Below are 53849 nucleotides of genomic sequence, written 5' to 3' on the forward strand. Positions count from 1 at the left end.
TGCGGCGAAGGCGTTGACGAGGATATTGCCGTTATAGCGGGCGTCGAATTCGAGCTCACCGGCGACGGTCGGCACGCCAAAGCTGTTGCCGTAGCCGCCGATACCGGCCACCACGCCAGACACCAGATGCCGGGTCTTTTCGTGCTCGGGGGCGCCGAAGCGCAATGCGTTCATCGCCGCAACGGGACGCGCGCCCATGGTGAAGACGTCGCGCAGAATGCCGCCAACGCCGGTGGCGGCGCCCTGGTAGGGTTCGATGTAGCTGGGGTGGTTGTGCAATTCCATCTTGAAGACGATGGCCTGGCCGTCACCGATATCGACGACGCCGGCATTCTCGCCCGGCCCCTGGATGACCAACTGGCCCGTCGTTGGCAGGGTCTTCAGCCACTTCTTGGAGCTCTTATACGAGCAGTGCTCGTTCCACATCGCCGAGAAGATGCCGAGCTCGGTGAAGGTCGGATTGCGGCCGATGAGTTGCAGGATCTTGCCGTATTCATCCGGCTTCAGGCCGTGGTCGGCGACCAGTTTCGAGGTGATGTCGACGTTGTTGTCGAAGGGCGTGGCAAGGCTCATGGCGGGCACCGATTCCGTTCCGTCGCCCGCCTATATCAAGTCAGGGCAGGGCGCGACACCCGGCATGATGGTGGATGAACGGAATTGTCGTCGCCCCGGCCCTCAGCCGGCCGCGGCCAGGCTGGCATTGTAGAACTCGGCCCGGCCCGTGACCTCCTCGCCGACCCAGTCGGGCAGCTCGATCACCGCCTGGCTGTCGGGCAATTCCACTTCGAGCAGGATCAGGCCGCGATGACGGCCACCGAACTCGTCGACAACCCAGTCGCCACCGGGCAGCTCGAGGTGATGGCGGCGCTTTTCGATCAGCCGGCCGGGGCAGCGGACCAGCAATTCGCGGGCATCGGCAATGGGCACTTCGTATTCGAACTCCGCACGGTCGAGTACGGCGCCACCGGTCTTGATGGTGAGCACGCCTCTGGTTTCGTTGATCGTGCGGACGCGGACGGTAACGCCGCCGGTGTTGGAGAGATAGCCCTGACGCACTGCGTCGGTCTTTTGCACCAGCGGACGCCAGTCGTCGCGGCCGACGAGGAACTTGCGTTCGATCTCGCGGGCCATCAGTCGTTGGTGCTCCGCCACGCATGCAGGCGAGCCCCAATGCTGCTCCGGACGGCCTTGGGACGCTGGATGAAGATGTCCTCGCCCAGGCGGAAGGCCCGCGCCGCCAGCATCTCCTGGCGTTCCGCGGCGTAGCGCTGGACAAAGGCCTGGTCGAGATCGAGGGCGATCTGCTCGGGCGACCGGCGCGCTATCTCTTCGAGCAGTGCCAGGTCGTGATGTCGGCCGAGCGTGGTTGCCAGCAGCTCCGCCTGCTCGATGCGCCGACCGGCCTCGGTATCCAGCGGCGCCCGAAGCAGGCGCAACTGGAAAGTGTGGTACTTGACCGCCTTGCGCCAGTCGTGGAGCGGTTCGGCCTCTGGATGCTTGCGGCAATACTGCATGGCGTCGACGCCCTTGCCGTAGCAGCGGGCAAAGTCCTTGCTCAGCGTCTCCTCATCGATTTCCTCGATCGTCCAGTGTTCGGCGGCGGCCATCTGCTGGCTGATCTCGGAGCGGAAGGTGGCGAGGGCCGCAAACTCGCTTTCAGGATCGATGGCGGCCTCGACGGGTGCCTCGGGTGCCGGCAAGCCGGCCCAGGCGTAGAGCGCCTCGAGCGTCTGGCGCGCCACCCGCGCATCACGCGCCCGCGAAAGTTTCGATGCAGCGTCGCGGATGCTGGCATTGGCGTCGGCATAGGCCGGGAAGTCGCTGCGGACGAGCCGGAACAGGGCACGCAGCTTCTTGCAATGCCGGCGCGCCGCGTGGATGCGGGCGGCTGGTGGATCATCCACTGCGTCGGCCCTGAGGACAGCCTTGGCCATCTGTTCCGACGCAATCCTGAGGAATCCCGAACGCACCGATGCGTCATCGATAGACCAGCGATACCCCATGCGAACGCAACACTCCCGGCAGACTGCGGGGATTTGAACGCCTGAGGCTGTCACAAACAAGCCCGGCGTTCGAAGAGATCAGGCCTGCCGCCGTCGCCCGAGGGCCCGATCGGCCAGAATGACCAGCCCGAAAAGCACGATCAGTGCGATCAGCACGACGAGGCAGTTGAGCGCCACCGCGCCGTAGCCGAGCTTGTCCGCTTCAAGGATCGGATAGGGGTATTCGCCGACCACGGCGCCGCGAAGCATGGCCCACGCGAGCCAGACAAAAATCGGCAGCAGCATCATCGGAATATCGCCAAACCGCAGCTGGCCCTTGGGCTGGAACGCGGCCCACCAGACGACATAGAGGATCGGCGTGACATAGTGCAGCGCGATATCGGCCAGCTTGGCCCAGCCCTGCGGCGCCCATAGTCCGGCGAGCAGGACATGATAGAACATCGCGACCAGGATGATGGCGCCCGTCATCATGCCGCGGGTCACCGGGCGGCGCCACCAGTCCAGCACCGGCCAGCGTACCAGTTCACTCAGATAGATCAGCACCAGCATGAGGTTGGTGAGGATCGTGAAATAGGTGAAAAAGAAGATCACCGCATCGAGCAGGTCGTGACCGGCGGCGAGGCGCAGCGAGAAGGTGATGGCCGCCTGCAGCAGCAGCGCGCCGGCGCCGATTCCCAGCCCGCCGAGTGCCCAGATCGTCGGCAGGGTCATCGGGTCCTCCGCCGTGCCAGTGCGCCATCGAGCCAGATCAGCACGACGCAGAACATGCTGACAGCCAGAAAGATGATGCCGACGCCAATGGCGACGCCGCCATAGCCGAGCTTGTCCGGGTTGAGGATGTCATAGGGGTATTCATGGGCCCAGAGGCCCCGCAGCAGCACCCAGGCGACATAGACGATGCCGGGGACCAGCATCCAGGGCAGGTCGCGCCATTGTAGGCTGCCATGCGGCATGAAGGCCGCCCACCAGACGAGATAGGCAATCGGCGTCACATAGTGCAGCAGCACGGTCGCCAGCAGCAGCGCACCTTCCATCTGCAGATAAGGCGACAGCATGAAGTGGTAGAACAGCATGACCAGCGTGATGAACCCCGCCATGAGCGTCTGCGTCTGCGGGCGCCTGAACCAGCCCAGCCAGGACCAGCCCGTCAGTTCCGACAGATAGACCAGCACCAGTCCAAGGTTGGTAAGATGGGTGAAGTAGGTCCAGTAGTAGACCGTCACGTCCGGCAACGAGCGGGCCACGGGATTGCCGGGCGAGACGCTCATCATGGAGGGGAAGATGACCCAGCCATCGATGACGAGGCCGACGACACCCACGAGCAGCGCTGCCGTGGCAAACAGCCGCCGCAGCCGGCGGTCAGGCAACTTGCTGCAGGAGTGCGGAGAACAGTTCCCGTCCGTCAGTGCCCCCATGGGCGCTTTCAATCAGGTTTTCCGGGTGTGGCATCAGGCCAAGCACGGTCTTTTCGGCGTTGAGCACACCGGCGATATCGTTGATCGAGCCGTTGGGGTTGGTGCCTTCGGCGTAGCGGAAGGCAACCTGGCCGTTGCCTTCGATGGCGGCGAGTGTTTCAGCATCGGCAAAATAGTTGCCGTCATGGTGGGCAACCGGGCAACGGATGATCTGGCCCTTGCTGTAGCCGCGGGTGAAGGCGGTGTCGGCATTGGTCACCTCGAGCTTGACCTCGCGGCAGACGAACTTCAGCGACTGGTTGCGCATCAGCGCGCCCGGCAGCAGGCCGGCCTCGATCAGGATCTGGAAGCCGTTGCAGACGCCCAGGATCTTGACGCCTTTGGCGGCACGCTCGCGCACCTTGTCCATGATCGGGGAGCGCGCGGCGATGGCGCCGCAGCGCAGATAGTCGCCATAGGAAAAGCCGCCGGGAATGACGATCAGGTCGACGTCGGGGATGTCGGCATCCTGGTGCCAGACGATGGCCGGCGCGGTGCCGCCGATCTTGGTCAGGGCCGCGATCATGTCACGGTCGCGGTTGAGACCCGGGAAGACGACGACGGCGGATTTCATCGGCAGATCCTTGGCGGAATGTCTGCCGGACTTGTCGTGAGTCTCGGGGCAAAAAGCAAGGGCGGGATGTGCTCCCGCCCTCTGGTTTCATTCCGCCGGCGCGACGCGCGGCTTGGCGACATAGCCGCGGCTGCCAGGTGTGCCGGGCAGGTGGGCCCATGCCGGCCGTTCGAACAGGAAGCTGCCGAAGCCGGTCTTGCGGATGAGCCAGTAGAGCACCAGCGGCGAGATCAGGGCGCTGAGCATGACGATGATCGAGAGCGCCGAGGTGTCGTCGATCAGGCCGACCTTGAGCAGCACCACGCGGCTGAGCGCCATCGGGATGGAAAAGCTGAGATAGACGACGATCGAATTGGCCCCGAGCCAGCGCAGCCATTCCATGAAGTTGAGCTTGCTGAGCAGCGCGGCGGTGACGCAGAGCGCCAGCGATCCGGCCAGCGCCAGCAGCATGTGCAGCACCGGCAGGCCGGCATAGCCCAGTTCGACATGCACGGGCTTCATCTCGAAGCCGCCATTGAACACCAGGAGGGTGTTGACCAAGGCGTAGACGGCCAGCGCGCCGAGGGCCGGCAGCACATGGGCCTCGGCCCAGGCGACGAACTTGAAGATCCACGGCGCCAGCGCATAGCCGGCAAAGAAGTAGACGAAGTACTCGGCGAACTGGTCGACGACGTAGCTGCCGGTATTGGAGATCGGCAGGATCTGCAGCACTGCCGCAAGGCCGAGCGCCACCCAGTTGTTGACCCGCAGGTCCCAGAGCACCTTGGTCATCAGGCTGAAGACGGCGAGCATGTAGATGAACCACAGGACGCCATAGGGGTCGACGACGGCAAAGGCGATCTGCTGCATCGCGCTCAGCGGGTCGCCGGTGCCCAGGCCGACCTTGAAGACGATCTGCAGCACGGCCCACAGGGCGTAGAAATAGAAGTAGTGCACGATGCGGCGATCGGAGAACTTCAGCCAGTCGCGGGCAATGACCTGGCTCAGGAAGAGCCCGGAGATTAGGAAGAATTCCGGCATGCGGAATGGTGTCGCCCAGCCGATGATCCAGTGCAGGATGCCGGACTGGCCGGTTTCTTCACCCACGCCGTAGGCGGAGTGCATCATCACCACGAGAATGATCGAGAGGCCTTTGGCCGTATCGACCCAAGACAGACGGTTGGCGTTCCCAGACATGGCCGCATACTCCAGGTTTGATGCCTCCTCATACAGGCGAGGACGCATTAACGCTCGTGGAGTCGTTACATAGGCTTAAGCGGTTTGCTTAATGTCTTGGGTTTTATTCACGCGGCCGTGAGCCGCCGATCAGGCGATCGGCAGTTGCGCGGCATTGGCCAGCAGCAGGCCGATGGTGAGGAAGAAAAGGGCGGACAGGGAAAAGGTTCTGATCATTTGAAATCGGCTTGCTGTCGTCTGGGCCGTGGCTTGCTGCCGGCCCGGTTGCGGGTGATCGGTAAGGTGCTTCGCGCTGGCGGGCAATTGCCGCATAGCGCATGGGAGCCTTGCGCCCGCATCGCTGAACGAAGCCTGAATGGCTGTGGTTAACACCGCTATTTTGAGCGCCGTGCTTAACTTATTGCTGCATGGCTACGCCTCGCCCTGGCGGGGCGACGGAGTAGGTCAGAATGGAGCTGGGACGGTGTCGAGCCGGTGGCTCAGACCGGAACCGAAGCGTAGGCGGCGAACAAGAGGCCAAGCGTAAGGAAAAACAGGGCGGAAAGCGAAAACGTCTTCAGCATGATCCGGATACTTTACTGGTACAGCGCGGTTACGCAGCGCGTGCACACTATAGGGTTTGTTTCTTAACGCGTAATTTCCATCGTCTAGTTTCAAATGCACTGCTTCGCCTAGCCCCAATCTGCAGGGCGTGGCGACAAGATGCCGGCTGTTGCAAAACAGATGCAGTGCCGGCAGCTCAGCCGAGAATTTCGATGGAATAGTTCTCGATCACCGTATTGGCGAGCAACTTCTCGCACATGGCCTTGAGGCTGCTCTCGGCCTTGGCCGCATCGGTCTCGTCGAGCACGAGATCGAACACCTTGCCCTGGCGCACCGCGCCAACGCCGGCAAATCCCAGGCTCTTGAGCGAGCCCTGGATGGCCTGACCCTGCGGGTCCAGAACGCCGGCCTTCAATGTGACGGTGACGCGGGCTTTCATCAGCGACCTCGAAAAGAGAAAACGCGGCGCGCAGGCCGCGTTGAGGTCATTGCACGAGTCGCGGGCCGGTGGTCAACGCGTTCTCGGTCTCCACGAGGATGCCGAGGCGCTGCGCCACTTCGCGATAGGCGTCGACGAGGCCGCCAAGGTTCTCGCGGAAGCGGTCCTTGTCGAGCTTGTTGCGGGTCTTGATGTCCCACAGCCGGCAATTGTCGGGCGAGATCTCGTCGGCCAGCACGACACGCATCATGTCGTTCTCGTAAAGCCGGCCGCATTCGATCTTGAAGTCGACCAGCTGGATACCCACGCCCATGAACAGGCCGGTGAGGAAGTCGTTGACGCGGATGGCGAGCGACATGATGTCGTCGAGTTCCTGCGGCGTGGCCCAGCCGAAGGCGGTGATGTGCTCTTCCGAGACCATCGGATCGCCCAGCGCGTCATCCTTGTAGCAGAACTCGATGATCGAGCGGGGCAGCTGCGTGCCGGGCTCGAGTCCCAGCCGCTTGCACAGCGATCCGGCCGCGACATTGCGCACGATGATCTCGAGCGGGATGATCTCGACTTCCTTGATCAGCTGCTCGCGCATGTTCACGCGGCGGATGAAGTAAGTCGGGATGCCCAGGCCGTTGAGCTTGGTGAAGATGAACTCGGAGATGCGGTTGTTCAGCACGCCCTTGCCGTCGATGATCTCGTGGCGCGCGCCGTTTCCTGCGGTGGCATCGTCTTTGAAGTACTGGATCAAGGTGCCCGGCTCGGGGCCCTCGTAGAGGGTCTTGGCCTTGCCGTCATAGATCTTCCGCCGACGGTTCATGAAAATCTGCCGTTCTCTGCCTGGATAAAAGTGGGTGAATTGGGCGCGTTCATGCGCCAGATTATGAGGTGAAAGCAAGTTTTTTCGGGATTTTGCGCTAAACCCCGGCAGGGTCTGCGCATTCGGCCGGATGCAGGCGTGCGGTCGGCGCCGTCGGCGATTGCTGACCAAATGCCGCGCGTCCAGCCGTTGATTTGGACGGTGGCACAGCATATGTCCAAACCATCGAGGGCGCGCTAAGCGCTGGTGAAGACACGCCTCAGGCGCGGAGAGACAGATGTCCGGATTTGACGATCGCAGAAAAGGCCAGGAATCCAAGTTCACCCATGACGCCGAGTTGCGCTTCAAGGCGGAAGCCCGGCGCAACAAGCTGCTGGGCCTGTGGGCCGGCGAGCAGATGGGTCTGTCCGAGGAGCATGCCAAGGAATACGCCGCCGAAGTGGTGGCAGCCGATTTCGAGGAAGCCGGCGACGAGGACGTGTTCCGCAAGGTAGCCGCCGACATCAAGGCCAAGGGCGCCCCGGTCACCGACCAGATGATTCGCGCAAAGATGGTCGAGCTGGTGCAGGTCGCCATCGATCAGGTGCAGTCCGAAGGCTAAGTCGCGGCTTCGGCAACAGTTTTTGACAAAGGGCGGGGCGGTGCTCCGCCCTTTGCCGTTCAGGCGTCGCTACTTGATGGCTTCGATCCTGGACGCTTCCATCACCTTGCCGACCATGTCCCAGGTGACCTTCACCTTTTCGCCGGCCTTGAGATCGGCGACCTTCAGGCTGGGCAGCAGCTTGTAGCTCTTGCCGTCCTGAAGCGTCAGCGTCATCGCCTTGGCATCAATGGATTTGATCATGCCATCCGTGGTGGTGGCGGCAGCCATGGCCAGCGACGAGGCGCCGAACGAGGCAACGAGGACGAGGGGAAGGATGAACTTACGCATCTTCAGTCTCCATTTCGAATGGCCGCCTGTGCGGACCATTCCTGTTGTCGATCGACCAGCTGCCTCGAGTCGCAGGGAGCGTTGAGCTGCCTGCCGGCGCCACCCGACCGACACGGCAAACTATTGCTGCGGCTCGGTCTTTCTCAACTAAACAAGAAATAATCTTGGTAAGGATTGCCGAGCCAAAACCCGCCGCAATCACCGGTTTTCAGCGGCTTATTTCGGGCAGGTTTGTGCCCGGTCGGGGGCGGGCGCGGCCGTAGCCGGCCTGGGCACGGGTTGTCCTTCCGGTCTGGCTGGCTAGTATTTTGCTCGATCAAGGTCGCGCGGGTCGGCAGGTGGCTCGCGGCGAGACAAGCGGGGCAAGCGATATGATTGAGACGCGGCGCGCGGGCGCTTTGGCAGCATGGGTGGCAGCTGCCACCTATATCATCGGTTTTGTCGTGCTCGGGGCGGTACTGGCACCGGCCGGGCTCGGAGCCGAGGGGGCGACGCCGCTGAGCGACCTGGCGGTGCTTGCCGAGAACGCGACCATCTACCAGCTCTGGAACTTCATCATCTACGTGCTCAACGGGCTCGTCCTTGTGGTGCTGGTGTTGGCGCTGCATGGGCAACTGGTCACGAGTGGCGCGCTGCTGCCGCAGGCCGGGGCGGCGTTCGGCCTGATCTGGGCGGGGCTCGTCATCGCCAGCGGCATGGTAGCCAATGTCGGCCTGCGCACGGCGCTCGATGCGATGGGCGGTGACCCGGAGGGTGCCGCGGCGCTCTGGCAGGCGGTCGCCACGGTGCGCAACGGGCTCGGCGGCGGCAACGAGATCGTCGGCGGCGCCTGGGTGCTGCTGGTCAGCCTCGCCGCCTGGCGGGGCGGCGCCATGGGGCGGGCGCTCAGCATGTTCGGCGTGGTGGTCGGCGCCGCGGGGCTGGTCTCGGTCATTCCGCCGATCAGCGAGATTGGGGGAGCGATCTTCGGGCTCGGCATGATCGTCTGGTTCGGCTGGGTCGGCGTGGCCCTGTGGCGGCGCACCAGCGCCGGAGGCGCGACTGCCGCCGGCTAGATGCGCTGCATCAGACGGGTGAACATCAGCAGGCCTTCCGGCCACGGACCGTGACCGGACTCGACGTTGATATGTCCGGCCTCGCCGGCAAAATGCAGTTCCGAGCCCCAGGCGGTCGACATGTCGACGGCCTTGTCGACGCTGGAATAGGGATCGTTGTTCGAGGCGACCAGCAGCGAGGGGAAGGGCAGCGGGTCGCGCGGCACGTTCCGGAAGCTGCGTACCTCGTGCGGCAGGGATTCGAGCAGGTCCTCGTTCTCGAGGTCGGGCGGTGTCACCAGAAAGGCGCCGCGGACCTTGGCATCCTTGAGATGCTGGGCGGCGTGCACGATGGCGGAGACGCCGAGCGAGTGACCGACCAGCACCACCGGGCGCGTCGCCAGCATGATCTGGCGCTGCAGCCGCGCCGACCAGTCGGGCAGCTTGGGGCGGTCCCACTCGTCCTGCTCGACCATCTGGCCGGTGGAAAAGCGCTCGGCCCAGCGCAGCTGCCAGTGGCCCTCGCCGGAACTGCCCAGCCCGGGAACGATCAGGATATCGGCTTCGGAAATCTTCATCAGAGTGCCGGCCCGAACACCCGCTCGAAGATCGCGTCGACATGCTTGAGATGGTAGAAATCGTCGAACATGGCGTCGATATCGGCGGCGCTGAGTCTACCTGAGACGTCCGGATCGGCCTTCAGGTTAGCGGCAAACTGGCCGGTGCGATCGCCGCGGCTTTCCCAGACCTTCATGGCGTTGCGCTGCACGGCGGCGTAGGATTCCTCGCGGCTCATGCCGGCCTGAGTCAGGGCCAGCAGCACGCGCTGGCTGTTGTGCAGGCCGCCGAGCAGGTCGAGATTGCGGCGCATGTTTTCGGGATAGACCAGCAGGTTGTCGATCAGCCCGGTCAGCCGGTTGAGGGCAAAATCCAGCGTCACTGTGGCATCTGGGCCGATCATGCGCTCGACCGACGAGTGCGAGATATCGCGCTCATGCCAGAGGGCGACGTTTTCCAGCGCCGGGGTGACCATGCCACGCACCAGCCGGGCGAGGCCGGTCAGGTTCTCGCTCAGGACCGGGTTGCGCTTGTGCGGCATGGCCGACGAGCCCTTCTGGCCGGGCGAGAAGAACTCTTCGGCCTCCAGCACTTCGGTGCGCTGCAGGTGGCGGATTTCGGTGGCGAGGCGCTCGATCGAGGATGCGATGACGCCCAGCGTGGCAAAATACATGGCGTGCCGGTCGCGCGGGATCACCTGGGTGGAGACCGGCTCGGGGGCAAGCCCGAGTTTCTCGGCCACATAGGTTTCCACCGACGGGTGGATATTGGCGAACGTGCCGATGGCGCCGGAAATGGCACAGGTGGCGATTTCGGCGCGGGCATGCACCAGCCGGGCCCTGGCGCGCGAAAACTCGGCATAGGCCTCCGCCAGCTTGATGCCGAAGGTCGTCGGCTCGGCATGGATGCCGTGGCTACGGCCAATGGTGATGGTGTACTTGTGCTCCTTGGCGCGCTTCATCAGCGCCGCCAGCAGCCGGTCGAGGTCGGCGAGCAGCAGGTCCGAGGCCCGCGCCAGCTGCACCGCAAGCGAGGTGTCCAGCACGTCCGAGCTGGTCATGCCCTGGTGCAGGAAGCGGGCTTCCGGCCCGACGATCTCGGACACGTGCGTCAGGAAGGCGATGACGTCGTGCTTGGTGGTGCGCTCGATCTCGTCGATGCGGTCGATATCGAAATTGTAGTGGCTGTCCGCACCCTTGCGCGCCGTCATCACGTCCCAGATCTTCTGCGCCGCCTCGGGCGGTACAACGCCCAGTTCGGCCAGCTTGGTGGTGGCATGAGCCTCGATCTCGAACCAGATCGAGAACCGGGTCTCGGGCGACCAGATGGCAACCATTTCGGGGCGGGAGTAACGCGGAATCATGGGCTTAGGCTCGGATCTTGAGAAACTGAGTCGGGCTCAGACGTGAATGGTCAGGGCGCCGTTACGGATGGCGGTGATGCGCGGCCCATAGGTCGCGGGATCATTGCCGGCAAAGATGGCGGTGCCGGCAACAAAGACATTGGCGCCGGCGGCGGCGAGCTTGCCGGCATTGTCGGCGGAGACGCCGCCATCGACTTCGATATCGATGGCGCGGCCGGCCACCAGGTCGCGGACCTGCCGCAGCTTGGTGTAGCTCTCCTCGATGAAGCTCTGGCCGCCAAAGCCGGGATTGACGCTCATCACGAGGATCAGATCGACATCGGTGATGACGTGGGCGATGGCCGATACCGGTGTCGCCGGATTGATCACCACTCCCGCCTTCTTGCCCTCGGCGCGGATCGCCTGCAGCGAGCGGTGCAGATGCGGTCCGGCCTCGGCATGTACCGAGATGATATCGGCGCCGGCCTTGGCAAAGGCGCCGATGTAGGAATCGACGGGCGAAATCATCAGGTGGCAGTCGAGCGGCTTGCTGGTTACCCGGCGCGCCGCTGCGACGATCTGGGGACCCAGGCTGATATTGGGGACGAAGTGGCCGTCCATCACATCGACATGAATATAGTCGGCGCCGGCTGCGTCGATGGCGCGGATTTCCTCGCCCAACCGGCCAAAGTCGGCCGAGAGGATCGACGGCGCGATGCGAACGGGACGGCTGGTCATCGGCTGGCTCCTCGGGCGTCACAGGACGAGGTTGCTATAGGACTGGCAGCCGCAGGGGGCAAGGGCAGGGGCGTCCGACGGGTTGCGCCATTGGCGAATTTGCCGGCAAATCCGTGTGGCCGACGCAGTCAGGGGCACAATACAGGCAGATGACGTCGCAATTGCGGATCAGAACCGGCATTCCCGACGAGATCGATGGCGAGAGCATCGCCTTCGCCAATGTCTTCGAGCGCCCGGAGCGGCACGGGCATCTCAGCGTCCTCCTCGTCTTCAAGGAGACCCAGACCGTGTTGGCTCCCGGCGATACCTTTTCGATCGCCGCCAGCCAGTTCCGCCTCGCGGGGATCGAGCCGCATCCTCGCGGCTATGTCGTGGTGCTCGACCGTCTCGCCCCGGCGCCGGTGCCGCCACCGGCCGGACCGATCAGCGTGCCGGTCCCGATTCCGGCCATCGGAACCTTGAAACTGGCAGAGATGCTCAAGGCGATGTCGCCGGAGCTGCTGGCCGCCCTGGGCGGCGGCAGCGCTGGCATCACCAACTGGTCCACGCAGACCAGCAGCAGCATGTCGCGCGAATGGAACGGCGGCGAGATCGGCCCGGTAACCACACATCGCCATGTCGCGGCCTTCACCCCGGAGGCGGTTGGCATCGAGGCATCCGTGACGGTCACCGACATACGCTACGATCCGTCCGAGATTGCGCGGCAGGAGATCAGCGCCCATTGGCGGGCAGGCGACCGCCGTGCCCACATCTTCCTGCGGGCCGAAGGCATCGCACCGATGACGGGCCTCTACGCCGGGCCGGAAGATGCGGCCGTCGTCGACCTGATCGTGGCAGCCATCGGGAAGGCTGCAAGCTGATCCGCGCCCTTCACAAGCAGGCGAGCGTTTGATCTGCCGCATTGCTTTGCCGCCTCGAGGGGGTATGAAGGCACGCATTCGGAGGCGTCATGCTCGGTTTTTCATTTCTCGCAGTGTTCGGGGCAGGGGTCCTCAGTTTCCTCAGCCCGTGCGTGCTGCCGCTGGTGCCCCCCTATCTGACCTATATGAGCGGCTCGAGCTTCGACCAGTTGCGCGCCGACGGCGCCACGGCGGGCGTCGTCTGGCAGAAAAGCGTCTTCACCTCGCTGTTCTTCGTGCTCGGCTTTTCACTGGTGTTCATCACCTTCGGCGCCACTGCCACGGCCTTCGGCCAGGTGTTTCGTGCCGCCCTGCCGGTGATCACGCCGATTGCCGGGCTCTTTATCATCGCCATGGGGCTGCATTTCCTCGGAGTGTACCGCATCGGCCTGCTCGACCGGCAGATGCGCCACCAGGGTCCCGGCGTGGCCAGCGGGCCGCTCGGCGGCTTCCTGCTGGGGCTGGCCTTTGCCGTCGGCTGGACGCCCTGCATCGGTCCGGTGCTGGCCGCCATCCTCTCGGTCGCCGCCACCCAGGACACCGCCTATGAAGGCGCGGCGCTGCTCGGCGTCTATTCGCTGGGTCTGGGCGTGCCGTTCGTCCTCGCCGGCGTCGCCATCGGACCGTTCCTGACCTTCTTTTCCAGCTTTCGCAAACATCTGGGGACTATCGAGAAGGTCATGGGCGCCTTGCTGGTGCTGACCGGGCTGCTGTTTGTCACCGGCCAGTTCACCCGCATCGCCTACTGGTTCCAGGAAACCTTCCCGATCCTGCAGACGATCGGCTGATGTCAGGCGTCCATTAACCGTCCCACCGGAAAACTTCCCCATCGACCTCTGATCACGGCATCGTCAACGCCGTCTTCACCCGCGCCCGACAGGATGCAGCCAAGTACTCTTGAAGATTTCGATCGCTTCAAGGCGTCCTTGATCTGGGAAGGAATGCCGAATGACAGTCAGTGCAGCATCGTCCGACCAGGTGCCGCTCGTTGACGGTGCACCGGCCGCAGTACGTGCCGGCTCTCCGGCCATTGCCACCCGCGTCAGTCATCGGCTCGAGGACGTCGAGGCGGTTTGGCGGCGCCTGGAGTCAGGGGGCGTCAAGTCACCCGGGCAGAGCTTCGATTTCATCTCCCTGTGGATCAGGACCCACAACATTCCCGAGGCCGATCAGGTCTATGTCGTTGCCGAAACTGCCGGGGTGCCGGTGGCCCTGCTGGCGCTGCAGCGTCGCTCGAGCAAGGGCATCCGCAGTCTCGGGTGGTTCCCTGGCGCTCATGTGGGCTGCAATGCGCCACTGGTCGACCGGGCCCGGCTGGCCGCCCTGACGCCGGCCGAGCGTCACCAGCTCTGGCAGATCATGCTTGCGGGCGTTCCTGACGTCGATATCGTCCATCTCAAGGCAGTGCCGGAGCTGCACCATGAGGGCGTCGATCTGTTTGCCGAACTGGGGACCTCGATGGTCACCGATATGCTCTACCGGGCAAAGTTCTCGAGCTGGGAGGAAGCCAACAGCACCCAGCGCAGCAAGTCGCGCCGCAAGCACGACCGGCAGCAGGGCGAAAAGCTCGCGGCCATGGGCGAGGTCAGCTTCGAGGAGCTGCCGGGCTCGCCCGAACTGCTGGACATTCTCTTCCGCCAGCGCGCCGCGCGGTTCGTCGAAATGGGCGTTGCCGATCCCTTCTGCGACAAGGCCGTGCGCGATTTCTACGATGCCACCGTGGAACCCGGGTCGGGCGTCGATGTGCGTCTGCACGCGCTCCGTCTCGACGGCGAGGTCGTGGCGCTGCGCTACAACATCGCGCACGGGGACCGGCTTTTCTGCCTGATCTCCTCGATGAGCACCGAGCCGTCGCTGCAGCCGGGCTCGCCGGGCAAGCAGTGTCTGCTGCGGGTCATGCAGACGGTCTTTGACGCCGGTGCGCGGGTCTTCGACATGGGCGCCGGCTTCACCGACGAAAAGCGCCACTGGTGCAACGTGCAGATCCCGGTGCGCGAGCACTACATGGCACTGACGCTGCTCGGCCGCATCGCCGTCGGCGTCGACCGCACCTGGCAGGCCACCCGCAAGCGCATCAAGGACAACAGGCAGCTGCTCGGCCTGATCAAGTCGCTGCGCTCGAAGCTGCAGAAGGCCAGTACCGCACCCGCCGGCAGCAAGCCGGACACCGAAGACTGACATAGGCGGGCCATTGCGCTTGCCATGGGAAGCGCGACTCAAGCTACGGTGCCCTCCAGTGCAGACTTCGGCAGAGGTAGCTGATCGTGAATGCTTGGAACGAGGGCTACGTATCCGAACTCGACTACACGCCTGGCTACTACCATGAGCTCAACCCGTCGCGGCTGAAACTGGGGTTCGCGTTGGCTGGCCTCGTCGCGCCAGACGTCAAGACGGCCGTCGAACTGGGCTTTGGCCAGGGCATGAGCGTGCTGCTGCATCGGGCCGGTTCGGGGGTCGAGTGGTACGGAAATGATTTCATCCCGGCTCAGACGAGCTTTGCCAACCAGCTGGCGGGCGAGGCCGGGCTGCCGGTTACGCTCAGCGACGAGGCATTTGCCGAATTCTGCCAGAGGACCGATCTGCCCGATTTCGACTTCATCGGCCTGCACGGTATCTGGAGCTGGGTCAGCCAGGCCAACCGCGACATCATTGTCGATTTCCTGCGGCGCAAGCTGAAGGTGGGCGGCGTTGTCTACGCCAGCTACAATGCCATGCCGGGCTGGGGCGCGTCGGCGCCTTTGCGCCATCTTCTGGCACAGCACGATGCGCGGCTGGGAGCGCCGGGCGTGCCCATGACCGAGCGCGTCGACCGGGCGATGACGTTCGTCACCAAGGTGCTCGACGCTGATCCGCTCTTCAGCCTCATTTCTCCGGCGGTGCGAGAGCGCTTCAAGCTGTTTTCCGAGCAGAAGCGGCAATATCTGGCGCACGAGTTCTTCAACAAGGACTGGCACACGCAGTATTTCAGCCAGATGGCCGAGGCGCTGGCCCCCGCCAAGCTGGACTTTGCCTGCTCGGCCAACCTTGCCGATGGCGTCGACTCGCTCAACCTGACCGAAACGCACCGTGCGCTGCTCGACGACATCGAGGATCCGCTGCTGCGCGAGACCGTGCGCGATTGCATGACCAACACCAATTTCCGCAAGGACTACTGGGTGAAAGGCGCGCGGCGGCTGAACGATCACGAGCATGGTATTGCCGTGCGCAATCTCGAGGTGGTTCTGCAGATGCCGCGCGACGACGTGCCGATGAAGATCAAGGGCGCGCTGGGCGAAGCTGATCTGCAGCCGGAGATCTATGCCCCGATCCTCGACGTATTGTCCGACCACCAGCCGCATGCGATCGGTCAGATCAAGGAAGCGCTCCCTGCCGTGAGCTTTGCCAATGTGCTGCAGGCGATGATGGTGTTCTGCAGCCTGGGTGCCCTGGCCGTCGCCGTCAAACCGACGGCGGAAACGCGCGCCTCGTCGCAGCGGCTCAACCTGGCCATCTGCCGCCGTGCCCGTGCCAAGGTGGACCTCGGTTTCCTGTCGTCGCCCGTCACCGGAGGAGGGCTGTCGATCAGCCGCTTCCAGATGATCTTCCTGCTGGCGCGCGCCGAAGGGCACAAGACCCCCGGGGACTGGGCCGCCTATGCCTGGGAGATCCTGCTGAGCCAGAACCAGCGCCTCATCAAGGATGGCGTGGCGGTGGACAGCGAAAAGGAAAACATCGCGCTTCTGGTGGAACTGGCAGAGCTGTTTGCGGCGACGCGACTGCCCATGCTGGTGGCCCTGGAGGCCACGCCGGCCTAGGTTCTGTACCCATAAAGGGGATTCCCTTTGAGTACGAAGGCTGATTCAACCTCCTGAATGGAGGTGGCGATGGCTCGATTTGATCTCAGCGATGCGGAGTGGCGGATCATTCTGCCCCTCCTGCCCAACAAGCCGCGCGGAGTGCCGCGCACCGATGACCGACGGGTGATCAACGCCATCTTCTATGTGCTGCGCACCGGCTCGCCCTGGCGCGACCTGCCGGAGCGCTACGGCCCCTATACGACCGCCTATAACCGGTACAACCGGTGGGCCAAGGCCGGGGTGTGGCTCGGGATATTCGAAGCCCTCGCCGAGCGCTCGCCGCAGTCGATGGCGCTGATCGACAGTTCGATCATCCGGGCACACCAGCACGCCGCGGGCGGAAAAAAGGGGGCCCGGATCACGCCATCGGTCGGTCTCGTGGAGGACTGAGCACCAAAATCAATGCCGTGGTCGATGGGACCGGCCTGCCGATCCGCATCATGCTCACTCCCGGCCAAGCCTCCGACAAGCAGGCCGCCGCCGTCCTCATCGAGAGCCTTACACGCACCCGCGACCTTGTTGCCGACCGCGGCTATGACGCTCGCGTCCTCATCGACCTGGCTGCGGCACGGGGAGCCCGTGCCCACATCCCCACACAGAAAGACCGCAGGGTCCAGCGCAGCATTGACCGGGGCCTCTATCGCGAACGCAATCTGGTCGAGCGCTTCTTCTGCAAACTCAAACACTTCCGTCGCGTCGCCACACGATTCGACAAGCTCGCCCGCAACTTCCTCGCCAGCGTTCTGCTCGCCTCAATCCCACTCTGGACCAGAAGTTATGAGTCCAAGACCTAGATCAGTTTCAGGCCCTTCAGCGACACGTGCCCGGACTTGCCGATGATCACATGGTCATGCAGCGAGATGCCCATCGGCTTGGCGATGTCATTGATCTGGCGGGTCATCTGCACGTCGGCCGAGGACGGGGTCGGGTCGCCGGAGGGGTGATTGTGCACCAGGATCAGCGCCGTCGCCGAATGCTCCAGCGCCCGCTTGATGACCTCGCGCGGGTAGACCGGGGTGTGATCGACGGTGCCGGTCTGCTGTACCTCGTCGGCAATCAGCCGGTTGCGCTTGTCGAGAAACAGCACCCGGAACTGCTCGACATCCTCGAACGCCATGGCAGCGCGGCAATAGTCGATCAGTGAGGTCCAGGATCCGAGGATCGGCTGGTCGGTGATCTTGTCGCGGGCGAAGCGCTGTGCCGCCGCCTGGATGATCTTGAGATTGGTGGCCGACACGAGCCCCAGCCCCTTGACCTTGTCGAGCCGCTCGGGCGTAGCCGAAAACACCCCGGAAAACGAACCGAACGTGCTGATCAGCTCCTTGGCGAGTGGCTTGGTGTCCTTGCGGGGGATGACGATCTGCAGGATGAGTTCGAGCAGTTCGTAATCTTCGATGTGCTGTGCCCCCAGCTGCAGGAAGCGCTGCCGGGCGCGTTGGCGATGCCCGAGATAATGTGGCGCGCCCGCCTCAGCCAAACCATCGCCTGCTGGTTCGGCCGGCTTGCGCATCGCTACCGGCGGGCGTCGAGCGGGTTGAACAGTCCCTTGGGCGAGAGCGTGAAGATCTCGTTGCCGGTCTCGGTGATACCGATCGAGTGCTCGCACTGCGCCGACAGCGTGCGGTCGCGGGTCACCGCGGTCCAGCCGTCCGACAGGATTTTCACATGCGGCCGCCCCAGATTGATCATCGGCTCGATGGTGAAGATCATGCCGGGCTTGATCGGCACGCCGGTGCCGGGCACGCCGAAATGCATGATGTTGGGCTCGTCGTGGAAGAGCTGGCCGACGCCGTGGCCGACAAAGTCGCGCACCACGCTGGTGCGCTCGGCCTCGGCATGCTGCTGGATGGCGGCGCCGATATCGCCGGTGGTATTGCCCGGCTTGGCCGCCGCGATGCCGAGCGCCAGGCACTCATAGGTGACTTCGATCAGCCGCTCGGATTTGCGCGAGATTTCGCCCACCGGGTACATGCGCGACGAGTCGCCATACCAGCCGTCAACGATCAATGTCAGGTCAATGTTGACGATGTCGCCCTCGCGCAGCGCCCGCTCCTCGGGAATGCCGTGGCAGACCACGTGGTTGATCGAAGTGCAGACCGAATGGCGGTAGCCCTTGTAGAACAGGGTCGCCGGTATGGCGTTGTTGTCGCGGGCGAATTCATAGGCGAGCCGGTCGAGCGCCGCAGTGGTGACGCCCGGCTGCACGGCATCGACCAGCAGGTCGAGCGCCTCGGCTGTCAGCTTGCCCGCCTTGCGCATGCCGGCAAAACCGGCCTCGCCATGGATGGGGATCACGCCAGCGGTGCGCCGGTGCTTGCTCTCGGCATCGACAAAGGTCGTCATAGGCTCTCCGATCATTGCCGCAAAGGTAGTGCGCCTCGCGCCGGAATGGAAGAGTTTTGGCGCGCCGGGCAGGGCAGGCAGCTGTGGCAAACATGGCGGTTTGCTTGACCTTTGCCACGCGGGCGGGCATTGCATTGGCCCCGTAAGAGCCGTGCCGAGCCATGTCCACTACTGATGCCATCACTGCAGGCCTGATCGTCATCGGCGACGAGATCCTTTCCGGTCGCACCAAGGACGTCAATATCGGCGCCACTGCCGACTTCTGCACGGACCTGGGCATTGAGCTGCGCGAAGTGCGCGTCGTCTCCGACGTCACCGAGGCCATCGTCGAGGCGGTCAACACGCTGCGCGCCCGCTACACTTACGTCTTCACCACCGGCGGCATCGGCCCGACCCATGACGACATCACCGCCGATGCGGTGGCGACCGCCTTTGGCGTCGCCCTGCCATATCATCCCGAAGCGCGGGCCATGCTCGAGGCGCGCTGGACGGCCAGCGGCACAGAAATCAACGAAGCGCGGCTGCGCATGGCGCGGGTGCCCGAGGGCGGCACGCTGATCGTCAACTCGGTCAGCGCGGCGCCCGGCTTCCGCATCGGCAATGTGCATGTCATGGCCGGCGTCCCCAAGATCATGAAGGCGATGCTCGAGGCCATCGCGCCGACGCTGCAGGGCGGCCGCAAGGTGTCGTCGGTCAGCATTCTCTGCCGGGTCGGCGAGGGCAGCATCGGCGGCCCGTTCGGCCGCCTGCAGGAAGAGTTTCCCGACGTCAGGATGGGCAGCTACCCGCAGATGGGCGGCACCAGCGTGATGACCGAACTGGTGCTGCGCGCCGCCGACGAAATCCGGCTTGCCGAAGCGGCCGCCAGGGTCCGCGACATGGTGGCCGCCGCTCACGCCGCCGCCGGCCTGCCGCCCCCCGAAGATCCCTACTGAGACCGGCGCCTGCTGCCCGGCGCGCCAAGGAGAACCTTGTGAACCAGTCCGCTCAAAAATCGTTTCCCGTCACCTGGGACCAGTTCCACCGCGACAGCCGCGCGCTGGCCTGGCGCCTGCAGGCCCTGGGGCCGTTCGATGCGCTCGTCGCCATCACCCGCGGCGGCCTCGTGCCGGCCGCCATCGTGGCGCGCGAGCTCAATATCCGCGTCGTCGAATGCGTCGCGGTCAAGAGCTACGACCACCAGAACCAGGGTGGCGTCAAAGTGCTCAAGGCCATCACGCCGGAGCTGCTCGACAAGGCGAGGGATGGCGGCAAGCTGCTGATCGTCGACGATCTGGTCGATACCGGCGCCACCGCCCGCATCGTCCGCGACATGCTGCCGGGCGCGCATTTCGCCACCGTCTATGCCAAGCCCAAGGGTCGCGAAATGGTCGACACCTTCATCACCGAAGTCAGCCAGGACACCTGGATCTTCTTCCCCTGGGACCTCGACGTCGCCTACGTCCCCCCCATCTCCGGCGGCACCGACTGAGGGGTTCTGTACGATCCTCAGGATGAGGTCCCTGGAACATTCGCGCCTCCCCACCGCCTTCTCGGCCACCCTCACCTATGCGGGGAGGGTCGGGGAGGGGGTTTGGGAACCCCCGCTCGTGCTGGTTCCCTTACCCTTGACCTCTCCCCGAAAGGGGGAGGGTGACGACTGAAAATCCACTCACCAGTTCTCATCGAACAGGGTCCTCGCGCGTCCTCTCCTCCACCGCCGAGGGCGCTATCGCGTCTGTCGATGGAGACCCCTCCCTCCCTTCTCCCCTTGCGGGAGAAGGTGCCCGAAGGGCGGATGAGGGGTTCTGGCAAGGCCACAGCTCCTCACGTCGTCTGGAGCCGCGACGCCACCACGTGTTGCCTACCCCTCATCCGGCGCTGCGCGCCACCTTCTCCCGCAAGGGGAGAAGGAATCAGGGAGATCGATGTGTCCTGCCCACGGTATCTCAGCCCGTCCACCCTCCCCCTTGCGGGGAGGGTTGGGGAGGGGGTTTGAGAGCCCCGCTCGTGCCGCTCCCCCCACCCTTGATCCCTCCCCGCAAAGGGGGCGGGTGACGACTGCAGGCATCCACTTACCCATCTCCAGCGCCACCCTCTCTCGCCCTCATGGTGAGCCTGTCGAACCACGAGGGGGGAGCCACCAAACCTCTCCAAAATCTCTGCCATCTGCCATTCACCCTGCAGCCAATCCGTTCAGACAACTGACAGACTTATCCCCGCGCTCTCCCACCGCGTTACACTTCCCCATCGCCGCCCCGAAACGCGAGATCATGACGAGTGATTGGGGCAGCGAGGCCGGGTGGTCCGGATGTCGGTCCGGATCAGGCCAAGCCGGGGAGGGTGTGCAGGCCCAGGTGTCCTGCCGCCTTAATTTGTTGCCGCGGGCGGACGTCTGTCGTGTTCGCTCAAAGGGGTCGGACTGGAGAAACGCGAAGAGCGTGGTCCGGTCGAGACGGCGATCCTGCGGCGGAGGGGCGATCCGCAAATGCCCTGATCCTTTCCGGTGAACGCCGAAAATCCCGGTGGCAACGGCGAGGCCTGGCCTCGGCCGGAGGACTTCTGGTTCTCCGGCACACGCAACATCGACGGGCCAGACCTCGCCGTTGTTCGCGACTGCATCACAACCGGAGGCGGTGACGCCGGCCGGGGTCTTGGTGTGCCCTGTGGGTCAGGGATTGCAGGGTTTGTCTTTTTGCTCAGTCTATGGGACACGGCAGGCCGTGCGGGCGTGATGGAATGGTAGACATACGGGACTTAAAATCCCGAGGGTGTACACCCGTGCGGGTTCGAGTCCCGCCGCCCGCACCACGCTCAGGCCGCCGAGGAGGCTGCCTTGTCGGCACCAGGCGGCAGCATGGCTGCGGCCATGGGGCGGCTGAAATAGTAGCCCTGGAACAGGGTGGCGCCGAGCGCGCGCACGGCATTGACCTGCTCGAGCGTTTCGGTGCCCTCCACCACACAGGACACACCCAGATTCTGGCAGAGGTCGATCGTCGTCTTGACGATGGCGCGGCTGGCCCGGTTGGTAGCAATGTCGGTGATGAAGCTGCGGTCGATCTTGATGCGGTCGAGCGGCAGCAGGTGCACGCGCGACAGGCTCGAGTGGCCGGTGCCGAAATCGTCGAGCGAGATGCGCGAGCCGTGCGCCAGCAGCAGCAGCAGCGCTTCGATGGCTTCGCCGATGTCGCGCATCACCGCCGATTCGGTGATCTCGAAGTCGACGCGACAAGGCTTGAGCGGGTGGGCAGAGAGGATGCTCGACAGCATGCGCATGGCGTCGGTCGAGGCCAGGTCATGCACGGACAGATTGACGCGCTGATTGTCGGGCAGTCTTTCCGTCAGATCGAGGGCGTGACGCACCATGCAGCGCGTGATTGCCGGCTCCAGGCCGAGCCGCTCGGCGATGGGAATGAAGGTTCCGGGCGAGACGTCGCCCAGTTCGGGGCTCTGCCAGCGGGCCAGCGCCTCGTAGCCGATGGTGGCGCCCGTCCCGGCGTCGACGATCGGCTGGAACACTGCCGAGATCTCGCGCTCCAGATCGGCCTTCAGCAAGGTCCGCTCGGTCCGTCGCACCTTCTGGATGCTCTCTTCATGCTCGGCGGAGAAGAAGACCGCACGTCCCTTGCGCTTGTGCTTGGCCTCGTAGACGGCGTAGTCGGCGCGATCGAGCACGGAATCGGCGGTATCGCCGGGCAGGATGGCGGCGACGCCGAGCGAACCGCCGAGGCGCGAGATGGTGGTGCCGAGATGGAACGGGGACTGGAAGAGCTTGAGGATCGCGGCCGTATCGGCCGTCAGCATGGTGGCGCCGACGTCGCCTCTGTAGAGCAGGCCGAATTCGTCGCCGCCGATACGGGCCACGACCGTGCCGGCCGGGCGTCCGCTGGCGAGGCGTCGCGCTACTTCAACCAGCACCCGATCCCCGGCGCCGTGGCCAAAGGCGTCGTTTATCCCCTTGAACCCGTCGAGATCCAGAATCGCAACCGCACCGCCCGCCTGGGTGGCGACCATGTCGGAGAGCGCGCGCATGAACTGGCGGCGATTGGGGAGTTCGGTGAGGAAGTCGGCATTGGCGAGGCGGGCGTTCGCCTCGGACATCACCTGCGTCTCCCATTGCGCCATTTCGCCGGCGACGCGGGCGCCGATCTCGCGTTCGATCACCCCCCTGAGGAAGCTCGACAGACCGATGCAGGTGACGCCCGTCGCAATGGTGATGAAGACATAGGGCCCCAGGCTCCCCGGGGCCCGCAACCAGACGACAAACAGCATGGCGGCAAGTGCCGCCAGCACGCTGACCACGGCCGAGCGCTGGCTGACAGCCGACAGGGCGAAAGCGACCGCCAGCAGGGGGAAATAGACCAGTTTGGCAGGCTCGTAGTGCACGAACTGATAGCCGAGCACATTGAGCAGCATCAGCAGATGCACGCAGCCATTCAGCAATTCGATGCGGATGACGGACAGGATCCGGCCGGCAACCATGCGCCAGACTACAAAGGCGCAGATGGCAGTAATCGCCGACAGGCCTGCCAGGACAACCAGGCCCCACCCGCTCTCGTCCGGGAAATGTGCTGCAGTGACAAAGGCATAATAGGCCATCGTCGTCAGCATGAAAGCGCGGTGCAGCGGTCGATAGGCGTTGACGACGTGAGCCGAGACAGACGTATCGAGCTGGCTTGTGGGGCCAGCGTTGCGTTGTTCTTGGGACGGCATCCGATCGTCCATATCCAGCGCCTCCTGGTGCCTGATTTTTCTTGTTATGGGCAAACCCCGGAAAGAACAGTTAACGCAAAGACTTGAAGTCTTCCGGAGGCGTCCCGCTGATATATACTGGGTGATATTTCGAGTGTCGAAGAGGAGATCAGGTTGCTCATCAAACGAGAGGTGCTGGAAGCCATCAAGCGGGGCGAGATCACGGTGCAGTTCCGGCGCTGGAAGCGGGCGACCGTGCGTCCCGGCGGCACGCTCAAGACCAAGGTCGGGGTGCTCTCGATCGGACGGATGGATCCCATCAGCGTCGATGCCGTTACCGAGTTTGACTGCCGCAAGGCGGGCTTTGCGGACAAGGCGGACTTCGTCCGCTGGCTCGCGACGATGAAGGATGGTGAGCTGTGCCGGATCGAAATAAGCTATCTCGGCGAGGCGGCGACCTAGCGAGGAGACGTCAGGTGCAGCGGGCTATTCAGCTGACCATGCTGGCGCTGCTGGTCGGCGTCGCCATTGTGTATTTCGCCATGCCGGCGCGGGCTGCCGAAACCTGCCGCAGCTGGACAGCAGAAATGCAGGAGGACGAGGGCGGTCCGGCGCTGCTGGCGTCACTGCTGGTGCGGGACGGTGTGGGCGGCAATCCGGCCCGGACCTACTCGCTGCAGGGATCGGCGCAGGCGCTCGCCACTTTGGTCGGGCAATGGGTACTGTTGATCCCGGGGGCCGGAACCTTGCTCGAGGGGGAGCGTTCCTTTCCCATCTCAACCCCTGGAGACGATGATGCACAAGGATGAAGTCAAAGGCGCTGCCAAGGAAGCCCGCGGCAACGTGAAAGACGCAGTCGGCAAGGCGACCGGCGACGACAAGCTGCGCGCCGACGGCAAGGCCGACAAGGCGGAAGGCAAGGTGCAGAAGGGTGTCGGTCAGGCCAAGGACGCCGTCCGCGACGCCCTCAAGGACTAAGTGTCCCCGAACACCTGCTGTTGAAGGCCGCCCATCGGGCGGCCTTTGTCGTTTCGGCGGTACGGTCTAGTCTCCGGCCAACAGGAGTGAACCGATGCTTGCCAATGGTCTGACTGGGCTCGTCGCCCTGATTCACGTCTACATTCTCGTGCTGGAGATGTTTCTGTGGACCACGCCGCGCGGCCGGAAGGCGTTCGGCACCAGCGCCGAGTTTGTGCGGAGGCCTCGAGAGTCCTCGCCGCCAACCAGGGCCTCTATAACGGCTTCCTGGCGGCCGGCCTGATCTGGGGCATCTGGCTCGGCGCGGCCGGCGATCCGGTCAAGACCTTCTTCCTGCTCTGCGTGGCAGTTGCCGGTGTCTACGGCGCTGCGACGGTCGGACGACGAATCCTCTTCATCCAGACGGTGCCCGCCCTGGCCGCGTTGCTCGCCGTGTGGCTGACCTGAGCTATACTCGGGGGATAGTTAAAATGCGCCGTATCGTTCGAATTGAGCCGGGGAAGTCAGTATCGTAAAAGACTCACAGTGAGGATCCCGGGGCGGGCGAGACTTAGGATGGCATCGCGCCGGCTGCGCAGGCCGCCAACACTGCCCCGGACCCCACAGGACGTCCTTTTTTCTGTGCAGGATCGGATAGTCCACAACGTGAAACAGATTCGGTTTCAGGTGGAATACAAGATGATGAGCGACGGCTATACGCCGCTGTTCGTCGACGGGGAGTCCACCCCCCTCGATTTCTGGGGGTTCAGCAGCGATATCGTGCGCCGGCTGACGCGCCTCTGCCTGCTGTTCGACCGGCAGGTGAACTGGGACAACCCGACCGATCCGAACTGGAAGATGCCGGAGCGGGAGCGCAGCGAATTCAACGCGCTGCTGCCCTTCATGATCTCGGAAATCGAGCTCTTCCTTGGTCCCCAGTGGGAAATCGAAAACGCCACGCGTACGTTGTAGACTGCGCCCATGAGCGGAGCTGGGATGCGCTATTGCCTGGTGGAGACCGACATCGGCACGTTCGGCCTCGGCTGGACGGAAGCGGGTGTGGCCCGCGTTGCCTTGCCCGACAGCAAGCCGAGTGCCGTCGGCCAGCGCATGGCACAGTTCGGCACGCAATCTGCCGCGCCGGGCGGCGGCATCGCGGAACTGGTGGCGGCACTGCAGGCCTATGGCCGCGGCGAGCGGATACAGTTCAGCGCCGTGCCACTCGATCTTGCCGGGCAATCCGTTTTCCACCGCAAGGTCTATGACGACATTCTCAAGCTCGGCTGGGGCGAGACCACGACCTATGGCGATATCGCCCGTCGGCTGGGCGACGTGCAACTGTCGCGGGCCGTCGGCGCGGCCCTCGGCGCCAACCCGATTCCGCTCATCGTGCCCTGCCACCGGGTGCTGGCGAGCAATGGCCGGGCCGGTGGCTTCTCGGCGCCAGGCGGCGTGTCGTCGAAAATGAAACTGCTGGCACTGGAGCACGCCGCCTCGCCGGAGGGGCAGTTTTCGTTCGGCTTCTAGCTACTGGCCGCGCTTGAAGGTTTTCAGGTGATCGAGCTGCTTGACCACCTTGCTGGCAATGGCCTCCACGGGCTCGTCGACCGACAGGGTCAGGACGTTCTCGTCGTCGCCGGGGACCTCGAGCGTCGCGAACTGGCTGTCGAGCAGGCTGGCCGGCATATATTCATGCTGGCGCGCCGCAATGCGCTTGCCGATGGTTTCCTTGTCGCCTTGCAGGAACACGAAAAGTATCGGCTCGCCGGCCTGTTCCGTCAGGAAGTCGCGGTAGCTGCGCTTGAGCGCCGAACAGGCGCCGACCGCAGCGCCCTTCTGGCCGGCGGCGTCGCGCAGGGCGTGGGCGAGTGTCTCGAGCCACGGCCAGCGATCCTCGTCGACCAGGGGAATGCCGGCCCGCATCTTTTCCTTGTTGGCTTCGGGATGATAGCCGTCACCATCGAGAAAAGGCACGTGCAGGCGGCGGCCGATGGCCTTGCCGACCGTGGACTTGCCGCTTGAAGACACGCCCATCGCAATGATGATGCGGGCGGGTTCAAATGGTGGCTGTGAGGGCGCCATCGACATAGAGAATGTGTCCGTTCACAAAGCTGGAGGCGGCCGATGCAAGGAAGATCGCGGCGCCGCCGAGTTCCGGCGTCTCGCCCCAGCGGCCCATGGGAGTCCGCCTTTCGATCCACCCGGTGAACTCTTCATTGGCAATCAGGGCGGCGTTGAGCTCGGTCTTGAAATAACCCGGCGCAATGCCGTTGACGTTGAGACCGTGGCGGGCCCAGTCCGTGGCCATGCCGCGGGTCAGATTGGCAATGGCCGCCTTGCTGGCGGCATAGGGCGCAATCGAGTTGCGCGAGAACGTGCTCATCAGCGAGCAGATATTGATGATCTTGCCGTGCTTGCGTCCGATCATGCCCTTGGCGACGGCCTTGCCGACCAGAAATGCCGATGTGACATTGGTCTGCATCACCTGGTTGAACTTGTCGGCCGGGAAGTCCTCGAGCTGGCTGCGGAACTGCATCCCGGCATTGTTGACCAGGATGTCGATCGGACCGAGGTCGTTTTCGCACCAGCCGATGGCGCTGTTGACGCTCTCCTCGCTGGTGACGTCAAAGGCGGCGGCACGAACATTGGCGCCGCCTTCAGCGAGCTTGCTCGCGGCTTCGCCGAGAGCCACTTCATCGCGGCCATTGATAATGACGTCGGCGCCTGCTCCTGCCAGCGCCGCTGCGATTGCAAAGCCAATGCCGCGGCTCGAGCCTGTCACCAGGGCGCGACGCCCGGCGAGGCTGAACATTGATAGACTGTCCAAGCTGCTAGTCTCCCTCTCCTGGGTGTAACTCTAGGGGATGTTCCAAGGCTTGATAAGGCCGGAATCCGCGGCTCGGGTACGCATTTGTGATTAGCATGGCTTGCTGGTCGCCGGGCATTTTATGGTAGCGCTCCGGGGCTCACCGTGCCAGAAAAGCCCACGAAAATTAGCCGTTTCCTGCGTGCGGAGGACTATCTATGACGACTGCGGATATCGGCCTGATCGGCCTTGCCGTGATGGGTTCCAACCTGGCTCTCAACATTGCAGAAAAAGGCTACACCATTGCTGTGCACAACCGCACGGCCAGCCGCATCGATGACTTCGTGGTCACGGCCAAAGAGCAGGGGCTGGACGGCAAGGTGGTCCCTGAGGCCGATCTGGCTGCCTTCATCCAGAAGGTGAAGCGCCCGCGCTCGATCATCATCATGGTCAAGGCCGGCCAGCCGGTCGACGACATGATCGAGCAGCTCCTGCCGCATCTCGAAGAGGGCGACGCCATCCTCGAATGCGGCAACTCGCTCTATACCGATACCAACCGGCGGTTCGCCTATCTGCAACCCAAGGGCATCGGCTACCTGGGCATCGGGGTCTCCGGGGGGGAGGAGGGGGCCCGCCACGGCCCCTCCATCATGGTCGGCGGCGCCGAACCGCAGTGGAAGAACGCGCAGCCGATTCTCGAGGCGATTTCGGCCAAGTTCAACGGCGAGCCGTGCTGCGCCTATCTGGGCGAAGGGGGGGCTGGCCACTTCGTCAAGACTATCCACAACGGCATCGAATATGGCGACATGCAGATGATCGCCGAAGTCTACGGTGTGATGCGCGACGGCATGAGCATGAACCCGCTTGCCGCTTCGGAAGTGTTCAAGGAATGGAACAAGGGGCCGCTCAACTCCTATCTGGTCGAAATCACCGGCCACGTGCTGGCGGCAGTCGAGCCCAAAACGGGCAAGCCGCTGGTCGAACTGATTCTCGACAAGGCCGGCCAGAAGGGGACCGGCGTCTGGTCGGCGATCGCCGCGCAGATGCTGGGCGTCCCGGCCACGGCCATCGAAGGCGCCGTCGCGGCCCGCTCGATCTCCTCGCGCAAGGAAGAACGCGTCGCCGCCGAAGCCGTCTACGGCAAGCGCAGCGGGGGAAAATCGTCGGTGTCGCTGGCCGACCTAGAGAGCGCGCTGCTGGCCGGAAAGATCGTCTCCTATGCGCAGGGCTTCGCCGTCATGGCCAAGGCCTCGGAAGAGAACGGCTGGAACCTGCCTCTGGCGACGATCGCCAAGATCTGGCGCGCCGGCTGCATCATCCGCTCGCGCTTCCTCGACCAGATGTCGGCGGCCTATGCCAAGGGCGGCGCCACAAACCTGCTGATGGTGCCGGACTTCGTGGCCATCATGAAGGACGCACACAAGGCCCTGCGCACGGTCGTTGCAGCGGGCGCGATCGACGAGTTTCCGCTGATATGTCTGTCGGCCTCGCTCGCCTATTTCGACAGCTATCGCCAGGCGCTCGGAACCGCGAACCTGACGCAGGGGCAGCGCGACTTCTTCGGCGCGCACGGGTTCATCCTCATCGACCGCGAGGGCGAGCAGCACGGCAAGTGGCCCTCGACGCTCGGCAAGTAGGTGGCGGGACGGTGATGCCGTCCTTTCCCGTGGCGCTTGAGGCCGTCGTTTCCCGCTATCTCTCCGAGGTAGCGGGGCCATTCGAGCGGCTGTCGCTGCTGCGCTGGCAGATGTCGGAGGGACATGCGCTGGACAGCCGGGACACCATGCCCGGCCATCTGACCACCAGCGCTTTCGTGCTGTCGCCCGACCATCTGCAGGTGCTCTTGATCGACCACGTGACCATCGGCCGCTGGCTGCAGCCGGGCGGACATTATGAGCCGGCCCGGCGATTTTCGGATTCGGCGGCGCGCGAGGCGGTAGAGGAGACGGCAGTCACCGGCCTCAGCTTACACCCCTGGCACCGGGGGACGGATCTCCCCTTCGTCATCGACAGCCACGACGTCCCCGGCAAAAAGCTCCGGCACGAGCCCGACCACGTGCACCACGACCTGCAGTATCTGTTCACCGCAGACCCTGCCGTGCCGCTGACAGCTCAGCTTGAAGAGGTTCACGCGGCCCGCTGGCAGCCATTGGACGCACTTGCCGAGATTTCACCCATCGGACTTGCCCGGATACGCGATCTCACCTGCTGACGGTGGGGCCGCGGGTCGAGTCGGTGTCGTCTTCGTCCTCGTGTGGGGGCGTGGCCTGCCCGCCCGGCGGAGGGACGTCATGATGGTGCGGACGCTTGGCCACCGGTGGCCGGTGCATCAGGTCAAAGCGCCGGGCCGTGTAGACGAAGACCGTCGCTGCGATCACTACCGCGACGCCGGCCGCGAGGAACGGGGCGCCTGGGAAGTATTCGAAGCTCCCCTTGGGCGCCTGCGTGAAGCGGTTGAACAGCTGCGTGGCCACCAGCGGACCGATAATGGCGGTGAGCGAATTGGTCGCGTTGATTGCGCCCTGCAATTCTCCCTGAGCGTCATCGGCGACCTGCCGCGACATCAGCGAGTTGATGGCCGGGCCTGCAAGGCCGGCGAGCGAGCCAACCATCAGGAAGCCGTAGAGGCCGAGCGGCGTGTGAATGAAGGCCGTGCCGATCATAGCTATGGCTGCAGCCAGCATGCCGAGCAGCACGGTTGCCCATTCGCCGACAAACCGGATGACGGGACCGATCAGGAACGCCTGGCTTATCGCAAAGCCGATGCCAAAGGCGCCGAGCGCAAGTCCAATCTGGCCCGACGAAAAGCTCAGCAACTCGATGGTGAAGAAGTTCCAGACGGTCGGGAAAGCCTGGCTGGCCAAGGTGAAGAGGCCCAGCGCGAGCAGCATCCAGAGGACAACCGGATTGTGGCTGAGCGCCCAGAGCGCGCCGAACGGGTTGGCGCGACGGAACTGGAACTTGCGCCGCTTGTCCTTGGGAAGGCTTTCGGGGAGGACGACGAGGCCGAAGATGAAGTTCGAGAAGGCCAGGAATGCGGCCGCGTAGAATGGCCAACGCGGCCCCAATTCGCCAAGCAATCCGCCAATTACCGGCCCGATGATGAAGCCAAGGCCGAAGGCCGCGCCGATCAGGCCGAAGCGCTGCGCGCGTTTTTCCGGCGGCGTGATATCGGCGATGTAGGCGGTCGCGGTGGCAACGGCCGCGCCGGAAATGCCGGCCAGGATACGCCCCACAAAAAGAAAGGCGATGACCGGTGCAAAGCCCATGATCAGATAGTCGAGGGTCAGGCCGATCAGCGAAATCAGGATGATCGGTCGCCGCCCGAAACGATCAGACAGGTTGCCGAGCACCGGTCCGAAAATGAACTGCATCAGCGAGTAGGAAAACACCAGCCAGCCGCCGATCACGGCTGCCTGCGCCACACTGCCACCCGTCAGGCTCTCGATCAGTTCCGGCAGCACCGGCAGGACAATGCCATATCCGAGCATGTCGAGCAGAATGGTGAGGAGAATGCAGGCGAGAGTGAGCCTGCTTTGAGGATTAACGGCCATGCAGTCGTGCGTACCTTGTGGTTTTCGGCGCAGTTGACACAGCGCCTCGTGTCAAAGCAAGTGGCCGGCTAGGTGGGCTGACCGGACCTGAGTGGTCGCGGCGGTGCAGCGATGGCAGGTTCGGGAGCCGGATCATAGTCGTAAAGCCATTCCAGGCGTTTCAAGTGCCCGAGGCTTCCCTGCGACGAGATCACGATGTCGCGTGCGATGGTCATCGGCCATTCGAGATGGAAGGCAAAGCCGTTCGAGCGGGACAGCTTGGCAACCTTGTCGACGCGAGGTTTGCGCAGCGCCTCGTAGCGGGCGAGAGCTGTTTCGGCCGATGGCTCGGTCATCAGGAGCGGAGCCAGAATGGCGGCGTCTTCGATGGCCATGACGGCTCCCTGGGCCTGAAAGGGCAGCATGGCGTGGGCGGCGTCGCCGATGAGCCCGATTGCCCCCTCGTGCCAGGTTTCGGCCGCCACCGTTGACATGATCCAGTAGGCCCAGGTCCCCTCGGCTGCTTTCATCAGCGTCTTGAACTGACGGCTGGGGAGCAAGGACCAGGGCAAGCGGGGCGCGGACGGCGGGTTGTTGAATACGGCCTCTTCTGCCTCTTTGGCAAACAGGGCCACATTGATCCGCTTGCGGTGGGGCAACGGGTAGCAGACTGCATGATAGCCGGGAGCCAGCAACAGGGTCGTGCGATCCATCGCGACGACACTTTGCAGGGCATCCATTGGGAGTGTGGTGCGCCAGGCGACATAGCCGGAGTAGGTGGCCTCGTCACCCATCAGCACATGCGTACGTGTGTGCGAATTGACGCCGTCGGCGCCAATGAACGCATGGGCGCGGGCGGTGCGGGACTTGCCATCGGCCTCGTCCACGGTGACGGAGATGCCGCGGGCATGCGAGACGACGTCGTGGGCCCGCACGCCGAACAGAATATCGATGCTGGCGAAGCGCTTGCAGGCCCGGAAGAGCAGTTCCGCAAGATCGGCGCGATGCATGACGACATAGGGTGCCCCGAAGCGTTTCGGGATCTCGGAGCCGAGCTTCAGGGTGACAAGCGGTTTTCTGGCGCGGAAGGGATAGACGTCGATCCCTGATGGCTGGAAGCTCTTGGCCTGCAAGGCCTTGTCGAGCCCGAGCCGGTTGAGAACACGTCGGGCATTGGGGCTGATCTGCAGCCCTGCGCCCACTTCCAGAATGGACTTGTTGCGCTCGAGCACAACCACCGAGGCGCCGAATTTGGCCAGAGCAAGGGCGAGAGTCAGCCCGGCAATGCCGGCGCCGGCAATGTAGATAGTGCGGCCATTGCCTGCCATCGGGGCAGGGCCCCTAAGCTGCTTCCGACTGGTAGACGGCCGAAAGCGGCTCGGAGGTGCCCGCGGCAAGGTTCGGATTGAAAACGTAGAGCGTCGAGCAGTAGGCGCAGACGATTTCGTTGTCCTTGCCCATGTCGAGATAGATATGCGGATGATCGAAGGGTGGCAGGGCGCCGATGCACTGGAACTCCTTCGACCCCACCTCGATGCGGGCGAGCCCTTCGGTGTTGTGGAAATGCGGAGTGCTCGAATGTGCCATGATCGGACCGTGAACAGGTTTTGAATTGGGCGGACCATAGCGAAGCAGGGTGGCAATTGGAAGGCTTGGATCGCGGCAGACACGGTGCTACATCGCACCGCATGCCAAGCTTTCTTTCAGACGGGATCGCCATCGCCTACGAGGTGCATGGTGAAGGTACGCCCATACTTTGTATTCATGGCTTCGGGTCGTCGGGCAAGATCAACTGGATCGACACCGGCTGGGTGCAGACGCTGACCGAGGCGGGCTATCAAGCGATCACCTTCGACAATCGTGGCCACGGGTCCTCGCGCAAGCTCTACGATACCAAGCTCTATTTTGCCCATCAGATGGCCGAGGACGCACAGAACCTGCTCCGGCATCTGGAGATCGAACGTGCCGCGGTGATCGGCTATTCGATGGGTGCACGGATTGCCGCGTTCCTCGCGCTCAATCATCCCGACGCTGTATCGGCCTCGGTCTGGGGTGGCGTGGGGCTGAACCTGATCAGTGGACTGGCCGATTCCGAGACCATCATCTCGGCGCTGACGGCAGACTCCCTCAGCGAGGTGAAGGACCGGATCGGACGACAGTTCCGCATATTCGCCGATCACAACAAGGCGGACAGGGCGGCCCTGGCAGCCTGCATGGTGTCATCGCGTGAGCCCATGTCCGAAGCGCAGGTGCGGCGGATTGCCGGGCCGGTGCTGGTAGCGGCCGGTGCGGACGACGAAATGGCAGGCGACCCGGCAGCCCTGGCAAATCTGCTCCCCGGTGGTGAGGCATTCACAATCGACAAGCGCGATCACATGCGAGCGACAGGCGACCCCCAGTTCAAGCGCGCCGCCCTCAGTTTCCTGGATCGGCATCGCTAGGTGTTCAACAGGCCTTCAGCGAAAAATGAACCAAACGAAGCGACTGGGCTTTGTTCTTTGCAGGGCGATGGCCTATTATCGGTAGATCACGATGGAGAATGGCATGGCCGGGACAACCAAAAAGGCGTCACATCTGAAGTCTGTCGATCCGGTCTGGGATGCGGTGGTCACTGACGCGCGGAATGTTCTGGCTATCGAGCCGTCGCTGTCCAACCTTCTGATTTCGTCGGTTCTGAATCACGACACCTTCGAGGAGGCACTGGCGCACCGCGTGGCCGAACGCCTTCATCACCCGGATGTATCAGCCGATCTCATCCGCCAGGCGTTCATGGATGCCCTGCAGCGCCGGCCGGAGATCGGCCAGGAATCGCGCGCCGATCTGGCTGCCACCTTTGAGCGGGATCCGGCGTGCCACAAGGTTCTCGACGCATACCTCTATTTCAAGGGGTTTCAGGCGATCCAGACGCATCGCTTCACCCATCAGCTCTGGAACATGGGGCGCAAGGATTTCGCGCTCTATCTGCAGAGCCGCTCGAGCCAGGTTTTCCAGGTCGACATCAACCCTGCCGCCCGGATCGGTCGAGGTATCATGCTCGACCACGCGACCGGCTTCGTCGTCGGCGAGACCGCGGTGATCGGCGACCATGTCTCCATCCTGCAGGATGTGACCTTGGGCGGAACGGGCAAGGCGGAAGAGGATCGTCATCCCAAGATCGGCAATGGCGTGCTGATTGGCGCAGGTGCCATTGTGCTAGGCAACATCAAGGTCGGCGACTGCGCGCGGATCGGAGCCGGATCGGTCGTGGTCAAGGAAGTTCCGCCGCGGGTGACCGTCGCCGGGGTCCCGGCCAAGATCATTGGCGAGGCCGGCTGTTCGCAGCCATCGTCGCGGATGGACCACATGGTCGTGGTACCCGACACCAGCGGCTGATCTCACCAAGACGCCGCATTTTCGCCCTTTCGAGCGGGGAAAAGCGCCCGCCGGGATTGTCCGGTGGGCCGCAATGCCTATTGTGGCGAACCCAACGACACAGGAGCGGCACTTGAACCACCCAGAAATCATCAAGCTTCAGAAATTTCTGCAGCAGAAGTTCAACAACCGCGCGCTCGACGTCCGTCCGCGGAACAAGCAGAACGACTCCGTCGAGGTCTATCTTGGCGACGAATTCCTTGGCCTGATCTACGTCGATGACGAAGACGGCGACCGGTCCTACAATTTCCAGATGGCCATTCTCGACGTCGATCTCGACGAAATCCAGTAGGCAGAGGCCGCAGGCCCGCTAGATGCCGATGCGGGCCAGTGTCGCCAGCATCACCGGGTCGAACTGCCTCCAATTTTGCAGTGCGTCCGCACTGAAGGCATAAACCGCGGCGAGCCCGGGGCCGAGATTGACGGTCCTGAGGCAACGCGTTGCCAGACCATCAGCTACAGCGGGCATGCATTTGGCGACGAACGGGTCGGGCGAGATGGGATCATACCAGACGGTTTCCCCTCGCAGGCCTTCCCCGATGACAAGCGGCTTGCCGACGAGGCCCGGCGGGCCCTCAATCTGATCCGTCTGAAACTGGTGTAGATAGACGCCGTCCAGAAGTCGTGCACTTGGCCGGACGCGGCTGCGCGGCAGGATGGTGACCTCAACAGGCATCAGGCTCCCGGCCGTTCCCAGCGGCAGTGCGAGTTGCAGGTCCACTTGCTTGGCGAAACCCTCCACACGCTGCTCCGCATAGCGGAACCAGGATACCGGGATGTCGAGATCCTTGCCGCCTATGGTGCGGACGAGTGTCTCCCCGTCGCCCGGCATGGATGGGCTTTTGGCCGTCCGCCCTGCTGCGTCGATGGCATAGGCCAAAGCGATGGCGGCAAGAGCTATCAGCGCCGCGATGGCGGCCAGATTAAATCCAACCGAATGGCCGTTGTGGGTTCGAGCAGCGGAAGGAGCGGGCATGGACGCCAGTTAACCAGAATTGCCGAGACGACGTGACAGCCGATAGGGCGCCGCATATGATTAACGAAGAGTTAATTGCGGTCGCCAGCCAGGGCGGCCATGCTGGGGTAGGGCGTATGTTGAGAGAATTTCTACTGGCCGGAATGATCATGGCCGTCGGCATGTCCGTGGCCGGAGCGGGGACGCATCTCTACCAGTGGTTGTCCCGGGAAACAGCGGCGCTGCGCTACGATGGCGCGACGCTGTTGCGCACGTTCGGTCTGCTGGCCGTCAGCTTTATTTGTGGACCGTACATCATCCTGCAGATGGGCTGGCGCCAGGAAGTAGGGGGCACGATCACAGTCAGTTCGGCGTTGCTCTCGGCATTTCTCGGGTTTGGCTGGAGCTTCATCACCGGACTTCTGGTGATGAGCACTTATTTCGCCATCTTCGGCTGACTTCCGCCAAAGGGCATGAATCAGAAGGCCGGCCTCCCGGGAGGCCGGCCTTCTTGATTCCATCAGTGATGGCTAGCGCTGGGCGACGGTGACGACACGGTTGTCGATGATGTCCACCCACTGGCCGGCATTGGCCTGGCTCTGCCGCTTGAGGAACTGATAGGGCGTTTCCGTCCAGAGGCGCACCATGCCGTCCTGATTGTCGAGCACGAGATCACCGCGATCGGTTCGCACCATCAGGACTGCGTGTCCCTCGCCATTGGGCTGGCGAACCACCGAAATCAACAGTGTGCTGGGATCAAAGCCTTCAGCGATCAGTTCGCGCCGCTTTGCCAGGGTGATGTCCTCGCAATCCCCGTAGCCCTGGGGGTAAGTCCAGTACTCGTCGACCTGGTAAAGGTCGAGGTCACTGACCGGCACGATCTCGCGGTTCATCCGGTCGTTCACCGCCACAAGCTTGCGCCAATTGGACTCGGTGAGCTCCTCGACCTCGACGACGCGCTTGAATGCACCGCATTCCGAACGGTGGATCTTGCAGAACTCGGAGTGGCCGATCGGGATACTGGTCGGACCGGCGGTCTGGGCAAAGGCAGGATTTGTCAGATCGACGGAGGCAGCAAAGGCCGGTGCGCCGGAAAAAAGTGCTGCGATTGCGATGGCCGCGACGGTCGAAACAAAGTTGATCTTGCTTGGCATCTTCTGGAGCCCCCTGTTGGGCTTGAAGATGACGGGGCCGGATTGCCCCGTTGCCAAAACTAAGAGCTAGATTTTATGCGTGTCTTATCGGTTCCGGTGAAGGTCGGTTAAGCATGCCGCAGTCGCATGGAGCCTGTCAGCTTTGGGAGTTTGGAGGCCTAGTTGAGGCGCAGGTTCTGCTGAACGACGTTGAGCATTTCCTGCGAGGAGGCGAACTCCACGGCAACGCCGTCCTGGAAGTGCCGAATGACGCGGGCGCGCATTCGGCCCAGAGTCACCGGTGTCCCCATGGCCGGGCGGACCGCAAGTTCGATGGCTGCACCCGAAAGGGAAATATCGATGATCTTGCAGTTGTAGCGGCGACCATCATCAAGCACGACCGTCGAATGGCGATTGTCGGGAACAACCCGCTCGTGCCGGCGGTCTTCCGGCAGGTTGAGCGTGTCCTTGTTGGCCAGCCAGGTGAGCTGGGCAGCCATCTTGTCGCGTTTGCGCGGGCTGGCGACGATGTCCATCATGAAGCCGCCATCGATGTGGGCGACGACGCTGCCTTCAATGCGGCCAACGTGATCGATATAGGCGATAACCTTCTCACCGATCTGTCCAGCGATCGGAACTACCACGGCCGCATCGCCCGGAGACATCTCGAGCACCTGACAGGGGAACTCACGGCGGTCCTGCAGCATGTAGCGGCCAAGCACCGAAATCTTGACGCGCTGAAAGCGCGCGGATGGTGCAAAGCTGCGCGGCGGTGCAAGGCGCTCTGAGGCGGGATCGTCGGTGATCATAAGATGTGCGGGCCCAGTCAATGAACTGACAGGGCTACGCTAAACAGTTTTGGTTAACCGAATGTAAGATTTGGGGCGACGGATGGACTAAAGTCCTAACTATGTACGGCCGCCGTCAATCACGGCCAGATGCGCGTAGCGACGGGCCGACCGGCCAAACACGGTTGCCTGCATGGGTATCGGCGCTTCTGCTCCGCCATTGGCGTAAACCACATCACGCGGAATGGTCGCGGCAACGTCGCGGCCCAGGTCACCAACCGAACTGTCGTCCGGCCAGATGAGTCGCAGACCGGTTATGCGTTGTTCCATGAGCGGCTGCACGCCAAACCAATAGGGCTCCTCGATTGCAGTCATGGCGCCCAGCAGGCGTGTATTGGTGCTGCCGTTATGACGGACGGGCAGGAGGATCGTTTCCATCTGCACCTTGGTATGGATCGCGGTGCTGCCCTGGAACGTCACGAGGGCAACGGCATGGTCTTCCGTCACCGCCCGTACCAGCGTCTCCATGGCTTCGCTGTCGCGCTGATGCCATAGGTTGGTGAACGAGCGCCCCTTCAGTTCGCGGGCGTAGGCGGCGCAGATATGCGAGCCTGCCAGACGAAAATCGAAGGCGTTGTTTTCGTTGAGTTCGAGGATGAAGGTATTGGCCAGGGCGCCACGAATCCGAGTTGGATCGATATCGCGGCGATCCGGTGCTGACCGCGAGCCACGCAGGGTATTCCAATAGTCGTAGAGCGTCTTTGTGCTCGTTTTCTGCATTCGCCTGACCTGTTCCCAAACCCAGGCAAACGTCCCCGAGGGGATCGTCCGCCGCCGGAAACACAGTCGCAAAACGGCGCGACAAAATCGCCTTTAAACAATCCTTAAGGTTAACGGGGCGGGGACAGTGTGGATAAGCTGGCGGAATGGGCTAAGGATGCCCGGAAAAGGGCCGGAACGTGAGCGACCAGGAAAAAACTGAACAAATGCAGCGGCCCGGTGGGCGCGAGCCCATCTTCATGCTGCCTGGCATGGTGGTTGTGCTCTGCGGCCTGATGGTGGCGATTCACCTCGCGCGTGGCGTCGTTCTTAACCCCTCGGGCGAGGAGGCGCTGCTGATCTGGTTCGCCTTCGTGCCGTTCAGGATCATTGAGCCGGCGGCCATCGAGGGGGGCTTGTGGCCGTTGATCTGGACGCCCGTCACGCACGCATTCCTGCATGCCAACTGGGAGCACGTGATCTTCAACACGATCTGGCTGGCGATCTTTGCCACGCCGGTTGCGCGCCGGTACGGAGCCTTGCCGACCCTGATCATTTTCGGCGCAGCGTCCATCGTCGGCGCCCTGGCCTTTGCCGTGACGACGCTGCCGGCCCTGCAGGTTCTGCTGGGTGCATCAGGCGGCGTCGCAGGCCTGACGGGTGCAGCGGTGCGCTTCATGTTTCAGCCAGTGATCGTCGCGCGTCACCCGGAAACCGGCGAGATCGTTCCGCTGGGTCGCAAACTGGCGACGCTGCAGGAACTCGTCGCCGACTCGCGGACGCAATTCTTCATCCTCGTATGGGTCGTCCTGAATGCCGCTGTACCGCTCTTGCCGCTGCTGTCCGGCATGCAGGTGCAGATCGCCTGGCAGGCGCATCTGGGCGGCTTTTTCAGCGGCCTGTTTCTGGTTTCACTGTTCGAGAGGCGTCCGAATTGAACGAGGATCGCATAACGGCGCTGGAGGAACGGCTGGCGCATCAGGAGCAGACGATCGAGGACCTCAACGGCGCGATCATCGACCTGTGGAAGGAAATCGAGACGCTGCGGCGTCAACTGGGCAAATTCGGCGACCAACTCAGCCAGGTCGCCGCGGACGTGCCACAGCCACCCGAGCCGCCACCGCCGCACTACTAGGTCTTGTACACGTCTAGGTCTTGTACACGTCCTTCGGATCGAACAGTCGCGCTTCGCCGGTGTCGACGAGGGTTCCGTCTTCGATGCGTCGATAAAAGCAGGACTTCCGACCGGTGTGACAGGCCGCGCCGCGGCCCGTCTGCTCGACGATCAGCAGGATGGCATCCTGATCGCAGTCGACCCTGACTTCGATGACCTTCTGGATTTCGCCCGACGTTTCGCCCTTTTTCCAGATCTTTTTGCGGGAACGGGAAAAGTAGTGTGCCGAGCCGGTGGTGAGCGTGAGTTCGAGCGCTTCGGCGTTCATGTGCGCCAGCATCAGCACCTGATTGCTCTCGTGCTCGACGGCAATGGCCGTTACCAGCCCACTGGCATCAAACCTGGGTGCGAGCGCGGAGCCTTCTTCAAGCTCTGCGTGGGTCAAGGTGGCGGGGTCGGCAAATCTGGCGGTCATGGACTGCTTCTAACGTGCAGCGGCGGGAGAGGCTAGGCGCTTCGCGGTGCTATCGCTTGCCAACCATGGCAAAGAAGCGATCCTGCTCGGCCCGGTCCTCGGCAAAGACGCCTGTGAAACGCTGGGTGACGGTGGCGGCACCATGTGCCCGGACGCCGCGCATCGACATGCACATGTGTTCCGCCTCAAGCATCACGGCAGCGCCGCGGGGGTTCAGATGATCGTTGATGGCATCGATGATCTGGGCCGTGAGGTTTTCCTGAACCTGCAGACGCCGCGCGAAGACGTCGACAAGGCGCGCCAACTTTGACAGGCCGACGACGCCGTCGTGGGGCAGGTAGGCGATGTGAGCCCTGCCGACGAACGGCACCATGTGGTGCTCGCAGTGGCTGGAAAACGGGATGTCCTTGACCAGAACGACATCGTCGTAGCCGCCCACTTCCTTGAACGTGCGCTCGAGCACATCCTTGGGATCCTGATCGTAGCCGGCGAAGAACTCGCCGAAGGCCTTGGTGACGCGATGCGGCGTGTCGAGCAGTCCTTCGCGGTTCGGATCGTCGCCGGCCCAGGCGATGAGGGTGCGCACCGCCTCCATGGCTTCCTGATGGGTAGGGCGAGTGGCAGTCGGCGCGTTCCGGCCCTGCGGGGCCTCCGGCTTTATGACAGCATCCATGACGATTCCTCGGTCGAACGCATTAGAGACGCTGGCCCGCGTCACTTAGTTTCACCTGGAAGCGAATGTCGCCCCACTGACAGTCCGGCCTGGGCGAACTATATAAGTTCTGGCGAAGCGGCGACAAGAAACAGAATTGTGTCAAAGATGGACCTCAGCGATCTTTATTCCGACCGCATTCTGGAAATCGCGGCAAATCAACCAATCCCCGGGCGGCTGGCCGATGCGGACGCGAGTGCGCGCAAGGTGAGCCGGGTGTGCGGGTCGTCGATCGAGGTCGATATAAAGGTGCGCGACGGCATGATTGTCGGATACGGCCACGAAATCTCGGCCTGCGCTCTCGGGCAGACCTCGGCAGCCATCGTCGCCAGTCACATCGTCGGAACGTCGGTGGCCGAATTTCGCGACCTGCGGCGACAGATGACGGACATGCTCAAGGCTGAAGGTGCGCCGCCAGCGGGCAGGTGGAGCGACCTCAGATATCTGGAGCCGGTGCGCGACTACCGGCCGCGCCACACGTCGACCCTGCTGGTGTTCGAGGCGGTGGACGAAGCCCTGCGCAAGGCGGAAAGCCCACCGAAGTGAACCGGTTCGTGCGCGGCTTCTGGAACGTCGTGGACTTTCCCTTCCGCGTCGTCAGCTACGGGCTGATCCAGGGTTATAGATATTCCCTGTCGATGTTCATGGGGCGGACGTGCCGCCATGCGCCGAGTTGCTCTGAGTTCACGCGGGATGCGATCTGGACCCATGGCTTCTGGCCGGGCGGCTGGATGGGACTGGCCCGGATCACCCGCTGCCGACCGGGGGGAACGCATGGCTACGATCCGGTGCCTGATGGGCTGCCGGACGACGCCCACTGGTACCTGCCGTGGCGCTATGGGCGCTGGAAATAGCAGGCTTCCAGGGCCGACGCGTCGGATGACATGGGTTGCCGTCCCATGCTAGAGACCGCCCTGATTTCGCGATTTCCGCGACGTCGCAATCCTATTCTCGGAGATGAAAATGACGATCAAGGTGACGTTCCCCGACGGTGCAATACGCGACTATGCGCGTGGCACCACCGGGACCACCATCGTCGAGGGCATCTCCCCGAGCCTCGCCAAAAAGACCGTCGCCATAAAATGGAACGGCGTCCTGAGCGATCTCTCCGATCCGCTGGAAGCGGACGGGCGGATCGAGTTTGTCATGCGCGACAGTGCCGATGGTCTCGGGCTGATCCGGCATGACGCCGCGCACGTCCTGGCGGAAGCCGTGCAGGAACTCTGGCCCGGCACGCAGGTGACGATCGGCCCGGTGATCGAGAACGGCTTCTACTACGACTTCAAGCGGGACGAGCCGTTCAGCGAGGAAGACTTTCCCGTCATCGAAAAGAAGATGGCCGAGATCGTTGCGCGTGGCGCTGCGTTCACCAAGGAAGTCTGGAGCCGCGAGGAGACCAAGAAGGTCTTCAAGGCCAAGGGCGAGGAGTTCAAGGTGGAACTCGTCGATGCCATTCCGGCTGACCAGTCGATCAAGATCTACAAGCAGGGCCAGTGGTTCGACCTCTGCCGTGGTCCGCACATGCGGACGACCAAGGATGTTGGCAGCGCTTTCAAGCTGACCAAGGTGGCGGGTGCCTACTGGCGCGGCGACAGCAACAATCCGGTGCTGAGCCGGCTCTATGGCACGGCCTTCGCCAGCCAGAAGGAGCTCGACGAGTATCTCCACATGCTCGAAGAGGCCGAGAAGCGCGACCATCGCAAGATCGGACGCGAACTCGACCTGTTCCATCTGCAGGAAGAAGCGCAGGGCTCGGTGTTCTGGCACCCGAAGGGCTATGTCATCTACAATCAGATGGAGGCCTATATCCGCCGCCGTCTGGACCGGTCGGGCTATGTCGAGGTGAAGACCCCGCAGTTGATGAACTCGAAATTCTGGATCGCCTCGGGGCACTGGGGCAAGTACCGCGAGAACATGTTCGTGGTGCCTGACGAAGTCCCCAACACCGAGGAGGAAGGTCCGGTGCTGAAGGGTGAGGGCGAACTGATGGCCCTCAAGCCGATGAACTGTCCGGCCCATATCCAGATCTTCAACCAGGGCATCAAGTCCTACCGCGATCTGCCGATCCGGATGGCGGAGTTTGGCTGTTGCCATCGCAACGAGGCGCATGGGGCCCTGCACGGGCTGATGCGCGTGCGGCAGATGACGCAGGACGATGCACACATCTTCTGTCGCGAGGACCAGATACAGGCCGAGACCGAGCATTTCGTGCATCTGCTCTATTCGGTCTACGGCCACATGGGCTTCGACAATGTCGTCATCAAGCTCGCGACGCGACCGGAGAAGTATGGCGGTACCATCGAACGCTGGGACGCCGCCGAGAAGGCTTTGGGCGATGCGCTCAAGGCTACCGGTTATGATTTCGAGATCGCCGAGGGCGAAGGCGCCTTTTACGCGCCGAAGCTGGAGTTCCACCTCAAGGACGCCATCGGGCGATCCTGGCAGGTGGGGACGCTGCAGCTCGACTATGTGCTGCCCGAGCGGCTCGAGGCGACCTATGTCGCCGAGGACGGATCGCGGAAATATGCGGTGATGCTGCACCGGGCGATCCTCGGCTCGCTGGAGCGCTTCATCGGCATGATGATCGAGAACTACGCCGGCAAGATGCCGATGTGGCTGGCGCCGGTGCAGGTGGTGGTGGCGACCATCGTGTCGGAGGCCGACCCCTATGCCGAAAGGTTGGTCAAACAGTTGCGCGATGCAGGGGTGCGGGCTGAACTCGATGCCCGTAACGAGAAGATCAACTACAAGGTGCGCGAGCACTCGGTGCAGAAGGTGCCGCTGATGTTCGTCGTCGGCAAGCGCGAGGCGGAGGAGGGCACCGTGTCGGTGCGCCGGCTCGGAACCGAGGGGCAGCAGGTCCGGCCAGGGGCCGAGGCGGTCGCAGATCTTCTCGAAGAGATCGTGCCGCCCGACCTCAAGCCGCAAAAAGCGGTTGCCTGATCAACAAGTTGAGGCGCCTTCGGGCGCCTCTTTCGTTTCAGGCAGCGTCGATCGCCACAGTGACCCTGCAGGCGGTTCTGACGGGCGGCAGGCAACGGGAGAGGATGTGGGCGGCGTCGGGTCCGACATTTCGATAGGCGAAGGTGACGCCGCGGGGGACCCGGACAAAGCCTCCGGTGGAGACGTGGCCGACGGCGCCGCCGACCATGAATTCCAGTGTGCCGTGGTCAACCACGAAGACGGTATCGCTACGGTCGTTGCGGCGGGCTGGGGTCTGGACTCCGGGCGGAAGGGTGTGGTGGTGGGCGCGGTAGCGGAGGTCGGCACCATCGGCGTTGGCGATGAAAATCACCTGGTCACCGCTCAGGAAGAAGGACGTGGACATGATTGCCCCATGTGTTCGCATTGCCCCGGTGCCGCTGTATCGCCACCTTGATGAACGCAAGTTGAACGACGCGATATGCGCAGATTTCAATGTAGCTGTGCGTAACCCATTCTGACCCTGTTTCTGAAAACGAACAATGGTACGGATTCGGAACACTATTGATTTGGGTGATGCGATGGCACGCGCGCTTTATGTCGTCATATTGAGCGGCGACAGCTGGTGGGTCGATATCGAAGGCAAGGCACATGGCCCGTTCGACAGCCGCGAACAGGCAGCGGCCGAGGCCAAGCACCTGGCGCAGTTTGCCGCCCATTCCGGCCGCTCGAGCGAAGTCCTGGTGCCCGATGACAGCGGACGCCACCGGGTGGTCTGGGAGAGTGCGACGGAATATCCGTCGCACGCCGGTTTCCGGGCAGCGGAGTAAGACGTTCGGGGCGCCTCAGGGCGCCCCGGTCTTTTCGGCCTTGGCCGCATCCCACCACCAAACCGTCGGGAAGCCGACCGAGAAGGCGGGCAGTTCGTCGGGACGGCTGAAGCGGTCCCAGTGCGCCACGCGCTCATCGACGGCGGCGTAGCTCGGGATCAGGACGTGCTTGGCCAGCAGCACGCGATCGAGGGCGCGGGTGGCGGCGATGAGCGTTTCGCGGTCATCGGCGAACACCACCTTTTCGATCAGAGCATCGAGCGCCGGATCCTTGACCCCCGAGTAGTTGCGCGAGTTGGGCGTGTCGGCGGCGACCGAGCCCCAGAAATCGCGCTGCTCGTTGCCTGGCGAGAGGGTCTCGCCCCAGGCCTGATAGACCATGTCGAAATCGCGATTGTTGAGCCGCTCCTCGAACTGCGAGGAATCAGCGGACCGGATGGTGACCTGGATGCCGAGGCGGCCGAGATTGGTGACGAGGTTTTCGGCAATCGGCTCGATGGTCGGGCCATCGAGCAGAATCTCGATGGTGAAGGGCTGGCCATCGGGCATGAAGCGGGTGTTGCCGTTGAGCTTGTAGCCGGCCTCCTCGAGCAGGCGATTGGCCTCGGCAAGGTTGTTGCGCAGGTTCTCGGTGCCGCCAACCGGATTGGCATAGGGCGTCGTGAAGATCTCTGGCGGAACCAAGTCTTTGACAGTGTTAAGGATTTCCAGCTCCTCGCCCTCGGGCAGGCCGCTTGAGGCCAGCTCGGTGCGATAGTAGAAAGAGTCCACCCGGCCGTACTCGCCGTAGAACAGGGTCTTCTGCAACTGCTCGAAGTCGAAGGCGTAGTTGAGGGCTTGGCGGACCCTCACATCCTCGAACTTGGGCTGGCGCAGATTGTAGATGAAGCCGACCATGACGCCGCTGTCGGCCATGGGACCGGGATAGCGCTCGCGCAGGACCTTGCCCTGCTGGACGGCGGGGAAGTCGTAGCCGGTGGCCCAGCGGGCGGCACGGTTCTCGCTCCAGTAGTCGAACTGGTCGGCCTTGAAGGCTTCGAAGGCGACATCGAGATCGCGGAAATACTCGTAGCGGATCTCGTCAAAATTGTCGGTGCCGATATTGATCGGCTTGTCCTTGCCCCAATAGTCGTCGCGGCGCTTGAAGCTGAGAGAGGTGCCGGCACTGAACGAGGCCAGTTCATAGGGGCCTGACCCCATCGGCGGCTCCAGGGTGGAGGCGGCAATGTCACGCTGCTTGCCGCTGGCGTCGGTGCCTTCCCACCAGTGCCGGGGCAGGATCGGGTACTCGCCGACGATCAGCGGCAGTTCCTTGTTGCCGGCCTGGTCGAAGGTGAAGGTCACCTCACGGTCGCCGGTGACCTCCGCCCTGGTGACGTTGGCATAGTAGCTCTGCAGGAACTTGTTGTGTTCCTTGGCTTTTTCGAACGACCAGACGACATCGTCGGCAGTCACCGGCTCGCCATCCTGCCACTTTGCGGCGGGGTCGATGCGGTACGTCACCGAGGAATAGTCATCGGGGTAGCTGAAGGCTTCGGCGAGGAGGGCGTAAGCGGTCGAGGTCTCGTCCAGCGTGTGGGTGAGCAACGTCTCGTAGACGAGGCCGGTCGGCGCCGCCTCGCCCTTGTCGAGCACAGGGTTGAAGGTGTCGAAGCTGCCGAAGGCGGGCAGGCGCGCCACGCCGCCCTTAGGCGCGTCCGGATTGACGTAGTCGAGATGGGCGAATCCCTCGGGATACTTGAGGTCGCCCATCAGCGAGGTGCCGTGGCGCCAGACCTTCTCGGTGCTGTCCTGAGCGAGAGCGGGCGTGACCGCCAGGGCGAGGACGAAAGCAAGGCGGGCGAAGGATTTCATTTTCTAGTTCTTTCCTTGTGCCAAAGGGTTAGCGGCAGTGTAGGGCGGACCAGCCGCAAGTCGAGAGGGTCGGCAGCCTTTGTGTTCAAGTTAGGGTGAGACGCGGCTCCGATTGAGCTCTACTGGCGGATATCGCCGCCGGCATGGGCGCGCAGTTCGAAGGCAGCGGCCATCAATGCCTTGGTGTAGGCTGATCGCGGCTGTTCGAAGATCTGCCTCGCGGGGCCGTACTCGACGGCCTTGCCGTCCCGCATGACGAGTATGTCGTTGGCCAGGGCCCGGACGACGCGGAGGTCGTGCGAGATGAACAGGTAGGACAGACCATATTTGGCCTGCAGGTCGCGCAGCAGGTCGACCACCTGGGCCTGAACGCTCATGTCGAGCGCCGAGGTGGGTTCGTCGAGGACGACGAACTTGGGTTTGAGCGCCATGGCCCGGGCGATGGCGATACGCTGGCGTTGGCCGCCGGAAAACTCGTGCGGGTAGCGGAAACGGGTGGCCGGATCGAGACCGACTTCGGTCAGGGCCTGCTCCACGCGCGTGTCGATTTCGGCCCGGGGCAGGTCGGGCTGGTACACCTCCAGCCCCTCGGCGACGATTTCGCCGATGGCCATGCGCGGACTGAGCGAGCCGAAGGGGTCCTGAAAGACGATCTGCATGTCCTTGCGCAAGGGGCGCAGGGCTTTCCAGGACAGGGCCTCGACGGGTCGGCCGACAAAGGCGATCTCGCCCTTCGAGGAAATGAGGCGCAGCAAGGCGCGACCCAGCGTGGTCTTGCCCGAGCCGCTCTCGCCCACCACGCCCAGTGTCTCGCCCTCCCGGATGACGACGTCGATATCGTCGACCGCCTTGAAATGGCCTTTGGTACGCATCAGCAGGCCGCGACGGATGGGAAACCAGACCTTGAGTGCCTTGGCCTCCATCATGGGGGGCGCGCCGGGCAGCGACGCGGGCGGCTCGCCGCGCGGTTCGGCGGCCAGCAGTTTCCTGGTGTAGGCGTGCTGCGGATTGGCAAAGAGCGTCTCGGTCGGGCCGCTCTCGACGATCTCGCCACCGGTCATGACGTGCGTGGTGGCGGCCATGGAGCGGACGATGCCAAGGTCATGGGTGATGAAGAGGATCGCCATGCCGTACCTGGACTGCAACGACCTGAGCAGTTCCAGAATCTGGGCCTGAATGGTGACGTCGAGGGCGGTGGTCGGTTCGTCGGCAATCAAGAGGTCAGGATTGTTGGCCAGCGCCATGGCGATCATGACCCGTTGCCGCTGACCGCCGGAGAGCTGGTGAGGCCAGGCCTGCAGCTTCTCGACGGGGTCGGGGATGCCGACTTCGGTGAGCAACTCGATGGCGCGGGCCTTGGCCGCCGTGCGCGAGAGCCCGCGGTGCAAGGTCAGAATCTCGGAGATCTGCCGCTCGACGCGATGCAGCGGATTGAGCGAACTGGTCGGCTCCTGAAAGATCATCGAGATGGCATTGCCGCGGACGCCACGCAGATGTGTGGCAGGGGCGCTGAGCAGGTCGGTGCCCTTGAAGAGGATCTGGCCACCCGGATGGCTGGCCTGGGGGTAGGGCAGAAGCTTGAGGATCGAGAGGGCCGTCACCGATTTGCCCGAGCCGCTTTCGCCGACCAGGGCCACGGTTTCGCCTTTGGCAATATCGAAGGAGACACCCCGTACGGCCGGTAGCGTGATCTCGCCGGCGTGGAAATCGACCTTCAGATCGCGAATGGAGAGAAGAGCGTCGGCCATCAGCGGAAACTCTTTCGGGGATCGAAGGCATCGCGGACGCCCTCACCGGCAAAGACGACGAGGGTGAGGATCAGCGAGATGGCGACGAAGCCGGTGATGCCGAGCCAGGGCGCCTGCAGGTTTTCCTTGCCCTGGGAGAGCAGTTCGCCCAGCGAGGCCGAGCCGACCGGCAGGCCGTAGCCGAGGAAATCGAGCGAGGTGAGGGTGGTGATCGATCCCGAGAGAATGAAGGGCATGAAGGTGACGGTGGCGACCATGGCGTTGGGCAGCAGGTGGCGAACCATGATGGTCCAGTTCGAGACTCCGAGGGCGCGGGCGGCGGCGACGTATTCGAAGTTGCGGGCGCGGAGGAATTCCGCCCGGACGACGCCGACCAGCGCCACCCAGGAGAACAGCAGCAGGATGATCAGCAGGGACCAGAAGCTGGGGACGATGACACTGGAGACGATGAGCAGCAGGTAGAGCGCGGGGACGGACGACCAGATCTCGATCAGTCGCTGGCCGACAAGATCGACCCAGCCCCCGAAAAAGCCCTGGAATGCGCCGGCAAGAATGCCAATGGCGGACGAGAGGACGGTGAGGATCAGGCCGAACAACACCGAAATGCGGAAGCCGTAGAGCACGCGGGCGAGCACGTCCCGGCCCTGATCGTCGCTTCCCAGCCAGTGGTAGTTGCCCATGTTGCAGCCTGGATCGTCCACGCCCGCCGGGTAGTCGGCGCAGCGCGTTGCCTCATCCATGGTCCAGGACGGCGGCGAGGGCGCGGCGGTCGGCAGGGCCGTGTCGACGGTGCGATAGTTGAAGCGCACCGGGGGCCAGAGCATCCAGCCATTGGCGTTGATCTCGTCGGCGATGAAGGGATCGCGGTAAACGGTTTCGGCAAGGAAACCGCCGAACTTGCTTTCGGGATAGTTCACCACCACCGGGAAGAGCAGTTCGCCCTTGTAGGACGCCATGATCGGCCGGTCGTTGGCGAGCAGTTCGCAGACCAGCGTCAGCAGAAACAGGGTGACGAATATCCACAGTGACCAGACGGCGCGCCGGTTGGCACTGAAGGCCGCCAGGCGGCGCTGGTTGATGGGCGACAGCCGGGACGGGCGCGAGGTAGCGGAGGCGGGTAAGGCGGCGGGGTCGGCGAGCGACATCAGACCTCCCGGCTCTCGAAATCGATGCGGGGATCGACCCACATGTACATGAGGTCGGAGACGAGGCCGATCACGAGGCCAAGGAGCGAGAAGATGTAGAGGGTGGCAAAGACCACCGGATAGTCGCGCCGGAGGACGGATTCAAAGCCGAGATAGCCAAGGCCATCGAGCGAGAAGATGGTCTCGATGAGCAGCGAGCCGCCGAAAAAGGCACCGATGAAGGCGGCGGGAAAGCTGGCGATCAACAGCAGCATGGCGTTGCGGAAGACGTGCCTGTAGAGCACCTGTCGCTCGGAAAGTCCCTTGGCCCGGGCCGTGACGACGTATTGCTTGCGGATCTCGTCGAGGAACGAGTTCTTGGTCAGCAGGGTGGTGGTGGCGAAGGCGCCGACGGCCATGGCGATGACTGGCAGAGTGATATGCCAGAGGTAGTCGAGGATCTGACCATACCAGGGGAGGGTGGCGAAATTGTCCGAGGTCAGGCCGCGGAGCGGGAAGATGTTCCAGAAGCTGCCGCCCGCGAACAGGACGATCAGCAGGATGGCGAACAGGAAGCCGGGCAGGGCGTAACCGACAATGATTACCGAAGACGTCCAGACGTCGAAGCGGCTGCCGTCGCAAACCGCCTTGGCGATGCCGAGCGGGATCGAGATGCCGTAGGAGAGGAGCGTCATCCACAGCCCCAGGGTAATCGAGACGGGCATTTTCTCGAGCACCAGGTCGATGACCGAGATGTCGCGGAAATAACTCTCGCCGAAATCGAAGCGCAGGTAGTTCCAGAGCATGCCGAAGAAGCGCTCGAGCGGCGGCTTGTCGAAGCCGAACTGCTTTTCGATCTGGGCGATGAATTCGGGGGGGAGACCACGCGAGCCGCGATAAGAGCTGCCACCGCCCTCCTGCCCGACCTGGGGCGAGGCGGATTGCTGTCCGGCGAGATCGCCGGACTGGTTGCCGGTGATGGCGACGCTAAGATTGCCGCGGCCATTGAGTTCGGAGATGAACTGTTCCACCGGGCCGCCCGGCGCGAACTGGATGATGACGAACGACACGGCCATGATGCCGAACAAAGTCGGGATCATCAGCAGCAGGCGTCTGAGGATATAGGCGCCCATAAGTTCACCGGGTTTCGAACATCACTCCAGCAGCAACGCACCGGATGTGACGACTTTGCGACAAATCACGCGGTGTTGAAAGAGGCGGCGGCGGGGGGAGTTCCCGAGATTGCCCTTGCATGCCGGCGGTGCAACGGAAAAGCTGTCGTCTCCTTGATGCAACGTGATGGCCCACTGTGAAGATTCTCGAAAACGACGCCCTGCGGATCGAACTGTCGGAACTTGGCGCCGAGATGCGCTCGCTCAAAACGGCCGATGGCGCCGAGTGGCTCTGGCAGGGGGATGCCGCCTGGTGGACGGGGCGGTCGCCGCTGCTGTTTCCGGTCGTGGGGCGCAGCCCGAAGGACAGCGTCAGCGTCGACGGCGAGAGCTTTCCGATGAAGCCGCACGGCTTCGCCCGGACGCAGGAATTTGCGGTGCAGTCGGAGACGCCTGAGCAGGTGGTGTTCGTGCTGCGTCCCAACGAGGTGACGCGGGCTTCCTATCCGTTCGAGTTTGCGCTGATGCTGGTCTACGAGCTGAACGGGCCGACGCTGGAAATCACGGCGACGGTGTTCAATCGCGGTGACCGGCCGATGCCGGCGCAATTCGGGTTTCATCCGGCTTTCAACTGGCCGCTGCCGGGAGCGGCGGGGGCGGAGCATGTCGTGGAACTCGAGGGGACGCAGCCCTCGGGGTGCTACCGGCTCGATGCGGACAAGCTGCTGCTGCAGACGCCGCAGGCGACGCCGTTCGCCGACGGGCGGCTGGTGCCGGATGCGGCGATGTTCGAGGACGATGCGATGATCTTTCTCGACGGCGTCGGTACGCGGATGAGCTTTGCCGGCGGGCCGTCGCGGCTGGACATCGTGGCCAAGAACCTGCCGCAGCTGGGCATCTGGCAGAAGCCGGGCGCGCCCTATCTCTGCATCGAGCCCTGGCAGGGGACGGCGCCGTTTGCCGGCACGGGCGATGATCTGGCGACGCGCAACGGGGCGATCATGCTGTCGCCGCGGGCGTCAGCGAGCTTTGTGATGGAGATTACGCCCAAGGTCGCCGGCTAGGGCCGGACCGAGCCACGCAGGATGAGGTGTGATTCGAGCATGACGCTGGTGGGCAGCGGCACGGCGCGGTCGAGGTAGTCGATGACGGCGCGCACGGCGGCGGCACCGATATCGGCGGCGGGCTGGCGCACGGTGGTCAGCGGCGGGAAGGTGTGGGCGGCCATCTCGATGTCGTCGTAGCCGACGACGGAGACGTCCTCGGGGATTTTCAGGCCGCCCTCGTGCAGGCCGTGCATCAGGCCGATGGCGAGCACGTCGCTGAGGGCAAAGACGGCGTCGGGGCGCTCGGCCAGGGGGCGGGCGAGCAGCTGACGGGCGGCGGCGAGGCCGCCGTTCATGGTGAGGTCGGTGCGTACGACCATGCGGGGCGTGAGCTGGCGGCCGTAGGTCTTGAGGGCCTTGCCGAAGCCGGCGAGCCGGTCGGCCATGCGCGGGTGGCTTTCGGGACCAGAGACGATGGCGATCCGCTCAAAACCCTTGTCGACAAGGAAATGTGCGACCTGTTCGCCGCCGCCGGTGGAATCGTCGGTGAAAACCGAGGGAACGGTGCCGGCCGGGGCGTCGATGGCGACGACCGGCACGCGCTTGATCTGGCCGAGCCGGCGGAAGAACTCGGGGCTGGCATTGGTGGTCATGACCACGACGGCGTCGACGCGCTTGGTGAACAACATCCGCATGTAGGCGACGAGATGCTGGGCCACGTCGTCGGTGTTGCAGATCATGAGCGTATAGCCGGTCTCGAAGGCGGCCCGCTCGACGCCGCGTATGACCTCGCCGAAGAACGGGTTGGAGGTGGTGGTGACGATCATGCCGATGGTGCGGGTGCGCTTGGACTGCAGCGCACGGGCGACGCCGGACGGGAAATAGCCGAGATCGGCGATGGCGGCGTTGACCCGGCCGGCGGCTTCGGCGCTCACCGGCCGGGAGTTGTTGATGACGTGCGAGACGGTGGTGAACGAGACATTGGCCCGTCTCGCAACGTCCTTGATGGTGACCATTTCTGCCTGACTGTCAGCCTTCGATCATGAGCGGGCACGCGACTTGAGCCAGCGGTCGAAGGCCACGGCGACGATCAGGATGAGGCCGATGACAATCGACTGCGTATAGGACGAGACATTGTTGAACTGCAGGCCGTTCTGCAGCACGCCGATCAGCGCGGCGCCGACGACGGTGCCGCCGACGCTGCCGATGCCGCCGAACAGCGAGGTGCCGCCGATGACCACGGCCGAGATGACGGTGAGCTCGTAGCCCATGCCCGCGACGGCCTCGGCCGAATTGAGGCGGGCGGCCAGAACGAAGGAGGCGAGGCCGGCGAAGAAACCGACGATCACATAGACCGAGATCAGGATACGATCGACGCGCAGGCCGGAGAGCCGGGCGGCCTCGGCATTGCCGCCGACGGCATAGACGGCGCGGCCGTAGCGCGTATAGCGCAGCACGATGTGACAGAGCAGGGCGGCGACGGCAAAGATGACGACCGGGACCGGAACCGGTCCGATCAGCCCGGTGCCGAACCAGCGGAAATCGGCATCGAAGCCGGAGATCGGACCGCCGTTCGACAGCGTCAGGGTCATGCCGCGGAAGATGGTGAGGCCACCCAGGGTGACGACGAAGGGCGGCACCTTGAGGCGGGTGATGGCCATGCCCTGCACGCCGCCGGCGATGCTGCCGACGGCAAGGGCGGTGAGCAGGGCGGCGAACCAGCCGAGGCCGGCACCTTCCGAGGCCGAGAGCGAGAGCGTGCTGGCGGCACCGCCCTTGGCGACAATGGCGGCGGACATGCCGCAGAGCGCGAGCAGCGAGCCGACGCTCAGATCGATGCCGGCGGTGAGGATGACGAAGGTCATGCCGAGCGCGATCAGGCCAGTGATCGAGATCTGGCGCAGGATGTTGAAGACATTGATCGGGTCGATGAAGCTCGGCTTGAGCGCGGTGAACACCGCCATCAGCACGATCAGGAAGAGAAGGGGCCCGAACTGCTTGAGGATACGGAAGATGTTGGGGCCGCGACGGGCGGCGGTTTCAGTGGTGGTGGTCATCAGGCGTCTCCCCGCCGCTGATCGAGCGCCATGAGCGCCATGAGTTTTTCTTCGGTGGCATCGCTGCCGGACATTTCGCCGGTGATCCGGCCCTGGCGCATGGTGACAATGCGGTCGCTGACCGCAAGCACTTCGGGCAGTTCGGACGAGATCACCATCACGGCAATGCCGCGGGCGGCAAGCTGGACGAGGATCTGGTGTACCTCGGACTTGGCGCCGACATCGACGCCGCGTGTCGGCTCATCGACGATCAGCACCTTTGGATTGCGGGCCAGCCAGCGCGCCAGGATGACCTTCTGCTGGTTGCCGCCCGACAGCCCTTCGATCGGCTGTTCTGGCGAGGCCATGCGGATCGAGAGCAGTGCCTTGTAGTCGGCGAGCGCGGCGCGCTCCTTGCCCTCGTTCATCAGTCCCAAGCGGTTGGAATAGGTGCCCAGCGCGGCGACGGAAAAGTTCTGCAGGATGCCCAGCATGGCAAAGATGGCCTGGTGCTTGCGATCCTCGGGCACCAGCCCGATGCCCAGGGCGATGGCGTCGGCGGGCGAAGCGGGATGGATCGCCTCGCCGTCGAGGGTGACGGTGCCGGCGGCAATGCGATCAGCGCCGAAGATGGCGCGTGCCAGTTCGGTGCGGCCGGAGCCGACGAGACCGGCCACGCCGAGGATTTCGCCGGCCTTGAGGTCGAGATCGACGCCGTCGAGCACGATGGCGTGGGGGGCGTCGGGGTCCCGCGTGGTGCGGAGGCCGCGTACGCTGAGGCGCACGTCACCGGGCGCTTCAGCGTGAGCTGGGCGTTCGTAGAGTTCGGAGGCAGCACGGCCGACCATCTTTTCGATGATCTGCGGGATGGCGATGGGGCCACCCTCGCGATGCAGGTGCCCGGCCAGCCGGCCATCGCGCAGCACGGTCATGCGATCGCAGATGGTGGAGGCCTCCTCGAGGCGGTGCGTCACGAACATGACTGCGACGCCGTCGCTGCGCAGGTTGTCCATGATCGAGAGCAGTTGCCGGACTTCGGTTTCGGTAAGCGCCGAGGTGGGCTCGTCCATGATGATGAGGCGGCTCTTGAGAGAGAGCGCGCGGGCGATCTCGACCAGTTGCTGTTCGGCCACCGACAACGCCGAGACCGGGGTGTCGGGCGAAATGGTGAGGCCGACGCGG

The 53849-nt window shown here is 63.8% G+C and carries 63 protein-coding genes, 1 tRNA gene and 1 pseudogene (2 of these 65 running past the window's edge); 29 read left to right on the top strand and 36 right to left on the bottom strand.

Translation table 11 applies throughout. The features are described from left to right. From purL to purC, 10 genes are all read right to left on the bottom strand, one after another. A protein-coding gene (purL, locus tag AC0L4C_RS13385; RefSeq protein ID WP_473400143.1) for a phosphoribosylformylglycinamidine synthase subunit PurL crosses the window boundary here: on the bottom strand, window positions 1–573 show its start. Its footprint begins 1659 nt before the window's first position; the window shows 573 of its 2232 coding nt (coding positions 1–573); it begins with the start codon at window positions 571–573; its stop codon lies off the left edge, out of view. A 102-nt stretch (window positions 574–675) separates the two neighbouring features. Beyond that, a complete protein-coding gene (locus AC0L4C_RS13390; RefSeq protein ID WP_473400144.1) occupies window positions 676–1131 on the bottom strand; it encodes a CYTH domain-containing protein in 456 nt (151 codons plus the stop codon). Beyond that, window positions 1131–1934 carry a CHAD domain-containing protein gene (locus AC0L4C_RS13395; protein WP_473400145.1) on the bottom strand — a complete coding sequence of 268 codons (804 nt, stop codon included), beginning with the start codon at window positions 1932–1934 and terminating at the stop codon, window positions 1131–1133. Before AC0L4C_RS13395 ends, AC0L4C_RS13390 begins: the two co-directional genes overlap by 1 nt. 147 nt (window positions 1935–2081) lie before the next feature. Continuing rightward, the gene (locus AC0L4C_RS13400) at window positions 2082–2714 is read right to left on the bottom strand and encodes a Pr6Pr family membrane protein (RefSeq protein WP_473400146.1); all 633 of its coding nucleotides are present in this window, start codon (window positions 2712–2714) and stop codon (window positions 2082–2084) included. After that, window positions 2711–3370 (bottom strand): Pr6Pr family membrane protein, encoded by a 660-nt coding sequence (locus AC0L4C_RS13405; protein ID WP_473400147.1) that lies wholly within the window; start codon window positions 3368–3370, stop codon window positions 2711–2713. Before AC0L4C_RS13405 ends, AC0L4C_RS13400 begins: the two co-directional genes overlap by 4 nt. After that, window positions 3363–4031: a phosphoribosylformylglycinamidine synthase subunit PurQ gene (gene purQ / locus AC0L4C_RS13410; protein WP_473400148.1), complete on the bottom strand. Its 669-nt coding sequence runs from the start codon at window positions 4029–4031 to the stop codon at window positions 3363–3365. Before purQ ends, AC0L4C_RS13405 begins: the two co-directional genes overlap by 8 nt. Window positions 4032–4118: 87 nt before the next feature. Then, complete coding sequence (locus AC0L4C_RS13415; protein WP_473400149.1) at window positions 4119–5207, bottom strand: acyltransferase family protein; 1089 nt, start codon at window positions 5205–5207, stop codon at window positions 4119–4121. 129 nt (window positions 5208–5336) lie between these two features. Beyond that, window positions 5337–5519 carry a hypothetical protein gene (locus AC0L4C_RS13420; protein ID WP_473400150.1) on the bottom strand — a complete coding sequence of 61 codons (183 nt, stop codon included), beginning with the start codon at window positions 5517–5519 and terminating at the stop codon, window positions 5337–5339. 427 nt (window positions 5520–5946) lie between these two features. Beyond that, window positions 5947–6192 carry a phosphoribosylformylglycinamidine synthase subunit PurS gene (gene purS / locus AC0L4C_RS13425; RefSeq protein ID WP_473403521.1) on the bottom strand — a complete coding sequence of 82 codons (246 nt, stop codon included), beginning with the start codon at window positions 6190–6192 and terminating at the stop codon, window positions 5947–5949. 43 nt (window positions 6193–6235) lie between these two features. Further along, on the bottom strand, window positions 6236–7000 hold the full coding sequence (purC, locus tag AC0L4C_RS13430; protein ID WP_473400151.1) for a phosphoribosylaminoimidazolesuccinocarboxamide synthase: 765 nt from the start codon (window positions 6998–7000) through the stop codon (window positions 6236–6238). 277 nt (window positions 7001–7277) lie between these two features. Between purC and AC0L4C_RS13435 the strand changes: the two genes are divergently transcribed. Then, the gene (locus AC0L4C_RS13435; protein ID WP_473400152.1) at window positions 7278–7601 is read left to right on the top strand and encodes a DUF1476 domain-containing protein; all 324 of its coding nucleotides are present in this window, start codon (window positions 7278–7280) and stop codon (window positions 7599–7601) included. Window positions 7602–7670: 69 nt separating this feature from the next. Here AC0L4C_RS13435 and AC0L4C_RS13440 read toward each other — a convergent pair whose 3' ends face one another. Next, a complete protein-coding gene (locus tag AC0L4C_RS13440; protein ID WP_473400154.1) occupies window positions 7671–7931 on the bottom strand; it encodes a DUF1344 domain-containing protein in 261 nt (86 codons plus the stop codon). Window positions 7932–8302: 371 nt separating this feature from the next. On the opposite strand from AC0L4C_RS13440, the gene AC0L4C_RS13445 reads away from it, so the two are divergent. Next, window positions 8303–8986, top strand: coding sequence for a DUF4386 family protein (locus AC0L4C_RS13445; RefSeq protein ID WP_473400155.1), 684 nt, complete (start codon window positions 8303–8305; stop codon window positions 8984–8986). On the opposite strand, the gene AC0L4C_RS13450 is transcribed toward AC0L4C_RS13445, so the two are convergent. Genes AC0L4C_RS13450 through rpe form a run of 3 tightly spaced genes read right to left on the bottom strand, consistent with a single transcriptional unit; the run spans window position 8983 to window position 11603 of the window. Continuing rightward, a complete protein-coding gene (locus tag AC0L4C_RS13450; RefSeq protein ID WP_473400156.1) occupies window positions 8983–9543 on the bottom strand; it encodes an RBBP9/YdeN family alpha/beta hydrolase in 561 nt (186 codons plus the stop codon). The genes AC0L4C_RS13445 and AC0L4C_RS13450 overlap by 4 nt on opposite strands. Then, a complete protein-coding gene (gene purB, locus AC0L4C_RS13455) occupies window positions 9543–10886 on the bottom strand; it encodes an adenylosuccinate lyase (RefSeq protein ID WP_473400158.1) in 1344 nt (447 codons plus the stop codon). Before purB ends, AC0L4C_RS13450 begins: the two co-directional genes overlap by 1 nt. Window positions 10887–10922: 36 nt before the next feature. Next, window positions 10923–11603, bottom strand: coding sequence for a ribulose-phosphate 3-epimerase (gene rpe, locus AC0L4C_RS13460; RefSeq protein WP_473400159.1), 681 nt, complete (start codon window positions 11601–11603; stop codon window positions 10923–10925). Window positions 11604–11764: 161 nt separating this feature from the next. Here rpe and AC0L4C_RS13465 point away from each other — a divergent pair, with 161 nt between their 5' ends. From AC0L4C_RS13465 to AC0L4C_RS13485, 5 genes are all read left to right on the top strand, one after another. Continuing rightward, complete coding sequence (locus tag AC0L4C_RS13465) at window positions 11765–12463, top strand: hypothetical protein (RefSeq protein ID WP_473400160.1); 699 nt, start codon at window positions 11765–11767, stop codon at window positions 12461–12463. An 89-nt stretch (window positions 12464–12552) separates the two neighbouring features. Beyond that, the gene (locus AC0L4C_RS13470; protein ID WP_473400161.1) at window positions 12553–13290 is read left to right on the top strand and encodes a cytochrome c biogenesis CcdA family protein; all 738 of its coding nucleotides are present in this window, start codon (window positions 12553–12555) and stop codon (window positions 13288–13290) included. A gap of 160 nt (window positions 13291–13450) precedes the next feature. Continuing rightward, window positions 13451–14680 carry a GNAT family N-acetyltransferase gene (locus AC0L4C_RS13475; RefSeq protein ID WP_473400162.1) on the top strand — a complete coding sequence of 410 codons (1230 nt, stop codon included), beginning with the start codon at window positions 13451–13453 and terminating at the stop codon, window positions 14678–14680. An 86-nt stretch (window positions 14681–14766) separates the two neighbouring features. Further along, complete coding sequence (locus tag AC0L4C_RS13480; protein WP_473400163.1) at window positions 14767–16296, top strand: methyltransferase regulatory domain-containing protein; 1530 nt, start codon at window positions 14767–14769, stop codon at window positions 16294–16296. A 69-nt stretch (window positions 16297–16365) separates the two neighbouring features. Beyond that, window positions 16366–17132, top strand: a protein-coding gene (locus AC0L4C_RS13485) for an IS5 family transposase (protein ID WP_473399404.1) whose coding sequence is annotated in 2 segments (ribosomal slippage) — window positions 16366–16675 and window positions 16675–17132 — 768 coding nt in all. Because the reading frame shifts where the segments join, the coding sequence is not laid out codon by codon here. Here AC0L4C_RS13485 and radC read toward each other — a convergent pair. Together radC and map are read right to left on the bottom strand one after the other, a co-directional pair. Beyond that, complete coding sequence (gene radC / locus AC0L4C_RS13490; RefSeq protein WP_473400164.1) at window positions 17129–17848, bottom strand: RadC family protein; 720 nt, start codon at window positions 17846–17848, stop codon at window positions 17129–17131. The two genes, AC0L4C_RS13485 and radC, sit on opposite strands and share 4 nt — an antisense overlap. Window positions 17849–17850: 2 nt before the next feature. Further along, entirely contained in the window at window positions 17851–18681 is an 831-nt protein-coding gene (map, locus tag AC0L4C_RS13495; protein WP_473400165.1) for a type I methionyl aminopeptidase, read from the bottom strand. Between the two features lie 161 nt (window positions 18682–18842). Between map and AC0L4C_RS13500 the strand changes: the two genes are divergently transcribed. From AC0L4C_RS13500 to AC0L4C_RS13510, 3 genes are all read left to right on the top strand, one after another. After that, on the top strand, window positions 18843–19616 hold the full coding sequence (locus tag AC0L4C_RS13500; RefSeq protein ID WP_473400166.1) for a competence/damage-inducible protein A: 774 nt from the start codon (window positions 18843–18845) through the stop codon (window positions 19614–19616). Window positions 19617–19654: 38 nt separating this feature from the next. Next, the gene (gene gpt / locus AC0L4C_RS13505) at window positions 19655–20152 is read left to right on the top strand and encodes a xanthine phosphoribosyltransferase (protein WP_473400167.1); all 498 of its coding nucleotides are present in this window, start codon (window positions 19655–19657) and stop codon (window positions 20150–20152) included. A gap of 1233 nt (window positions 20153–21385) precedes the next feature. Beyond that, window positions 21386–21471, top strand: a tRNA-Leu gene (locus tag AC0L4C_RS13510). Between the two features lie 3 nt (window positions 21472–21474). On the opposite strand, the gene AC0L4C_RS13515 is transcribed toward AC0L4C_RS13510, so the two are convergent. Further along, complete coding sequence (locus AC0L4C_RS13515; RefSeq protein ID WP_473400168.1) at window positions 21475–23385, bottom strand: putative bifunctional diguanylate cyclase/phosphodiesterase; 1911 nt, start codon at window positions 23383–23385, stop codon at window positions 21475–21477. 141 nt (window positions 23386–23526) lie between these two features. Here AC0L4C_RS13515 and AC0L4C_RS13520 point away from each other — a divergent pair, with 141 nt between their 5' ends. From AC0L4C_RS13520 to AC0L4C_RS13545, 6 genes and pseudogenes are all read left to right on the top strand, one after another. Continuing rightward, a complete protein-coding gene (locus AC0L4C_RS13520) occupies window positions 23527–23814 on the top strand; it encodes an ASCH domain-containing protein (protein ID WP_473400169.1) in 288 nt (95 codons plus the stop codon). Window positions 23815–23828: 14 nt separating this feature from the next. Continuing rightward, complete coding sequence (locus tag AC0L4C_RS13525) at window positions 23829–24161, top strand: hypothetical protein (protein WP_473400170.1); 333 nt, start codon at window positions 23829–23831, stop codon at window positions 24159–24161. Further along, complete coding sequence (locus tag AC0L4C_RS13530) at window positions 24145–24330, top strand: CsbD family protein (protein WP_473400171.1); 186 nt, start codon at window positions 24145–24147, stop codon at window positions 24328–24330. The genes AC0L4C_RS13525 and AC0L4C_RS13530 overlap by 17 nt, the downstream gene beginning before the upstream one ends. A gap of 94 nt (window positions 24331–24424) precedes the next feature. Continuing rightward, a pseudogene (locus tag AC0L4C_RS13535) lies at window positions 24425–24777 on the top strand (DUF1304 domain-containing protein). A 198-nt stretch (window positions 24778–24975) separates the two neighbouring features. Then, on the top strand, window positions 24976–25281 hold the full coding sequence (locus tag AC0L4C_RS13540; protein WP_473400172.1) for a hypothetical protein: 306 nt from the start codon (window positions 24976–24978) through the stop codon (window positions 25279–25281). A 9-nt stretch (window positions 25282–25290) separates the two neighbouring features. Then, window positions 25291–25836 carry a methylated-DNA--[protein]-cysteine S-methyltransferase gene (locus tag AC0L4C_RS13545; RefSeq protein WP_473400173.1) on the top strand — a complete coding sequence of 182 codons (546 nt, stop codon included), beginning with the start codon at window positions 25291–25293 and terminating at the stop codon, window positions 25834–25836. Here AC0L4C_RS13545 and AC0L4C_RS13550 read toward each other — a convergent pair whose 3' ends face one another. Both AC0L4C_RS13550 and AC0L4C_RS13555 read right to left on the bottom strand, forming a co-directional pair. Continuing rightward, on the bottom strand, window positions 25837–26397 hold the full coding sequence (locus tag AC0L4C_RS13550; RefSeq protein ID WP_473400174.1) for a gluconokinase: 561 nt from the start codon (window positions 26395–26397) through the stop codon (window positions 25837–25839). It abuts the gene before it with no gap. Continuing rightward, entirely contained in the window at window positions 26366–27121 is a 756-nt protein-coding gene (locus AC0L4C_RS13555; protein WP_473403522.1) for an SDR family oxidoreductase, read from the bottom strand. Before AC0L4C_RS13555 ends, AC0L4C_RS13550 begins: the two co-directional genes overlap by 32 nt. Window positions 27122–27333: 212 nt before the next feature. Between AC0L4C_RS13555 and gndA the strand changes: the two genes are divergently transcribed. Both gndA and AC0L4C_RS13565 read left to right on the top strand, forming a co-directional pair. After that, window positions 27334–28752 (top strand): NADP-dependent phosphogluconate dehydrogenase, encoded by a 1419-nt coding sequence (gndA, locus tag AC0L4C_RS13560; RefSeq protein WP_473400175.1) that lies wholly within the window; start codon window positions 27334–27336, stop codon window positions 28750–28752. Between the two features lie 14 nt (window positions 28753–28766). Further along, the gene (locus AC0L4C_RS13565) at window positions 28767–29327 is read left to right on the top strand and encodes an NUDIX hydrolase (protein WP_473400176.1); all 561 of its coding nucleotides are present in this window, start codon (window positions 28767–28769) and stop codon (window positions 29325–29327) included. Here AC0L4C_RS13565 and AC0L4C_RS13570 read toward each other — a convergent pair. From AC0L4C_RS13570 to AC0L4C_RS13580, 3 genes are all read right to left on the bottom strand, one after another. Beyond that, a complete protein-coding gene (locus AC0L4C_RS13570) occupies window positions 29317–30669 on the bottom strand; it encodes a TCR/Tet family MFS transporter (RefSeq protein WP_473400177.1) in 1353 nt (450 codons plus the stop codon). The genes AC0L4C_RS13565 and AC0L4C_RS13570 overlap by 11 nt on opposite strands. Window positions 30670–30737: 68 nt before the next feature. Beyond that, window positions 30738–31976, bottom strand: a complete 1239-nt coding sequence (locus tag AC0L4C_RS13575; protein ID WP_473400178.1) for an FAD-dependent monooxygenase — start codon at window positions 31974–31976, stop codon at window positions 30738–30740. Window positions 31977–31989: 13 nt separating this feature from the next. Next, window positions 31990–32235: a zinc-finger domain-containing protein gene (locus tag AC0L4C_RS13580; protein ID WP_473400180.1), complete on the bottom strand. Its 246-nt coding sequence runs from the start codon at window positions 32233–32235 to the stop codon at window positions 31990–31992. 101 nt (window positions 32236–32336) lie between these two features. On the opposite strand from AC0L4C_RS13580, the gene AC0L4C_RS13585 reads away from it, so the two are divergent. The 3 genes from AC0L4C_RS13585 to AC0L4C_RS13595 all read left to right on the top strand — a co-directional run bounded on the left by AC0L4C_RS13585 (window position 32337) and on the right by AC0L4C_RS13595 (window position 34351). Next, complete coding sequence (locus AC0L4C_RS13585) at window positions 32337–33089, top strand: alpha/beta fold hydrolase (protein WP_473400181.1); 753 nt, start codon at window positions 32337–32339, stop codon at window positions 33087–33089. A 103-nt stretch (window positions 33090–33192) separates the two neighbouring features. Next, entirely contained in the window at window positions 33193–34020 is an 828-nt protein-coding gene (gene cysE, locus AC0L4C_RS13590; RefSeq protein WP_473400183.1) for a serine O-acetyltransferase, read from the top strand. Window positions 34021–34132: 112 nt separating this feature from the next. Further along, window positions 34133–34351 carry a DUF3126 family protein gene (locus AC0L4C_RS13595; protein WP_473400184.1) on the top strand — a complete coding sequence of 73 codons (219 nt, stop codon included), beginning with the start codon at window positions 34133–34135 and terminating at the stop codon, window positions 34349–34351. 18 nt (window positions 34352–34369) lie between these two features. Here AC0L4C_RS13595 and AC0L4C_RS13600 read toward each other — a convergent pair whose 3' ends face one another. Next, window positions 34370–35035, bottom strand: coding sequence for a hypothetical protein (locus tag AC0L4C_RS13600; RefSeq protein ID WP_473400185.1), 666 nt, complete (start codon window positions 35033–35035; stop codon window positions 34370–34372). Window positions 35036–35091: 56 nt separating this feature from the next. On the opposite strand from AC0L4C_RS13600, the gene AC0L4C_RS13605 reads away from it, so the two are divergent. Further along, window positions 35092–35472 carry a DUF6949 family protein gene (locus AC0L4C_RS13605; RefSeq protein ID WP_473400186.1) on the top strand — a complete coding sequence of 127 codons (381 nt, stop codon included), beginning with the start codon at window positions 35092–35094 and terminating at the stop codon, window positions 35470–35472. Between the two features lie 72 nt (window positions 35473–35544). On the opposite strand, the gene AC0L4C_RS13610 is transcribed toward AC0L4C_RS13605, so the two are convergent. The 3 genes from AC0L4C_RS13610 to AC0L4C_RS13620 all read right to left on the bottom strand — a co-directional run bounded on the left by AC0L4C_RS13610 (window position 35545) and on the right by AC0L4C_RS13620 (window position 37715). Next, a complete protein-coding gene (locus tag AC0L4C_RS13610) occupies window positions 35545–36168 on the bottom strand; it encodes a transglutaminase-like cysteine peptidase (protein WP_473400187.1) in 624 nt (207 codons plus the stop codon). 158 nt (window positions 36169–36326) lie between these two features. Continuing rightward, on the bottom strand, window positions 36327–36956 hold the full coding sequence (locus tag AC0L4C_RS13615; protein WP_473400188.1) for a PilZ domain-containing protein: 630 nt from the start codon (window positions 36954–36956) through the stop codon (window positions 36327–36329). A gap of 99 nt (window positions 36957–37055) precedes the next feature. After that, window positions 37056–37715 carry a PAS domain-containing protein gene (locus AC0L4C_RS13620; protein ID WP_473400189.1) on the bottom strand — a complete coding sequence of 220 codons (660 nt, stop codon included), beginning with the start codon at window positions 37713–37715 and terminating at the stop codon, window positions 37056–37058. 179 nt (window positions 37716–37894) lie between these two features. Between AC0L4C_RS13620 and AC0L4C_RS13625 the strand changes: the two genes are divergently transcribed. Beyond that, window positions 37895–38632: a rhomboid family intramembrane serine protease gene (locus tag AC0L4C_RS13625; RefSeq protein WP_473400190.1), complete on the top strand. Its 738-nt coding sequence runs from the start codon at window positions 37895–37897 to the stop codon at window positions 38630–38632. Continuing rightward, the gene (locus tag AC0L4C_RS13630; RefSeq protein ID WP_473400191.1) at window positions 38629–38829 is read left to right on the top strand and encodes a SlyX family protein; all 201 of its coding nucleotides are present in this window, start codon (window positions 38629–38631) and stop codon (window positions 38827–38829) included. Before AC0L4C_RS13625 ends, AC0L4C_RS13630 begins: the two co-directional genes overlap by 4 nt. A gap of 13 nt (window positions 38830–38842) precedes the next feature. Here AC0L4C_RS13630 and hisI read toward each other — a convergent pair whose 3' ends face one another. Together hisI and folE are read right to left on the bottom strand one after the other, a co-directional pair. After that, entirely contained in the window at window positions 38843–39283 is a 441-nt protein-coding gene (gene hisI / locus AC0L4C_RS13635) for a phosphoribosyl-AMP cyclohydrolase (RefSeq protein WP_473400193.1), read from the bottom strand. A 49-nt stretch (window positions 39284–39332) separates the two neighbouring features. Further along, entirely contained in the window at window positions 39333–39956 is a 624-nt protein-coding gene (gene folE, locus AC0L4C_RS13640; protein ID WP_473400194.1) for a GTP cyclohydrolase I FolE, read from the bottom strand. Between the two features lie 147 nt (window positions 39957–40103). On the opposite strand from folE, the gene AC0L4C_RS13645 reads away from it, so the two are divergent. The 3 genes from AC0L4C_RS13645 to thrS all read left to right on the top strand — a co-directional run bounded on the left by AC0L4C_RS13645 (window position 40104) and on the right by thrS (window position 42938). Continuing rightward, entirely contained in the window at window positions 40104–40541 is a 438-nt protein-coding gene (locus tag AC0L4C_RS13645; RefSeq protein WP_473400195.1) for an iron-sulfur cluster assembly scaffold protein, read from the top strand. Further along, the gene (yidD, locus tag AC0L4C_RS13650; RefSeq protein ID WP_473400196.1) at window positions 40538–40849 is read left to right on the top strand and encodes a membrane protein insertion efficiency factor YidD; all 312 of its coding nucleotides are present in this window, start codon (window positions 40538–40540) and stop codon (window positions 40847–40849) included. The genes AC0L4C_RS13645 and yidD overlap by 4 nt, the downstream gene beginning before the upstream one ends. A 109-nt stretch (window positions 40850–40958) precedes the next feature. After that, window positions 40959–42938 carry a threonine--tRNA ligase gene (thrS, locus tag AC0L4C_RS13655; RefSeq protein ID WP_473400197.1) on the top strand — a complete coding sequence of 660 codons (1980 nt, stop codon included), beginning with the start codon at window positions 40959–40961 and terminating at the stop codon, window positions 42936–42938. A 37-nt stretch (window positions 42939–42975) separates the two neighbouring features. On the opposite strand, the gene AC0L4C_RS13660 is transcribed toward thrS, so the two are convergent. Then, window positions 42976–43323, bottom strand: coding sequence for a cupin domain-containing protein (locus AC0L4C_RS13660; RefSeq protein ID WP_473400198.1), 348 nt, complete (start codon window positions 43321–43323; stop codon window positions 42976–42978). Window positions 43324–43498: 175 nt separating this feature from the next. Here AC0L4C_RS13660 and AC0L4C_RS13665 point away from each other — a divergent pair, with 175 nt between their 5' ends. Next, window positions 43499–43747 carry a hypothetical protein gene (locus AC0L4C_RS13665; RefSeq protein ID WP_473400199.1) on the top strand — a complete coding sequence of 83 codons (249 nt, stop codon included), beginning with the start codon at window positions 43499–43501 and terminating at the stop codon, window positions 43745–43747. Window positions 43748–43762: 15 nt separating this feature from the next. On the opposite strand, the gene AC0L4C_RS13670 is transcribed toward AC0L4C_RS13665, so the two are convergent. From AC0L4C_RS13670 to AC0L4C_RS13685, 4 genes are all read right to left on the bottom strand, one after another. Further along, the gene (locus AC0L4C_RS13670; protein WP_473400200.1) at window positions 43763–45601 is read right to left on the bottom strand and encodes an extracellular solute-binding protein; all 1839 of its coding nucleotides are present in this window, start codon (window positions 45599–45601) and stop codon (window positions 43763–43765) included. 119 nt (window positions 45602–45720) lie between these two features. Further along, on the bottom strand, window positions 45721–47349 hold the full coding sequence (locus AC0L4C_RS13675) for an ABC transporter ATP-binding protein (protein ID WP_473400201.1): 1629 nt from the start codon (window positions 47347–47349) through the stop codon (window positions 45721–45723). Then, complete coding sequence (locus tag AC0L4C_RS13680) at window positions 47349–48494, bottom strand: ABC transporter permease (RefSeq protein ID WP_473400202.1); 1146 nt, start codon at window positions 48492–48494, stop codon at window positions 47349–47351. Before AC0L4C_RS13680 ends, AC0L4C_RS13675 begins: the two co-directional genes overlap by 1 nt. Next, on the bottom strand, window positions 48494–49606 hold the full coding sequence (locus AC0L4C_RS13685) for a microcin C ABC transporter permease YejB (protein ID WP_473400203.1): 1113 nt from the start codon (window positions 49604–49606) through the stop codon (window positions 48494–48496). The genes AC0L4C_RS13680 and AC0L4C_RS13685 overlap by 1 nt, the downstream gene beginning before the upstream one ends. A gap of 176 nt (window positions 49607–49782) precedes the next feature. Between AC0L4C_RS13685 and AC0L4C_RS13690 the strand changes: the two genes are divergently transcribed. Next, complete coding sequence (locus tag AC0L4C_RS13690; RefSeq protein ID WP_473400204.1) at window positions 49783–50649, top strand: aldose 1-epimerase family protein; 867 nt, start codon at window positions 49783–49785, stop codon at window positions 50647–50649. Here AC0L4C_RS13690 and AC0L4C_RS13695 read toward each other — a convergent pair. The 3 genes in view from AC0L4C_RS13695 to AC0L4C_RS13705 are tightly spaced (at most 24 nt apart) and all read right to left on the bottom strand, a layout consistent with a single transcriptional unit that may run on beyond the window. Beyond that, entirely contained in the window at window positions 50646–51647 is a 1002-nt protein-coding gene (locus AC0L4C_RS13695) for a LacI family DNA-binding transcriptional regulator (protein ID WP_473400205.1), read from the bottom strand. The genes AC0L4C_RS13690 and AC0L4C_RS13695 overlap by 4 nt on opposite strands. A gap of 24 nt (window positions 51648–51671) precedes the next feature. Further along, window positions 51672–52688, bottom strand: a complete 1017-nt coding sequence (locus AC0L4C_RS13700; protein WP_473400206.1) for an ABC transporter permease — start codon at window positions 52686–52688, stop codon at window positions 51672–51674. Beyond that, window positions 52688–53849 carry the 3' portion of a sugar ABC transporter ATP-binding protein gene (locus AC0L4C_RS13705; RefSeq protein WP_473400207.1) on the bottom strand. 410 nt of this gene lie beyond the right edge of the window, so only the last 1162 of its 1572 coding nucleotides appear in the window; the start codon falls outside the window, past its right edge; its stop codon occupies window positions 52688–52690. Before AC0L4C_RS13705 ends, AC0L4C_RS13700 begins: the two co-directional genes overlap by 1 nt.

It is taken from the genome of Devosia sp. J20-27, assembly GCF_055808595.1.

Bases quoted from the DNA above. Each gene is read 5' to 3' on its own strand.
- AC0L4C_RS13450 (WP_473400156.1), bottom strand. From the start codon at position 9,543: ATGAAGATTTCCGAAGCCGATATCCTGATCGTTCCCGGGCTGGGCAGT.
- AC0L4C_RS13580 (WP_473400180.1), bottom strand. From the start codon at position 32,235: ATGGCACATTCGAGCACTCCGCATTTCCACAACACCGAAGGGCTCGCC.
- hisI (WP_473400193.1), bottom strand. From the start codon at position 39,283: ATGACCGCCAGATTTGCCGACCCCGCCACCTTGACCCACGCAGAGCTT.
- AC0L4C_RS13435 (WP_473400152.1), top strand. From the start codon at position 7,278: ATGTCCGGATTTGACGATCGCAGAAAAGGCCAGGAATCCAAGTTCACC.
- AC0L4C_RS13660 (WP_473400198.1), bottom strand. From the start codon at position 43,323: ATGTCCACGTCCTTCTTCCTGAGCGGTGACCAGGTGATTTTCATCGCC.
- rpe (WP_473400159.1), bottom strand. From the start codon at position 11,603: ATGACCAGCCGTCCCGTTCGCATCGCGCCGTCGATCCTCTCGGCCGAC.
- AC0L4C_RS13500 (WP_473400166.1), top strand. From the start codon at position 18,843: ATGTCCACTACTGATGCCATCACTGCAGGCCTGATCGTCATCGGCGAC.
- purC (WP_473400151.1), bottom strand. From the start codon at position 7,000: ATGAACCGTCGGCGGAAGATCTATGACGGCAAGGCCAAGACCCTCTAC.
- AC0L4C_RS13555 (WP_473403522.1), bottom strand. From the start codon at position 27,121: ATGTTCAGCCTCGCCGGGCGTCGCGCCCTGGTGACAGGCTCGAGCCGC.
- AC0L4C_RS13470 (WP_473400161.1), top strand. From the start codon at position 12,553: ATGCTCGGTTTTTCATTTCTCGCAGTGTTCGGGGCAGGGGTCCTCAGT.
- AC0L4C_RS13395 (WP_473400145.1), bottom strand. From the start codon at position 1,934: ATGGCCAAGGCTGTCCTCAGGGCCGACGCAGTGGATGATCCACCAGCC.
- map (WP_473400165.1), bottom strand. From the start codon at position 18,681: ATGACGACCTTTGTCGATGCCGAGAGCAAGCACCGGCGCACCGCTGGC.
- AC0L4C_RS13400 (WP_473400146.1), bottom strand. From the start codon at position 2,714: ATGACCCTGCCGACGATCTGGGCACTCGGCGGGCTGGGAATCGGCGCC.
- gndA (WP_473400175.1), top strand. From the start codon at position 27,334: ATGACGACTGCGGATATCGGCCTGATCGGCCTTGCCGTGATGGGTTCC.
- AC0L4C_RS13570 (WP_473400177.1), bottom strand. From the start codon at position 30,669: ATGGCCGTTAATCCTCAAAGCAGGCTCACTCTCGCCTGCATTCTCCTC.
- thrS (WP_473400197.1), top strand. From the start codon at position 40,959: ATGACGATCAAGGTGACGTTCCCCGACGGTGCAATACGCGACTATGCG.
- AC0L4C_RS13530 (WP_473400171.1), top strand. From the start codon at position 24,145: ATGATGCACAAGGATGAAGTCAAAGGCGCTGCCAAGGAAGCCCGCGGC.
- AC0L4C_RS13605 (WP_473400186.1), top strand. From the start codon at position 35,092: ATGATTAACGAAGAGTTAATTGCGGTCGCCAGCCAGGGCGGCCATGCT.
- AC0L4C_RS13440 (WP_473400154.1), bottom strand. From the start codon at position 7,931: ATGCGTAAGTTCATCCTTCCCCTCGTCCTCGTTGCCTCGTTCGGCGCC.
- AC0L4C_RS13695 (WP_473400205.1), bottom strand. From the start codon at position 51,647: ATGGTCACCATCAAGGACGTTGCGAGACGGGCCAATGTCTCGTTCACC.
- AC0L4C_RS13700 (WP_473400206.1), bottom strand. From the start codon at position 52,688: ATGACCACCACCACTGAAACCGCCGCCCGTCGCGGCCCCAACATCTTC.
- AC0L4C_RS13600 (WP_473400185.1), bottom strand. From the start codon at position 35,035: ATGCCCGCTCCTTCCGCTGCTCGAACCCACAACGGCCATTCGGTTGGA.
- AC0L4C_RS13615 (WP_473400188.1), bottom strand. From the start codon at position 36,956: ATGATCACCGACGATCCCGCCTCAGAGCGCCTTGCACCGCCGCGCAGC.
- AC0L4C_RS13685 (WP_473400203.1), bottom strand. From the start codon at position 49,606: ATGGGCGCCTATATCCTCAGACGCCTGCTGCTGATGATCCCGACTTTG.
- AC0L4C_RS13420 (WP_473400150.1), bottom strand. From the start codon at position 5,519: ATGCGGCAATTGCCCGCCAGCGCGAAGCACCTTACCGATCACCCGCAA.
- AC0L4C_RS13675 (WP_473400201.1), bottom strand. From the start codon at position 47,349: ATGGCCGACGCTCTTCTCTCCATTCGCGATCTGAAGGTCGATTTCCAC.
- AC0L4C_RS13610 (WP_473400187.1), bottom strand. From the start codon at position 36,168: ATGCCAAGCAAGATCAACTTTGTTTCGACCGTCGCGGCCATCGCAATC.
- AC0L4C_RS13665 (WP_473400199.1), top strand. From the start codon at position 43,499: ATGGCACGCGCGCTTTATGTCGTCATATTGAGCGGCGACAGCTGGTGG.
- AC0L4C_RS13475 (WP_473400162.1), top strand. From the start codon at position 13,451: ATGACAGTCAGTGCAGCATCGTCCGACCAGGTGCCGCTCGTTGACGGT.
- folE (WP_473400194.1), bottom strand. From the start codon at position 39,956: ATGGATGCTGTCATAAAGCCGGAGGCCCCGCAGGGCCGGAACGCGCCG.
- AC0L4C_RS13415 (WP_473400149.1), bottom strand. From the start codon at position 5,207: ATGTCTGGGAACGCCAACCGTCTGTCTTGGGTCGATACGGCCAAAGGC.
- AC0L4C_RS13670 (WP_473400200.1), bottom strand. From the start codon at position 45,601: ATGAAATCCTTCGCCCGCCTTGCTTTCGTCCTCGCCCTGGCGGTCACG.
- AC0L4C_RS13680 (WP_473400202.1), bottom strand. From the start codon at position 48,494: ATGTCGCTCGCCGACCCCGCCGCCTTACCCGCCTCCGCTACCTCGCGC.
- AC0L4C_RS13565 (WP_473400176.1), top strand. From the start codon at position 28,767: ATGCCGTCCTTTCCCGTGGCGCTTGAGGCCGTCGTTTCCCGCTATCTC.
- AC0L4C_RS13445 (WP_473400155.1), top strand. From the start codon at position 8,303: ATGATTGAGACGCGGCGCGCGGGCGCTTTGGCAGCATGGGTGGCAGCT.
- AC0L4C_RS13545 (WP_473400173.1), top strand. From the start codon at position 25,291: ATGAGCGGAGCTGGGATGCGCTATTGCCTGGTGGAGACCGACATCGGC.
- cysE (WP_473400183.1), top strand. From the start codon at position 33,193: ATGGCCGGGACAACCAAAAAGGCGTCACATCTGAAGTCTGTCGATCCG.
- AC0L4C_RS13585 (WP_473400181.1), top strand. From the start codon at position 32,337: ATGCCAAGCTTTCTTTCAGACGGGATCGCCATCGCCTACGAGGTGCAT.
- AC0L4C_RS13390 (WP_473400144.1), bottom strand. From the start codon at position 1,131: ATGGCCCGCGAGATCGAACGCAAGTTCCTCGTCGGCCGCGACGACTGG.
- AC0L4C_RS13645 (WP_473400195.1), top strand. From the start codon at position 40,104: ATGGACCTCAGCGATCTTTATTCCGACCGCATTCTGGAAATCGCGGCA.
- AC0L4C_RS13515 (WP_473400168.1), bottom strand. From the start codon at position 23,385: ATGGACGATCGGATGCCGTCCCAAGAACAACGCAACGCTGGCCCCACA.
- AC0L4C_RS13620 (WP_473400189.1), bottom strand. From the start codon at position 37,715: ATGCAGAAAACGAGCACAAAGACGCTCTACGACTATTGGAATACCCTG.
- radC (WP_473400164.1), bottom strand. From the start codon at position 17,848: ATGCGCAAGCCGGCCGAACCAGCAGGCGATGGTTTGGCTGAGGCGGGC.
- AC0L4C_RS13575 (WP_473400178.1), bottom strand. From the start codon at position 31,976: ATGGCAGGCAATGGCCGCACTATCTACATTGCCGGCGCCGGCATTGCC.
- purQ (WP_473400148.1), bottom strand. From the start codon at position 4,031: ATGAAATCCGCCGTCGTCGTCTTCCCGGGTCTCAACCGCGACCGTGAC.
- purB (WP_473400158.1), bottom strand. From the start codon at position 10,886: ATGATTCCGCGTTACTCCCGCCCCGAAATGGTTGCCATCTGGTCGCCC.
- AC0L4C_RS13550 (WP_473400174.1), bottom strand. From the start codon at position 26,397: ATGTCGATGGCGCCCTCACAGCCACCATTTGAACCCGCCCGCATCATC.